The sequence below is a fragment of the Geotalea toluenoxydans JCM 15764 genome (genome assembly GCF_001311985.1).
In the GTDB taxonomy this organism is placed as follows: Bacteria; Desulfobacterota; Desulfuromonadia; order Geobacterales; family Geobacteraceae; genus Geotalea; species Geotalea toluenoxydans.
In genome coordinates this window covers 54817-112487 of the sequence record NZ_BBCJ01000007.1, presented here as the reverse complement: position 1 = coordinate 112487, position 57671 = coordinate 54817, and the positions used below count along the sequence as shown (strand labels likewise).

The 57671-nt window shown below is 50.5% G+C and carries 52 protein-coding genes and 14 pseudogenes (2 of these 66 only partly in view); 3 read left to right on the top strand and 63 right to left on the bottom strand.

Annotated features, from left to right (window positions below):
- The 39 genes and pseudogenes from JCM15764_RS06145 to JCM15764_RS05995 all read right to left on the bottom strand — a co-directional run.
- Positions 1-758, bottom strand: partial view of a class I SAM-dependent methyltransferase gene (locus tag JCM15764_RS06145; RefSeq protein ID WP_243688468.1) — the 5' portion only. It extends 361 nt beyond the left edge of the window; only the first 758 of its 1119 coding nucleotides appear in the window; its start codon is at positions 756-758; the stop codon falls past the left edge of the window.
- Positions 755-976, bottom strand: a complete 222-nt coding sequence (locus JCM15764_RS22085; RefSeq protein WP_243688467.1) for a hypothetical protein — start codon at positions 974-976, stop codon at positions 755-757. The genes JCM15764_RS06145 and JCM15764_RS22085 overlap by 4 nt, the downstream gene beginning before the upstream one ends.
- 423 nt (positions 977-1399) lie before the next feature.
- On the bottom strand, positions 1400-2194 hold the full coding sequence (istB, locus tag JCM15764_RS06140) for an IS21-like element helper ATPase IstB (protein WP_054693673.1): 795 nt from the start codon (positions 2192-2194) through the stop codon (positions 1400-1402).
- Positions 2191-3215 (bottom strand): annotated as a pseudogene (gene istA / locus JCM15764_RS06135) (IS21 family transposase). Before istA ends, istB begins: the two are co-directional and overlap by 4 nt.
- A gap of 68 nt (positions 3216-3283) precedes the next feature.
- The gene (tnpA, locus tag JCM15764_RS06130) at positions 3284-3718 is read right to left on the bottom strand and encodes an IS200/IS605 family transposase (RefSeq protein WP_054693671.1); all 435 of its coding nucleotides are present in this window, start codon (positions 3716-3718) and stop codon (positions 3284-3286) included.
- 107 nt (positions 3719-3825) lie between these two features.
- Positions 3826-4806 carry an NAD-dependent epimerase/dehydratase family protein gene (locus JCM15764_RS06125; RefSeq protein WP_054693668.1) on the bottom strand — a complete coding sequence of 327 codons (981 nt, stop codon included), beginning with the start codon at positions 4804-4806 and terminating at the stop codon, positions 3826-3828.
- On the bottom strand, positions 4785-5564 hold the full coding sequence (locus JCM15764_RS22080; protein ID WP_243688466.1) for a glycosyltransferase family 2 protein: 780 nt from the start codon (positions 5562-5564) through the stop codon (positions 4785-4787). Before JCM15764_RS22080 ends, JCM15764_RS06125 begins: the two co-directional genes overlap by 22 nt.
- Positions 5561-6391, bottom strand: coding sequence for a glycosyltransferase family 2 protein (locus tag JCM15764_RS27940; protein ID WP_369412262.1), 831 nt, complete (start codon positions 6389-6391; stop codon positions 5561-5563). The genes JCM15764_RS22080 and JCM15764_RS27940 overlap by 4 nt, the downstream gene beginning before the upstream one ends.
- A gap of 197 nt (positions 6392-6588) precedes the next feature.
- On the bottom strand, positions 6589-7545 hold the full coding sequence (locus JCM15764_RS06115) for an O-antigen polymerase (RefSeq protein WP_243688482.1): 957 nt from the start codon (positions 7543-7545) through the stop codon (positions 6589-6591).
- Between the two features lie 189 nt (positions 7546-7734).
- Positions 7735-8553: a glycosyltransferase family 2 protein gene (locus JCM15764_RS06110; RefSeq protein ID WP_054693658.1), complete on the bottom strand. Its 819-nt coding sequence runs from the start codon at positions 8551-8553 to the stop codon at positions 7735-7737.
- Positions 8554-8579: 26 nt separating this feature from the next.
- The gene (locus tag JCM15764_RS27935; RefSeq protein WP_369412261.1) at positions 8580-9257 is read right to left on the bottom strand and encodes a CatB-related O-acetyltransferase; all 678 of its coding nucleotides are present in this window, start codon (positions 9255-9257) and stop codon (positions 8580-8582) included.
- Between the two features lie 11 nt (positions 9258-9268).
- Positions 9269-10174: a 6-hydroxymethylpterin diphosphokinase MptE-like protein gene (locus JCM15764_RS06100; protein ID WP_243688465.1), complete on the bottom strand. Its 906-nt coding sequence runs from the start codon at positions 10172-10174 to the stop codon at positions 9269-9271.
- Between the two features lie 48 nt (positions 10175-10222).
- Positions 10223-11302 carry an oligosaccharide flippase family protein gene (locus tag JCM15764_RS06095; RefSeq protein WP_279384306.1) on the bottom strand — a complete coding sequence of 360 codons (1080 nt, stop codon included), beginning with the start codon at positions 11300-11302 and terminating at the stop codon, positions 10223-10225.
- A complete protein-coding gene (locus JCM15764_RS27930; RefSeq protein WP_369412260.1) occupies positions 11293-11505 on the bottom strand; it encodes an oligosaccharide flippase family protein in 213 nt (70 codons plus the stop codon). The genes JCM15764_RS06095 and JCM15764_RS27930 overlap by 10 nt, the downstream gene beginning before the upstream one ends.
- Positions 11502-11720, bottom strand: coding sequence for a glutamine amidotransferase-related protein (locus JCM15764_RS29365; RefSeq protein WP_279384303.1), 219 nt, complete (start codon positions 11718-11720; stop codon positions 11502-11504). The genes JCM15764_RS27930 and JCM15764_RS29365 overlap by 4 nt, the downstream gene beginning before the upstream one ends.
- Positions 11704-12144, bottom strand: coding sequence for an imidazole glycerol phosphate synthase subunit HisH (hisH, locus tag JCM15764_RS06090; protein WP_279384302.1), 441 nt, complete (start codon positions 12142-12144; stop codon positions 11704-11706). The genes JCM15764_RS29365 and hisH overlap by 17 nt, the downstream gene beginning before the upstream one ends.
- The gene (gene hisF / locus JCM15764_RS06085; protein WP_054693650.1) at positions 12132-12911 is read right to left on the bottom strand and encodes an imidazole glycerol phosphate synthase subunit HisF; all 780 of its coding nucleotides are present in this window, start codon (positions 12909-12911) and stop codon (positions 12132-12134) included. Before hisF ends, hisH begins: the two co-directional genes overlap by 13 nt.
- A gap of 7 nt (positions 12912-12918) precedes the next feature.
- On the bottom strand, positions 12919-14235 hold the full coding sequence (locus JCM15764_RS06080; RefSeq protein ID WP_054693647.1) for an N-acetyl sugar amidotransferase: 1317 nt from the start codon (positions 14233-14235) through the stop codon (positions 12919-12921).
- Positions 14232-14921, bottom strand: a complete 690-nt coding sequence (locus tag JCM15764_RS06075; RefSeq protein WP_054693643.1) for an acylneuraminate cytidylyltransferase family protein — start codon at positions 14919-14921, stop codon at positions 14232-14234. The genes JCM15764_RS06080 and JCM15764_RS06075 overlap by 4 nt, the downstream gene beginning before the upstream one ends.
- A complete protein-coding gene (locus tag JCM15764_RS06070; protein ID WP_054693640.1) occupies positions 14918-15964 on the bottom strand; it encodes a nucleotidyltransferase family protein in 1047 nt (348 codons plus the stop codon). Before JCM15764_RS06070 ends, JCM15764_RS06075 begins: the two co-directional genes overlap by 4 nt.
- Positions 15964-16503, bottom strand: a complete 540-nt coding sequence (locus JCM15764_RS06065) for an acetyltransferase (RefSeq protein ID WP_243688464.1) — start codon at positions 16501-16503, stop codon at positions 15964-15966. The genes JCM15764_RS06070 and JCM15764_RS06065 overlap by 1 nt, the downstream gene beginning before the upstream one ends.
- An 88-nt stretch (positions 16504-16591) precedes the next feature.
- Positions 16592-17607: pseudogene (gene neuB, locus JCM15764_RS06060) on the bottom strand (N-acetylneuraminate synthase).
- Between the two features lie 56 nt (positions 17608-17663).
- On the bottom strand, positions 17664-18818 hold the full coding sequence (gene neuC, locus JCM15764_RS06055) for a UDP-N-acetylglucosamine 2-epimerase (RefSeq protein WP_054693637.1): 1155 nt from the start codon (positions 18816-18818) through the stop codon (positions 17664-17666).
- A pseudogene (locus JCM15764_RS06050) lies at positions 18811-20006 on the bottom strand (LegC family aminotransferase). The gene neuC and the pseudogene JCM15764_RS06050 overlap by 8 nt, the downstream one beginning before the upstream one ends.
- Positions 20003-21013, bottom strand: a complete 1011-nt coding sequence (locus tag JCM15764_RS06045; RefSeq protein ID WP_054693634.1) for an NAD-dependent 4,6-dehydratase LegB — start codon at positions 21011-21013, stop codon at positions 20003-20005. The pseudogene JCM15764_RS06050 and the gene JCM15764_RS06045 overlap by 4 nt, the downstream one beginning before the upstream one ends.
- A 108-nt stretch (positions 21014-21121) precedes the next feature.
- Positions 21122-22076, bottom strand: a pseudogene (locus JCM15764_RS06040) (GDP-L-fucose synthase family protein).
- A gap of 31 nt (positions 22077-22107) precedes the next feature.
- The gene (locus JCM15764_RS06035) at positions 22108-22488 is read right to left on the bottom strand and encodes a four helix bundle protein (protein ID WP_243688463.1); all 381 of its coding nucleotides are present in this window, start codon (positions 22486-22488) and stop codon (positions 22108-22110) included.
- Positions 22489-22498: 10 nt separating this feature from the next.
- A pseudogene (gene gmd / locus JCM15764_RS06030) lies at positions 22499-23545 on the bottom strand (GDP-mannose 4,6-dehydratase).
- 100 nt (positions 23546-23645) lie between these two features.
- Positions 23646-25108: pseudogene (gene rfaE1, locus JCM15764_RS06025) on the bottom strand (D-glycero-beta-D-manno-heptose-7-phosphate kinase).
- A 95-nt stretch (positions 25109-25203) separates the two neighbouring features.
- The gene (locus JCM15764_RS06020) at positions 25204-25569 is read right to left on the bottom strand and encodes a four helix bundle protein (protein WP_054693745.1); all 366 of its coding nucleotides are present in this window, start codon (positions 25567-25569) and stop codon (positions 25204-25206) included.
- 33 nt (positions 25570-25602) lie between these two features.
- A pseudogene (locus tag JCM15764_RS06015) lies at positions 25603-26558 on the bottom strand (GSU2086 family protein).
- A gap of 81 nt (positions 26559-26639) precedes the next feature.
- Positions 26640-27782, bottom strand: a complete 1143-nt coding sequence (wecB, locus tag JCM15764_RS06010) for a non-hydrolyzing UDP-N-acetylglucosamine 2-epimerase (protein WP_054693631.1) — start codon at positions 27780-27782, stop codon at positions 26640-26642.
- A gap of 32 nt (positions 27783-27814) precedes the next feature.
- Positions 27815-28063, bottom strand: coding sequence for a glycosyltransferase family 9 protein (locus JCM15764_RS27925; RefSeq protein WP_369412259.1), 249 nt, complete (start codon positions 28061-28063; stop codon positions 27815-27817).
- A gap of 17 nt (positions 28064-28080) precedes the next feature.
- The gene (locus JCM15764_RS27920) at positions 28081-28293 is read right to left on the bottom strand and encodes a hypothetical protein (RefSeq protein ID WP_369412258.1); all 213 of its coding nucleotides are present in this window, start codon (positions 28291-28293) and stop codon (positions 28081-28083) included.
- Positions 28244-28552, bottom strand: coding sequence for a hypothetical protein (locus JCM15764_RS27915; protein ID WP_369412265.1), 309 nt, complete (start codon positions 28550-28552; stop codon positions 28244-28246). The genes JCM15764_RS27920 and JCM15764_RS27915 overlap by 50 nt, the downstream gene beginning before the upstream one ends.
- Positions 28537-28851 carry a glycosyltransferase family protein gene (locus JCM15764_RS27910; RefSeq protein WP_369412267.1) on the bottom strand — a complete coding sequence of 105 codons (315 nt, stop codon included), beginning with the start codon at positions 28849-28851 and terminating at the stop codon, positions 28537-28539. Before JCM15764_RS27910 ends, JCM15764_RS27915 begins: the two co-directional genes overlap by 16 nt.
- A 55-nt stretch (positions 28852-28906) precedes the next feature.
- A complete protein-coding gene (locus tag JCM15764_RS22070; protein WP_243688481.1) occupies positions 28907-29314 on the bottom strand; it encodes a glycosyltransferase family 9 protein in 408 nt (135 codons plus the stop codon).
- Positions 29315-29334: 20 nt separating this feature from the next.
- A complete protein-coding gene (locus JCM15764_RS22065) occupies positions 29335-29883 on the bottom strand; it encodes a glycosyltransferase family 9 protein (protein WP_243688462.1) in 549 nt (182 codons plus the stop codon).
- Positions 29884-30050: 167 nt separating this feature from the next.
- A complete protein-coding gene (locus JCM15764_RS05995; protein ID WP_243688461.1) occupies positions 30051-30944 on the bottom strand; it encodes a glycosyltransferase family 2 protein in 894 nt (297 codons plus the stop codon).
- On the opposite strand from JCM15764_RS05995, the gene JCM15764_RS05990 reads away from it, so the two are divergent.
- The gene (locus JCM15764_RS05990) at positions 30913-31242 is read left to right on the top strand and encodes a hypothetical protein (RefSeq protein ID WP_243688460.1); all 330 of its coding nucleotides are present in this window, start codon (positions 30913-30915) and stop codon (positions 31240-31242) included. The genes JCM15764_RS05995 and JCM15764_RS05990 overlap by 32 nt on opposite strands.
- 35 nt (positions 31243-31277) lie before the next feature.
- Here the strand turns inward: JCM15764_RS05990 and JCM15764_RS05985 are convergent, their stop codons facing one another.
- From JCM15764_RS05985 to lysS, 23 genes and pseudogenes are all read right to left on the bottom strand, one after another.
- Positions 31278-32387: a glycosyltransferase family 4 protein gene (locus tag JCM15764_RS05985; RefSeq protein WP_243688459.1), complete on the bottom strand. Its 1110-nt coding sequence runs from the start codon at positions 32385-32387 to the stop codon at positions 31278-31280.
- 58 nt (positions 32388-32445) lie between these two features.
- Positions 32446-32964, bottom strand: a complete 519-nt coding sequence (locus JCM15764_RS05980) for a glycosyltransferase (protein WP_054693623.1) — start codon at positions 32962-32964, stop codon at positions 32446-32448.
- A gap of 1 nt (position 32965) precedes the next feature.
- On the bottom strand, positions 32966-33481 hold the full coding sequence (locus JCM15764_RS05975) for a glycosyltransferase family 4 protein (RefSeq protein WP_054693621.1): 516 nt from the start codon (positions 33479-33481) through the stop codon (positions 32966-32968).
- The gene (gene waaF / locus JCM15764_RS05970) at positions 33478-34578 is read right to left on the bottom strand and encodes a lipopolysaccharide heptosyltransferase II (RefSeq protein ID WP_054693618.1); all 1101 of its coding nucleotides are present in this window, start codon (positions 34576-34578) and stop codon (positions 33478-33480) included. The genes JCM15764_RS05975 and waaF overlap by 4 nt, the downstream gene beginning before the upstream one ends.
- Positions 34579-34722: 144 nt before the next feature.
- Positions 34723-35947: pseudogene (locus tag JCM15764_RS05965) on the bottom strand (ABC transporter permease).
- A gap of 2 nt (positions 35948-35949) precedes the next feature.
- A pseudogene (locus JCM15764_RS05960) lies at positions 35950-36645 on the bottom strand (ABC transporter ATP-binding protein).
- Positions 36646-36688: 43 nt separating this feature from the next.
- Positions 36689-37900 (bottom strand): efflux RND transporter periplasmic adaptor subunit, encoded by a 1212-nt coding sequence (locus JCM15764_RS05955; RefSeq protein WP_054693615.1) that lies wholly within the window; start codon positions 37898-37900, stop codon positions 36689-36691.
- 33 nt (positions 37901-37933) lie between these two features.
- Positions 37934-38104 carry a Trm112 family protein gene (locus tag JCM15764_RS22060; protein ID WP_243688458.1) on the bottom strand — a complete coding sequence of 57 codons (171 nt, stop codon included), beginning with the start codon at positions 38102-38104 and terminating at the stop codon, positions 37934-37936.
- A 6-nt stretch (positions 38105-38110) separates the two neighbouring features.
- Positions 38111-39193, bottom strand: coding sequence for a tetraacyldisaccharide 4'-kinase (gene lpxK, locus JCM15764_RS05950; RefSeq protein ID WP_054693612.1), 1083 nt, complete (start codon positions 39191-39193; stop codon positions 38111-38113).
- A gap of 247 nt (positions 39194-39440) precedes the next feature.
- Positions 39441-40735: pseudogene (locus JCM15764_RS05945) on the bottom strand (3-deoxy-D-manno-octulosonic acid transferase).
- A 54-nt stretch (positions 40736-40789) separates the two neighbouring features.
- Entirely contained in the window at positions 40790-41695 is a 906-nt protein-coding gene (locus JCM15764_RS05940; protein ID WP_054693609.1) for a lysophospholipid acyltransferase family protein, read from the bottom strand.
- An 83-nt stretch (positions 41696-41778) separates the two neighbouring features.
- Positions 41779-43493: pseudogene (gene msbA, locus JCM15764_RS05935) on the bottom strand (lipid A export permease/ATP-binding protein MsbA).
- On the bottom strand, positions 43490-44623 hold the full coding sequence (lpxB, locus tag JCM15764_RS05930; protein ID WP_054693607.1) for a lipid-A-disaccharide synthase: 1134 nt from the start codon (positions 44621-44623) through the stop codon (positions 43490-43492). Before lpxB ends, msbA begins: the two are co-directional and overlap by 4 nt.
- Positions 44624-44704: 81 nt before the next feature.
- Positions 44705-45514, bottom strand: a complete 810-nt coding sequence (lpxA, locus tag JCM15764_RS05925; protein ID WP_243688455.1) for an acyl-ACP--UDP-N-acetylglucosamine O-acyltransferase — start codon at positions 45512-45514, stop codon at positions 44705-44707.
- Between the two features lie 15 nt (positions 45515-45529).
- On the bottom strand, positions 45530-45970 hold the full coding sequence (gene fabZ, locus JCM15764_RS05920; RefSeq protein WP_012647184.1) for a 3-hydroxyacyl-ACP dehydratase FabZ: 441 nt from the start codon (positions 45968-45970) through the stop codon (positions 45530-45532).
- Positions 45971-46005: 35 nt separating this feature from the next.
- Positions 46006-47047: pseudogene (gene lpxD / locus JCM15764_RS05915) on the bottom strand (UDP-3-O-(3-hydroxymyristoyl)glucosamine N-acyltransferase).
- Positions 47048-47195: 148 nt separating this feature from the next.
- On the bottom strand, positions 47196-47720 hold the full coding sequence (locus JCM15764_RS05910; RefSeq protein WP_054693604.1) for an OmpH/Skp family outer membrane protein: 525 nt from the start codon (positions 47718-47720) through the stop codon (positions 47196-47198).
- A 22-nt stretch (positions 47721-47742) separates the two neighbouring features.
- Positions 47743-48624: a BamA/TamA family outer membrane protein gene (locus JCM15764_RS26195; RefSeq protein WP_279384298.1), complete on the bottom strand. Its 882-nt coding sequence runs from the start codon at positions 48622-48624 to the stop codon at positions 47743-47745.
- On the bottom strand, positions 48615-49580 hold the full coding sequence (bamA, locus tag JCM15764_RS26190; RefSeq protein ID WP_279384304.1) for an outer membrane protein assembly factor BamA: 966 nt from the start codon (positions 49578-49580) through the stop codon (positions 48615-48617). Before bamA ends, JCM15764_RS26195 begins: the two co-directional genes overlap by 10 nt.
- Entirely contained in the window at positions 49577-50041 is a 465-nt protein-coding gene (locus tag JCM15764_RS26185; RefSeq protein ID WP_279384297.1) for a POTRA domain-containing protein, read from the bottom strand. Before JCM15764_RS26185 ends, bamA begins: the two co-directional genes overlap by 4 nt.
- Before the next feature lie 52 nt (positions 50042-50093).
- Positions 50094-50765 (bottom strand): ABC transporter ATP-binding protein, encoded by a 672-nt coding sequence (locus JCM15764_RS05900; protein WP_012647180.1) that lies wholly within the window; start codon positions 50763-50765, stop codon positions 50094-50096.
- A pseudogene (locus JCM15764_RS05895) lies at positions 50758-52031 on the bottom strand (lipoprotein-releasing ABC transporter permease subunit). The gene JCM15764_RS05900 and the pseudogene JCM15764_RS05895 overlap by 8 nt, the downstream one beginning before the upstream one ends.
- Positions 52032-52076: 45 nt before the next feature.
- Positions 52077-53503: pseudogene (lysS, locus tag JCM15764_RS05890) on the bottom strand (lysine--tRNA ligase).
- Between the two features lie 253 nt (positions 53504-53756).
- Between lysS and ettA the strand changes: the two are divergent.
- The gene (gene ettA / locus JCM15764_RS05885) at positions 53757-55436 is read left to right on the top strand and encodes an energy-dependent translational throttle protein EttA (protein WP_054693600.1); all 1680 of its coding nucleotides are present in this window, start codon (positions 53757-53759) and stop codon (positions 55434-55436) included.
- A gap of 56 nt (positions 55437-55492) precedes the next feature.
- Here the strand turns inward: ettA and JCM15764_RS05880 are convergent, their stop codons facing one another.
- Positions 55493-56353, bottom strand: a complete 861-nt coding sequence (locus JCM15764_RS05880; RefSeq protein ID WP_054693597.1) for a TraB/GumN family protein — start codon at positions 56351-56353, stop codon at positions 55493-55495.
- Between the two features lie 357 nt (positions 56354-56710).
- On the opposite strand from JCM15764_RS05880, the gene JCM15764_RS05875 reads away from it, so the two are divergent.
- On the top strand, positions 56711-57671 hold the start of the coding sequence (locus tag JCM15764_RS05875) for a pilus assembly protein (protein ID WP_054693594.1). The gene runs 2414 nt beyond the window's last position; 961 of the gene's 3375 nt are visible here — the first part of the coding sequence; the start codon lies at positions 56711-56713; its stop codon lies off the right edge, out of view.

The window sequence follows — 57671 nt, the reverse complement described above, 5'->3', positions numbered from 1 at the left end:
CCAGCTGGAAGCCACTTTAACCCAGTAATCGCCGATTCAAGGTGATGGATCAGGGCGATAAGAGAATCTTTTCTAACTTTGTGGGAGTATCGTGGTAATGCCTTCGACTCGTATCTTTTTTGCGTTTTTGCATGCAGATGGATGTGTGATAAAAATGAAAAATTGAACCAAGTTGACATCGGAAGCAGTTTACTAGTAAGGTCAAGTGGCAAACCGTCTATGTATATCCTCATAAGTTGGCTGAGCCTGACATCCCGGAATGCCATTAGCGAAAGAGGAGCCAGAAAATGTTGGCAAAACTGACGATAGGCAACCCAAGGTTGATCTTCTTTGTAGATTTCAAAGGAAAGCGTGTCGATCAAGATAGGCTTTCCTTTGTGAAATTGCATATTATAGGCGCTCGCATCTTTCAAAATCATATTGAATGCAAGCGACTGCTTCTGGATTTCTATCAGCGCGAGCGCCGCATCCTTTATTTGATTGAAGCACCATTCATAAGGGTAGGAAACAAACGAAAGCAATTCAGGTTGAATTACTTTGTAATTATGGTCAAAGTCTTTGCCGGATAGGCTTACCTCCATGTGTGGAAGCAGCAGGTTGCTTTCAACGAGCTTGTTGTACAGCCCTGACTGCATCAGATGATCGTAGTTTTGTTGATATAGGCGGGTTATAGATCGGAAGAGAGTGCCGTTCTCAAGGAAGAGAAAACCACTCGGATCCCTGAAAGAGCTCGAAAGATAGCTGATTTCGGCATTCATAAATCATGGCCGCCGTTTTTGTGAAAAAATTTGACCAAGTGATTTTTTATCTTCTGCCAGAACATTTTAATGGTAAATACCCCGCCAACAATGGCTGCAACCACTACTTGAAAAACATAGCTTCCAGCACCAGGGTCAAGATACGCATAAGCATAATTACAAAAAATTAAATATACACTAATTACAAATAACACGTAGCTGTATGTAAATAATTTCATTATTTCCTCCACACTAAAGGGTTCTTGGGTAGATGAATAAAATTCAGTCTTAGCTGTTGTTCAACCCGTTTATGTTTTGCCTAAGTCGGAACTAGGCTTTCAGGCCGCTTGAGTAAGGGAAAGCCAGCTGTCTCTGAACGGTTGAACTGAGGGAACTAGCTACTTGGCGTTTCTTCCGTCTGGCTTCTCTTGCTTCTTGAAGGGCTAGCCAGAATAAACCGACATCAATCTTAAGTAAGACATCCCCCACCTAAGGTGGGGGCTTTGAAAACCGTGGACCGCTCAAAGCGGTTATTTCAAAAGATTATCCGACCACCTGACGGTGGTCATCCTTCGTTAAACATCGTCATTTGTCAACGGCAATCGAAATGTGACCCACTTTACCAGATGATCGGAAATTGAAAAATGACCCACCTCCCTGCGTTAATCATCAATCTGAGGTGTGGGTAGTTGCTGCCCGACAATGCCTGCGCGTCGTTTTTCTTTCAGCCGATAGCTGTCACCCCTGATCTGGATGACATGGGCGTGGTGCAGCAGTCGGTCGAGCATCGCTGATGTGAGGGCTGTGTTGCCGCCGAAAGCCTGTTCCCATTCGCCGAAGCTCAAGTTCGAGGTGAGGATCACAGAACCGGCCTCATACCTTTTGGCTATCACCTGGAAGAACAGGTTTGCCTGGGTTTCGCTGAACGGGAGGTACCCGATCTCATCGATGATGAGAAGTCTCGGTCCCAGGACACTGCGCCGCATTACTTCCTTGTATCGCCCCTGCCGCTGCGCGCTTTCGAGTTGTAGCATCAGGTCAGCTGCGGAAATGAAGCGCACCTTGACGCCGCACTGGGTTGCTCGGTAGCCGAGCGCGATGGCGAGGTGAGTCTTTCCGGTGCCGCTGGGACCCAGCAGGATTACATTCTCTCGGCGCTCTAAAAACGCCATTGCCGACAGGTCGAGTATTCGCTGCTTTGGGGCGCCGGTGGCGAACTCAAAGTCATAATCCTCAAGCGTCTTCATCGCGGGAAACCCTGCGAGCTTTGCCATTGTGTGGCGCGAGCGGCCCTGCCGGACGTCGTTTTCTGCCTTGAGTACCTTTTCGAGGTAGTCGGTGTACGAGGATTCCTGTTTTGCCGCGGCATCTGCAAGGTCGGCGTATACATCGGTCACCGCCAGAAACTTCAGATCATCGCACAGCGTTACGATGCGCTGGTGCTGGATGTCACTCATAGCCGCCCCTCCTGAAGGATTTGATCATAGAATGAGGCGGGACGCTGAAGTGGAATCACCGGCCACGGTATGGGAGCAATGACCTCTGGTTTGCCCGGCGCGACAGCAACTCTTGGCGGCAGCGGCAGCATCGCTGCTCGCTCTATCTTCAGCCGATCACAGGGGCGCTCGCCGGTCTCTCCATGGATGCGGCAGTTGGCTACTTCATTGAGCCACTTTAAGACCTCGATATTCGCGGTCGCGACATCAAGAGTTAATCCCGCCTGCTTCAGGCGCGATACCAGCGGATAATAGAAGCTGTACCGAAGGTAACGGTTGAACCGCTCGACCTTTCCCTTGGTCTTGGCCCGGTACGGCTTGCACAACCGGGGCATGAACCGAAATGCTTGGCTGTGTCCCACAGGCCGGAATGGAAGCGGTGCTTGCCCTCGCCGAAGGCATTTCGCTCCAGCACTACGGTCTTCATGTTGTCATAGAGCACTTCACGCGGGACGCAGCCGAAGAAGGAGAATGCCATCTCATGGCATTCTCGAAGGACATCGAACGCCTGGCTGTTGGTGAAGACAACGAAGGAATCTCTGCTGAAGCCGAGCGTTCCCACGAATGCGTACAGCGGGTGTTTGCCCTTGCGCAGTTCACACCAGTCGGCTTGCATCTGCTGGCCAGGGGCGGTTTCGAACCGTACAACCGGTTCCGGCGTGACACGGGAATAAAGCGTTGCCAGGAACGTTCTGAGGGTGCGCTCGCCGCCCTCGTAGCCAAGGCTTTTGATCTCCCGAGCAAGTACCGGAGCAGGAAGACGATGTGGCAGCGCCGCCTTCACCCGTTCTTCGATAAATGCTTTGAATGGATCAAGCTTTCCCGGTCGCTTCGCCCGTTCTTTGTACCTCGGATCTGCAGCCGATCTGAGAAACTTTCTGACAGTGTTTCGGCACAGCCCGGTGATCCGCGAGATCTCCCGGATGCTCTTGTCCTGCCTCTTGAGAATTCTGATTTCCATACTCTCTTCCTTTCCAATCATGCCGACCCTCCAGGTCGGCTAGGTTATGGAAGAGTGGGTCAAAATTCAATTTCCAAGGTGGGGCATTTTTACATTGCCGCTAACATCATTTGATCGAGCCGTTTATCTTCGATCTCTTGTTGCTTTATATAGTTGCGGACTGTCTCCTCGTCCGCTCCTACTGTTGTCACAAAATAGCCACGTGCCCAGAAGTGCATCCCAGTGAAGTTCTTTTTCTGCCCAAGGTACATTATGGCTATGTGTATGGCACTCTTTCCTTTGATGAAACCGATTACCTGCGCTACAGAGTACTTTGGTGGTATCGATATCAGTATATGGACATGGTCGTTACACAGATGGCCTTCCACTACCTTGCATTCTTTCTGCCTTGCAAGACTGTGAAACAGCTCGCCTAAATACTGACGGATGCGCCCGTATAGCGCCTTGCGGCGCCCTTTGGGCACCCAAACTACATGATACTTGCATTCCCACTTTGAGTGGCATAAACTCTGGCTGTCGTCCAAGAGGCCTCCTTATTCGTGATCTTTGAGCGGTTCACGTCTAAGGAGGCTTCTACATTTCGCACGAACTGTCAAACTTTATGGGTCCCCCGCCATAGCCGGGGGATTACTCAGGAGAATTTACTAAACCATAGCGCCGTTTGCCTCAACCCCTCATCCAATGTAAAGGGCGGCCTCCATCCAAGCTCAGTTCTTATGGCTGAACTGTCTACCACCAATGAGCTTAATAGCCCATTGATAGAAGAGCTTTTGCCTGTAACTTTACCTGCTAGACGAATGATGCCTACTGGAGCGGGAAAGAGCCTAGCAGGGACGCCGAGTGCTGAAGCAGTTCGGTAAATAAGTTCGGGCGTGGAAATATCATCTCCATCGCTGACAAGATAGGTTTTACCATCGGCTGAAGGATGAACAGCAGAAATGGCAAGTGCATCAACAAGGTTGCCAACATATATTAGGCTGCGCCTGTTTTGGATTGAAGCAAGAGGGAGCGGGATTCCTTGTGACACTATTTTTAGAAGTGATAAAAAATTACCTGGGTTACATGGACCGTAGACAATAGGCGCCCTAATAATAACTACTTCCATTTTGGATTCTGTTGAAATTTTACGCAATGCTAATTCCGCTTCATACTTGGACAAAGAATAAATGTTGTGTGGATGTGGAGCATCATTTTCAGTAAATGGAATTGAATTAGTGCTGTTACCATTTACGCCAATAGTACTCATAAACACAAATCGCTTCACACCAGCTTGTGCAGCCTGCAGCGCTAAACGTTCAGTTCCATGAAGGTTCACTTTGCGAAATTCCTGCAATGGGTCAATGGCAGTTTCTTGCATGACATGTACGCGGGCAGCCAAATGGATGATAATGTCCACATCATGCAGGGCTGCAGTGTAGTCGCTGGATTCGGAGAGAGGTTCTACAATGGCTTGCTCTACGACTGCTGGCAAATGCTCAGTGTCATCTCCGGCCAATACAGCGGCAGTAAGCCGAAAATTCTCTCGTACAAGATGTTTGATAAGGGCAGTACCGACGAAACCTGTTGCGCCTGTCACCAAAATATTCCTAATCAAAAGAATCTCCATCCCCATTTGTTGAAATATCGTACCATATTAACAATAAGCACCCACATCATCTTGATGCTTTTATGTGAAGCACGCTCCCACAGATGTGTAACAGTTGCATGCGGGTAGTATACTGTACGATATCCGACATTTTGAAATTTTTGCCCTAAATCGCAGTCTTCAAAATACATAAAGTAGCGTTCATCAAAACCACCAACAGATTTTAAAACACTAGTCCTGCAAAACATGAAACACCCCGTCATGAATTCAACGTCATGAACAGTTTCGTAGCCGATATCGCGGGTCTCATACATAGCGAGCCGTTTTTCAAGAACAACATGAAATCTTTTGGGCAAAAAACGGCGCGCAAAAAGATCGAATACCGTGGGATAACGTTTATTAAGGTGCTGGATAGAACCATCTCGATTCAATACCTTGGGACAGACCATCCCTATATCCGGATTATTATCCATAAATTCCGTCAGAGTTTTAATGGTAAAAGGAGAAACGACGATGTCTGGGTTCAGAATCAGGTGATATTTAGAGTTTTGTACGCGCTGAATTGCCCAATTATGCCCTCTTCCATAGCCTACATTTTCATCATTAAAATGGTACTCAACAGGAAGGTCTTCAAATACAGAACGCAGGGCAGGAGTAGGTGAATTGTCAACGATAGTGAGTTGCACAGCACAATCTGTGCCCAAAAAACTGGCGGCAGCGTTCCTAACCATATTACGAGGGTTGTCATAAATTACTATTGAAGCGGTGGAGTCTAAGGATTTCATGGTGTCACTTGTCTATTATTTAATTTTTGTTTCAGTAATCGAATTATGTATCCAAATTCGGATCGAATATGCTTTAACATCGAGTATGCAAGAAACAGCGGGAGTAATATAATAAATATATTATTTCTTTGTGTAAAATTAAAATACGCAGTTAGTTCACCTAACCGCATCTTCACACGATTTGAGCTAAGCCCACCAGGTGTTTTCTGAGGTCTTGATAGTAGAGTCAAAGGTTTCCCGCACAATTGATAGACTGGATGAGATTTTGATACTTTCAGCCAAAGATCATAATCTTCGCAATAGCTCATCGTGTTATCGAATCTGTCTGTAATAGATCTTTTAAGAACAAAGCAAGATGTCTGAGATGGGTTTTTTAAAAGCAGTTTTAATAGATTAAGCTTAAAAATTTCATAATTTGAGGTATCGCGTTCGGTGAAAAAAATATCCTTATTATCTGTGTACGAATGGCATAAGCAGTAACAATTGTTTGTGCTCAAAAATCGATTGATGATTTGCAATTTTGATTCATGCCAAATATCATCTGAATCAAGAAAACAGATATATTCTCCAATTGCCAGATCCCATGCTGTATTCCTACTGAATGATACACCTGAGTTAACACTGTTTCTATGATATGTTAAGGGAATATTTTTCAGTACAAATGCTGGTAAATAATGTTTATAAATGCTTACAACATTGTCTTTGCTGTAGTCATCTATAAGAATAACTTCAAAATCATCAAATTTTTGTTGTAAACATGATGATAAAGTATTTGGTAGTGTTTTAGAGCAATTGTAGCAGGGTATTAAAATAGAGAACCTAGGCATCTAATATTGGCCTTTTGAATATTGTAATATAATAAATAAACTGAGCAACAAACACTAAGTGAAACATAAAATCTGTAAAAAAGGAAAATACTATTGCATGCAGAATAACAACAAGAGCAAACCCATATCTTGGATCGTTAAAGGATCGCTTTACTATAAAATAGGAAAAAAATGATATTATAAAATAAATAAAATTACTAAAGAAAGGGCCATAGTCTATTAAAAAATTTCTCGTGCATTGAGGAGACATTCAGTGTTTCATTTACCAGTTCCCATGCTGGGGGTGAAATACCCAGAAGTTCTATTAAATAGTTTCTTGCAAATGATGGTATAAGACCACTAATTGTTCCAATAGGTGCATAGTAAGGTGTTATGTTCACATTGTTTACTACATTATTCAGCGGAGATACAATATATATGTAAGCCCAAAGTAGTCCAGAAGGTAAATAATCTGGATACTCTATTGTGGGTCTTGCAAGTGCAATAATACCATCTCTTCCAGACCTCAAATCTCCTATGTAACCAAATATAAATATTAGCCCGAATATCATCAAAATTATTTTAACAAAACCTTTGAAGCTAGCCCCTTTTATAAGAATATAGAGAAATATAAGCTGTACCGCAATCGTTAGAAAAAGTTGTCTGGTTACAAGCAATATCGGCCAGGAAAATGCCAATAGAATCAATGTAAAATTTAGTTTACTCGGCTTATACAAATGTCTTACAAACAAAATAGTAATAATGACCAATAGGGTGGCATTTAATAAGCCATGTATTCCTGGAAAGCCAAATTCGGTATAACGTATTATTTTCCCGATACCTAACAAAGAAACTAATGGTACGTTTTGAAAATAAATTAGTTCAGTAATCAACCCGACAATCAAAACTTTTGTTAAAATTGATAATACCTTGGTCGTATGCCTTGAAAATATCCATTCCTTGTATATTTCATGATTTAATTTGATATAAATCAGACATTTCTTTGAAATGATAATAAATAGTATATAGCCAAGAAGAAACATACTAATTGATGCTGAGAAGAAAAGGAAGGCATCTGTAGAAAGTGGAAGCAACAAGTCGCTAAACCTAAGACTATAGAGAAATAAAAGTAGGGTCCACAACGAAGCATAAAGTAAAGCAGGGTTTAATATCATTTTCACTGTTCGACCTATTTTGAAACCTGAATTTGTCTAACAAATTTTTTCGGCAATATTCTTTTCATTGTCTCCCTAAATATTATATCTAAGACTAGAAATGCAGCGTAGAAAACATTGTATTTTTTATTTATTGCATATAGTTCCTTTAAGTGCTCAGTACTTTTTACTGTGGAGACTCCGTCACAGTTAAATATTGATACAGTAAGATCTGCATACACAAATATAGAAACCATTTTTTTTTAGTTTTGCGAATAAATCAAAATCTGCAAATATTTTATAAAGTCTACAGAACATTTCTGCTTTAAGAATTTCTGTTTTCGTGAAAGAAGATTGATGACAAAAAGGGAGTCCATACTTGAACGTTAATTTTTCAGCTTTCCGTATTTTTTTGTACACAGAATCATACTGATAAAGTGTATTTCCATAGATAACACTCGCTATAATCTGTTTGTTAAAAATTAATTCTACGACGTTATTTCCATAAAATGAGTCGCCAGAATTCATAAAATTGACCCATTCACCTGTGGCTTTGTTGATTCCTTTATTCATCGCATCATAAATTCCCTCGTCCTTCTCGCTAAGCCAATAATCAATTTGACCATCATACTGTTTGACAATATCAATAGTTCCATCAGTAGAGGCGCCATCAATAATGATGTACTCAACATTATCGTATGTCTGGTTTATAACACTTCTAATGGTCTCTTCAAGACACTTCTCTCCATTAAAAACTACTGTAATGACAGTTATTAACGGCCTGTCTGGAAAAGATCGTTTGAAATATCCTTGTGTTCGTAGTCCACCTTCTCCTTTGCGCTCAGGATTTGGCGACAAGTACAGCGCGCTTTTAAACGTGGCATCGGGCGAGTCTTCTACAACTGGCATCTCTCGCGTGACCAAGCGGGTGGTGGCGTAAGATGCATCCAGGCAAAAGACACCCAATGAATCGTCAGGGATGAAAGGAGGATGGTTTGAGGTAGGAAGAGTGATCTTGGTTGTTGTCATTTTACAATTTCTGCCGTTATTGAAAACTATATAGCACTATTCGCTTTAAAGACATTTATATTGTGCAGGGACTTATAATTATCGTTAAGCCAGTTTATGCTTTTGTCCCACCATTTGAAATCCATAAGAAACTCTATTTCTTCCACCTCAAATCTAAACTTTATTACTTTTGCAGGAACACCGCCGACGATTGCATATGGCGGCACATCTTTAGTTACTAGAGAGCCAGCGGCTATAATAGCTCCGTCGCCAATTGTCACTCCATCTAAGATGATAGCTCTCGCTCCAATCCACACATCATTACCTATGGCGACAGGTGCGAATTCGTCAAAATAGTCACGATCACACAGCACCTCCTGGGCCTGTCCGAGTGTTGAAAAGAAAATTGGGTGTGTTGAGACAAAAGTGTTTGCTGGATGCTTCCCCAATCCGATAAGTATGTCCGGTCCAATCGAGCAGAACTTTCCCAGGATAGCGTTATTAATTTTAGTGCCGGACGCAATGTAAGTAAAATCTCCTAAATCGACATTTTTCAATGCGACAAAGTCATTAATAGTGTTACTGTAGCCAAATTTACACTTAACAATCAAGCACATGTATCCAATTCTTAATCGACAATGTTTGTTTTTGATTTGCAATCTATAGCTGTTGAGTGCGTACTTCACATAGAGCGTCAACGGGTTTTTGAAAATTGAACCTAGCATTATGAATTTCCTTATATGGCGCATCTTTTAAATGCATCAATATAACTTTTATTGCTTGCGTTGTATATTTGAACTCCTCTGTAGTTTGCGTAATTTTCTATGTAATGGTAACCTTCAAACATCTTAGCAAATGCATCGAAAATTATGTGAAGTTTAGGTATCTCTGAAGAATCATGGTACATTGGGAAAGGTACGCCTTTAACCTCACCATTGTCATAAAAATGCCTGTCTTTCATGCAAGCTACATTGTCATTATTAACAAATAATTCCTCATGCCATGAATGGTCTGCCCCAAGAAGGAAAATGTTTTTGAACCCCAAATTAATTCCAATAAAAAGCGCTGCAACCAATACATTTTGTGCATGAGGCATTCCAAATTGATATTTATAGAGAAAATGCCTTACACATTCATATCCTGATATAGGAGTTGTGTTTATAAAGGCTACTTTAAGATTTTTATTTTGGTCAAATATAGATTCCCAATCCAGTTCCTTCTTGCCTATGGACGGTATGATTATTGTTAAACACCAATCCACATTTTGATTGAGCCTATTGAATATGGAGTTTCTAATTTCAATATACTCTGAAATACTGTCATGCCTCCAGTAGGCTGGATCGAGCAAAAGATAGTAGCTAGGTTTGATAGTGTAGAAAAAATCAGAGCTTATAAAATCATTTACACATATAGATACCCGAGACGTAATAAAATCAATATTATTAATCAAGTTATGATTTAAAGAAGGCCCATTACCTAAAACACAAAGGTCTTTCTTAGTCAGGTTATCAAGTTGTAGAAATTTATCGTTACCACAATTCTTCACTGCGCGGATAACTGAATACAAAGTTTTGGCAACATTAATTATTATTTTTTTCATTTTCATACCTATATTTGATGATTTCTGGGATGAAGCGTGCATCTACATCTCAATGACTTTACAATATTTGAAGACAGAAGTATCATATAATTATGTATTACTTAGGCTTACATCAAAAATGTTCCATGGCATTTTATAGACTCTCGCGCTAATTACCCAAGTAAGAATAAAACTCACAAAAAAAGCAAGAGCAGAGGCTTGGGCCGCTCCAATCGCCCCATTTCTTTTTATAAGTACATAGTTTAAAGCCACATTTAACAGGGCTGTAAAAAAAGTTACTAACGACAAGACATGCGTTTTATTCGCATAAAAAATATAGTTAGTAACCATGTAGTACATTGCACAAAAGGCAAAGCCAAACACTATCCAGGTCGTATATTGGTAAGCTCCGCTAAATTTTGAGCCAACAAAATAACTCAGGAACCAAGGTGATACTAATGCAATGAACGCAGCAATCAACAATGTGACTATAAAATATACATATGTAAATTTTACAATTTTGATCTTTGTAATCATTTTATTTTCAGAAAGTTTATTATAAAGCCATGGGACATAGGCATTGTTAAATGATGACGCCAACAGTTGTAGTATCATTCCAATTTGAAAACCAACAGTGTAAATACCCGTTTCTGATACGCCAATCATATTGGTAATAAAGATTCTATCTGTTTGCGCTATCAACATTCCCCCTAGAGCATGTGGTATCAAGGGCACCCCGAACTTCAGTGCGTGAGCGATGTCAGTTTTGTCGTATTTAAAAACAATTCTTTTACTACGTAAAAGAATATATGCTCCTATGAAAGCAAAAACGATGACTGTTATGATCTGGGCATAAATCCTTCCTTTCCAGTTCATTCCGAGAGTGACAACAAAGAGAAGCGAAAGACTGATATTGACAATTGTTTGCAAGTTCTGGAAGAGGCTGTATTTTAATGCATTGCTTTCAACCTGCCACAACGTCATCATCACGAGGATAATAAATTGACACATGCTGAAGACAACTATCGCCCAAAGTGAGCCGCAAGGAAACATGGTATGACGGCTTATAAATCCAGCAGATATCCAAATCCCAAGCGATACGATGATAGTGCTTATTACTAGCAGCAGAAAAGCGTTACCAATATATCTGGATAATCCTGAATTGGGTTTATCGAAATATTTTACACTAATGGCGCGTGAATGTTTAAGCCAACAAATGGGCTAACAATACCGACCAAAACAGTAAACATAGAGACGATGCCATAATCTGTCGGAGTAAGAAAGCGTGTCAGTATAGGCATCATCAGAAAAGGAATAGAAGAATTAATAACAGCTGAAATAGTATAGATACCTGAAGCACGGAATAATGACGAAGACAGTATTCTAGATATCAATTTTTTGCCTTCAGAAAAGTACGCAGTATCATCAATCCTTCTGTTCCACTTTTTTCGGGATGGAATTGGCAGCCATACAGGTTTTCTCTTTTAATGGCAGCCGAAATGAGTTGACCATTGTAATAGCAGTCGGCCAGCCTGTGCTCTTTGTGATCGGGAACGGCCGTGAAAGAGTGGACAAAATAAAATGATGATTGATTACCGGTTTCGCCCAACGCCGTGCCATCCCAAGAAATACCCGAAGATATAGATTTCATTCCACCCGATATGCGGAATTTTATGGGGAGAACCGTCAACACCCACTGCGGGGATAGCAACAACTTTACCAGGAATCAGTCCCAGACCTTCGTTCGCCCCATACTCTTCACTCTGGTCAAGCATCATCTGCATACCGAGACAGATGCCAAGGAAAGGTCGTTCTTTAGCGGCAAATTTCTTTATTGGCTCAATCAGTCCACGTTCAACCAGCCCGGACATGCCATCGGCAAAGGCACCTACACCAGGCAATACAAGATAATCGGCATCTGCAATTTTTCTGGCGTCATCGGTCAACTCTACATTGGCGCCGCAATGCTCAAAGGCACGGGCAACACTTAGGAGATTGCCTATTCCATAGTCGATAACCGTTACCCGTGACATAAAACATCTCTCCTTACATGTATACCACGTTGAAGAGCCCCTTCGCGGATATCACCCACCGTGAGTTTTTTATAGTGTAATGCACCCGCAACCGCCACCGCATCGGCCTGGCCTGCTTTAACAACTTGCTCAAAATCATCGACGGTTCCTAACCCCCCGCTGGCGATGACCGGGATCGGAACGTTTCGCGAAACTGCAGCAGTCAACTCACAATCGAATCCCCTACCGGTCCCTTCCATGTCAACAGAGGTGAGCAGTATCTCCCCCGCTCCGAGTTCGCAACCCTTCTGTGCCCACTCCAGAACATCAATCCCGCTTTTTTCCCTACCATTATCGTAGTACACTTCCCATTTACTCGGTGCAGTCCGCTTTGCTTCAATTGAAAGGACCATGCACTGTGCACCGAACTTCTGCGAGATCTCATGAATGAGTTCAGGTCTTTTAACAGCAGCCGTATTCACAGCAACCTTATCGGCCCCGGCGCGCAACATTTCGCGGGCATCGTCTACAGAACGGACGCCGCCGCCAACGGTTATCGGTATAAATACGTCTTGGGTTGTACGGCGGACAATGTTAAGCAGACTGCTTCGCTCGTAAAGGCTGGCAACGATGTCAATGTAAATGATTTCGTCGATTCCCTGTTCATAATAACCCTTGGCAAACAGATTGGGATCGCCGAGTTTGCGTAAACCTTCCAGGTTAATGCCTTTGATCAGGTTTGGCCCTTTAATGTCCAATCTTGATATTATTCTGATATTACTAGCCATGTATACATTATTCCCCAAAAACCGTATATCTTAATTTCCACGTACCGTTCTCCAACTTCCAAAGATGAGGGGAACGGAACTGATCGGCAAGAGCCATGTAGTAATCCCTGTTCATGATGGGCTGTTCAAACATCCTGGATGCCACGGGATATTCCTTCTCCGGGATGCTCAGGTATTTGAAAATCTCATCCGCAAAACGTTCAGGAAATTCGCCATCGAATTTCTTTACCAGTGCAACGCCTTCATCCCGGGTTATCTCATCATTGCGGATTTCCTGAGCGGCATCATATGTCGCACGCCCTATTCCGAATTTTATGAAGGTTGTGTGATAGTGAAAGTCGTCGATGCGATCATCAATACTGTTATATTTGCTGTAAGTACCTGGAGTTCTTTCGGGTGAGGCCTGGAATCCGCCGTTCTCCACCGCATAATAATAGCACTCCTGGGGATGCCATTTTAGGTAATAGCCAAGGTAATGGACTTCTATCCTATTTTTTTCGATCATTTCAGGATCTGCCGGATAATATGGCTGCAGATCGTTGTCATCAAGCCCGAAATCAGATTTGAGATCAGTAACCGATGTTCCCCCCAGAAACACCTTGCTCTTGTCTTCCGCGGTGAAATATGACCAGTCACGCTTGGCAGTGGATGTATCGGCGATCGGATTACCGTATTCGGCTTCATTTTCGCCATAAAAAACAAGTGGTATTTTATGAAGTATGGCCATTTTTGGAGCAAGCGACTTTTGGCCGAACATGAATGGCTGGAATGGGTGGAACAGGTTCTCAACCGCCAGCCGTGTCACCAGGCGATGAACTCTTCCGTTGGGGGTACAAAGAAAATTGTCAAATCCTGCATGAATCCAAGCCTGAAAGTTTTTCCATCCCCATTCGGTATAGACGTGTGGCGCCCAGGTGACAGTCAGGGGATGCATGCCATACTTGTACTTGAGCACGTGTGCCTGGTAAAAGCTATCTTTCCCACCTGAGCCAGGGACCAGACAATCATATGAACCATCTTTGCTGCGATAGCGGTCACATAACTCTTTGAGCTCCCGCTCTCGTTCATTCCAATCAATGGTGCCTTTTTTCTGTTCTGTTACTTTACAGGCATCGCACACGCCATTTTCGTCAAAGTTGATGGTTTGTTTTTTACTTGCTTTGGTATGCTCATATTCAACAGCCGAATTAGGACGTTGATTTGATATCACACATTTTTTACAGAATTTTACCTCATTGGGCAGGCCGTATTTGGCCTCCAAAGAGTCTTCCGCAACATGAAAACGGGCAATGTCAACAGGGGGGGGAACCGGGTGTTTTTTCACTTCAAACCTCCACTTAAAACAAAATTTGAAAGAGCTAGATCTGTTTCGGTATCAATGTCAATTGAGCGCTCTTTAGGCATGATATAACCAATAGTTTCCTGTGTTACAAAAGCCTGCGTTTTTTGCAGCCATTCACTTTCTGCAACATATACAGCACCATTCAATGCATAAACCGGCGGAATGTCCTGTCGGCAAGCATAATCTCCTTTGAGCAAAGGAATCATCTCCATTGAACTGCTCAAGGAGTACATCCAATAGGGGCTTTTATCAGGTTCCACAACTGATACACAGGCACGGGCTTGGTGCCTCACCATGAGGGCAATAGCCCCATCAATGTCTTCAACGGATCGTAGTGGTGATGTCGGCTGCAACAAAACAACAAGGTCATAATGTGGCAAAATCTCGGTCAGCATGTGTATTACAGGCAAAATTCCCGGAGTTGAGTCCTGCGCCAGTTCAATTGGCCGCAGGAAAGGGACCTCAGCCCCCCATCGGACAGCAGTGTCAGCAATTTCCTGATCATCTGTCGAGACAACTACCCTGTCTACAAGCAGCGATTGATTGGCTGCTTCTATGGTCCACGCTATAAGCGGCTTACCTGCAACGTCTCGGATATTCTTACGAGGTACACCCTTGGAACCGCCACGGGCTGGAATTATTGCAAGTACAGTCTTGCCGTCAATCACGAGAAAACACCTGCATACTCCCCGTTTGCCCGCTCCAGATCATCTTTGCGCCCTATATCCAACCAATATTCGTGAATAGGGAAAGCTGCTGTTTCCATCCCTCTTCGGAGTAATTCATCAAAGAGGCTGGGCATGTCATAATAATCATCGTTCGGCACAATTGAGACTGCTTCCGGGTTGAGAACATATATCCCGGCGTTGACAAAGAACTGGTGAACCGGTTTTTCCAGGATGTTCTTCAGACGATGACTATCGAGCTGGACGACCCCAAACGGCACTTGAAATTCATACTCACGAACACACATGGTGGCAATTGATTTATGCTCTGCATGAAATTCCATGAGGTGCTTCAAATTAACCTTTGTAAGCACATCTGCATTCATAACCAGCGCCGGCAGGGTCAAAGCTTCAGGCAGAAGGCCTAATGCACCTGCTGTACCAAGACGTTTCTTCTCTTCTATATATTTGATTTCAACCCCCCAGCGGGAGCCATCTCCAAAATATTCCTTAACCATGTCTGCCTTGTAGTTAACCGAAATGTAAAAACGCTTGAAAGCATACTCCTTACAATTCTCCAAGACCGTTTCTAGCACCGGTTTGTTACCAACTCTCAGCAGCGGTTTAGGGCAATCCTTCGTCAACTCCCCCAATCGACTTCCGAGCCCTCCCGCCATAAGAACGACTATATTATCACGTTCTTGTATGCTAATCAGCTCATCCCAAGCATCTAAGCCAACTACACATCCATTCTGGTCTACAAGAGGTATTTGCCGCAGTTGCTTGTTTTTCATCTTTGCCAAAATAGCTTCTCTGCTTTCGTGACAACTTGCAACTGTCGGGGTGGTGGACATGATACTGCTCACAGGGCCACCGAGGTCTATACCTTTCAAAATGGCACGCCGGACGTCACCATCGCTAACAGTTCCGATAAGTCTATTAGAGTCATCGACCACAAGAGCAATTTGGAGAGAGCCCGCATCAATGATTTCTATGGCTTTCATGATGGTCGTAACTGAGCTAATTAATACATCTTTCCAACCCATTAAAACTCCCTTGCCGGTACACCACGAACTTTTGCGTAATCAGGCACTTCCTTGGTAACAACAGCGCCGGCGGCAACAATAGCTCTCTTACCGATAGTAATCCCTTGAATCACTGTAGCCCCCGTGCCGATGTGGCTCGATTCGCCAACAATTACTCCGCCAGAAATCGTCACGCCAGGGGCTATATGAACATGTTTCTGGATGGTGCAATCGTGATCCACTGATGCTCTGGTGTTAATAATAGCATTGACACCAATAGAACTACCTGCTTGTAGAATCACTCCGGCCATAACCTGAGATCCTTCACCAAGAACAACATCCGCAGCAACCACCGCAGACGGATGAATAACCGGAGCAAATTCATAGCCCCGTTCTTTGTATCTATCAAAGAGCTGTTGGCGTTTGATCGGAGGGCCTACTGAGCCAAGGCCATTAATGAGCTGGATTTCCGAAGGTGGAAATTCATCAACAACTTCATCTCCTCCAAGTACAGGAACTCCAAGCAGGCAGGCACCTGCCATTTTCGGATCGGGATCCACAATACCGACTATAACGCAGATGTGGCCAGCAGGGCATCAATCAATACCTTGGCATGGCCCCCTGCCCCAAGCACAATAACTGGCATAGTCATAAGCAAACCAACTCATCAGGATCAAAATTACGGCAGGCCCTCCTGCTAAGAAGATCCCAATACTGAATAGGTGACAACCCGTTACCAGGGCGCTTAGTGGTAAGATTGTGGGCAGTAAATTGTTCGCCTTGTTTGATCGAACATGCCGCCACTAAACTTTTCCTAGCTACAGATATGTTCTTTTTTTCACATTGTGAAGGGAATTTTCGACCACAACCAACCGCCTTTTCAACGAGTCGAATTGCAGCCACCATCTGTGTTAATTCACCCGGTTCCAGGGACGCTCTATGATCGGGACCAGGCAGACGCTTGTCGAGGGTAAAATGCTTTTCAATGGTCACAGCACCACGGGCAACCGCAGCAATCGGCACTGCAATACCATCCGTATGGTCAGAATAGCCGATAGGTAAACCAAATGCACTGTTCAATGTGTCCATCACCTTCAGGTTCACGTCTTCCACTGGAGCCGGGTATTCAGTAGTACAGTGCAACAGAGTAACTTTGTCTTGCAGGATCGCCTGCCCTTCAGCACAGCAGTAGGCAGCACGAAAGGCCTCTATTGAGGGGATGTTGAAACCAAGATAGGCAAAAGCTAAAACACCCAAGGCATCCTCAATTTCACCCAAGGTGGACATTCCGGTAGACAGAATAACAGGCTTCCCTGTTTGAGCAATCTTCAGTAGCAATGGCCCATTAGTGATTTCCCCGGAAGGAATTTTAAGCCGTGGCAGCCCTAATTTCCCAGCCAACAGATCAACACTTTCCTCGTCAAAAGGAGTCGAAAGGAATTCGATACTACATGTCCTGCAATGTTCAATCAAAACATCATGGGCAGCTTCATCAAGCTCTAACTTGCGAATCATTTCAAACTGAGACTCAGTGGCATCGGTCGTTTGTATCTGATATTCCGCTTTTGGTGCACAGTTACTTACCAATTTTCAGCTTTGAACGTCTGAAACTTCACTGCATCGGCACCAGCCTCCGCGGCAACCTCGATCAATTTTTTTGCCATATCCAGCGAACCATTATGGTTAACACCCGCTTCGGCTATTATGTAGCATGCTTTACTCATAAGTCATGGAACCGCTTTCTTGTTAGTTCATCAAGAGATACTGTTTTTAAAATTTTCACTATTCTTTGTGATGTTTCTCCGGAACCATACAATGATTGAACGTTTTGCAAAGTGTTGCAGAATTCAGGTGCAAGAACCCTGCTTATACATGTTGCGATTGAATCCGCTTTCTCATCACAGTCTACTATTGAAGCCGCTTTTAAACGACCTGCTTGACGTTCACCAATATTGACGGTCGGAATTTTGAAAGCTGGCGCTTCAATGATACCACTGGATGAGTTGCCAATTACTACATCGCAATGCCTCAGGGCACTGAGATAACGAACCTGGCCCATGGACGTAAATACAACAACGCGCTCATTGTGGGATTTAGCGTACTCATCGATCATCTGCCCGATAATACGTCCGTCCGTATCAGAATTTGGTTTTGTAAAGATTATCCTGGCTCCAGGAAACTGGTCCAAACCCTTGAATAGTTCCAGAATTGAATCACGTGATGACATCGTCCCAAGTGTTGCAGGATGATAAGTAACCAGGAAGTTGACCTCACCCAATTTGAGTCCGATTGACTGTTCAAACTGGTCATGGTCAAGCAGGTTAAGTCGTTTGGCATTGTCTAAACCTGGTGCACCGACATTGAATATCCTATCCGGTTGCTCACCTAACTGTATGACCCTGGTACGATAAGGTTCGGCAGCTACAAAATGAAGATGAGACATCTTTGTTATAGCATGGCGTATAGCTTCATCAATGGCACCTTCCGTCGTCTCACCGCCATGGATATGTGCCACGGGAATACGTGCAACCAGTGCTGCCTGTGCCGCCGCCAGAACTTCGTAACGGTCCCCTAAAAGAACAATTGCATCAGGCTTCAAAAGGTCCAAAGCATCTGCGAAACCTATGATCCCAAGGCCAATTGACTTGGCAATGCCGACCGGAGTATCGCTGGAAAGCAACATTTCGACTTTTGCATCAATGTTGAATCCATCCTCTTCAATTGTTCTGTAGGTAAGACCAAACTCTGGCGAAAGATGCATTCCGGTCACTACAAGCTGTAGCTGTAGTTCATCGTCAGCCTGAATCTCTTTCATCAGCCAGTACAACAACCCATATTCCGCCCTGGTACCGGTGACAACGCATATTTTACGCATCTGTCCGTCCTGAACCTAACATGGCACTGCTGGGTATATTTACCATCCGCCGCTCCAAGCTTTCTGCAACTGACGTATCCATTTTCGGGCAGTTTGCAAACATGGGCAGCCTGTGCATCAAAGTCCAAGCGGGTCTTGTCATGATGCCTGCATCGTTTGTCAATTGGAGGAGGGTGTCCCGACTGTGGGCGTGTGCCTCGTCAAGGATCAATGTGTTAAGCCAGTAGTTACTCTGGCTGCCAGATGGCTCTGAAAAAAAGCTGATGCCGGGAATACCGGCGAATGCTTGTCTGTAGCGACCAGCAAGGTCACGCTTGGCAGAAAGAAAGCCCGGAAGTTGTTCCAGTTGGGCACAACCGAGGGCCGCGTTGATATTTGGCATTCGGTAGTTATATCCAATCATGTCATGATTGAATTCCCATCGGTGAGGAACTTTCGCTGTGGTTGTAAGATGTTTTGCCATTCGACCCAAATCTTCATCATTTGTCAGGATTGTGCCACCGCCACCGGTGGTGATAGTCTTGTTGCCATTAAAGCTAAGCGCAGCGAAACGCCCCCAGTTGCCGGTATGTCGCCCTTTGTAAAATGAACCCAGTGACTCTGCAGCATCTTCGATTAATTCAATGCCATATCTGTTGCAGGTCTCAGTAAGTGGGTCCAAATCGACTGGATGACCGAAGGTATGCATCGGCACAACGGCTTTGATACGTCTCCCGGAATGACGATTGAAACAGCCGTCAAGCCTTTGCTCTGTGATTTCCTCAAGATATTTTGCTAGTTTATGTGGGTCTACCCCGAGGGTTTTCTCTTCACTGTCAACGAAATGTGGCACAGCCCCGCAGTAAGAGACCGCATTGGCAGTGGCTATAAAAGTAAGAGACGGCATGAGACTTCGTCACCCGCCTTGACACCCGCAAGCAAAAAACAAATATGCAGGGCAGCAGTGCCATTCACCACCGCAACTGCACGCTTAACACCTGTGTAGGCGGCCAAATCAGCTTCGAAACGATCTACGAACTTCCCTACAGATGATACCCATCCGGTATCAAGACATTCCTTGACGTATAGCCATTCATTGCCGCCAAAACTGGGCTCGTGAAGGGGTAGGAATGAGGTGGATTGGGGTAAGACGGATTGCAGGACATTGAGTACAGACTGCACACTAAATTCAGAGTTTAAACTGTTCATATATTGTAACGATCTGCCTTGTAGCACGCTAGATTTGCTGGTTCGGAGAACCACCTGATTGTTTCGGCCAGGCCACGTCGCAACCCATCTTTGCCACCATAAAGAGGCTTCCACGAAGCGATCGACAGGGCCTTTCCGTTGTCTGCCCAGAGACGTTCCACCTCGCTTTTATCGGGACGCAATCTGATATCGTCAGTTTCTATCTCCACTTTTACGCCCATAATTTCAGCGATCAGTTCAACAGTCTCACCAATTGAGATTTCATAGTTGCTGCCGATGTTGATGACCTCACCAATTGATTGCTCGGACTCCGCCACGGCAATGAAGCCAGCCACTGTATCCGCCACATAATTAAAATCTCTAGTTGGATGCAACGAACCGAGCTTGATCCTGCGAGCTCCGTTGGCAATCTGTGTGATGATGGTGGGAATCACGGCACGGGCAGATTGGCGTGGGCCATAGGTGTTAAAAGGACGTATCACTGACACCGGTATACCAAAGGAAGAATAAAAGGACATGGCAATCTGGTCAGCACCAATCTTTGACGCAGAGTAGGGAGACTGCCCCTGTAGCGGGTGTTCTTCAGTAATGGGTACGAAGCGCGCTGTTCCGTATACTTCGCTGGTAGAGGTGTGTACAACTTTTGATAGGCCGAGTTCCCTGGCAGCCTGAACTATGTTAAGGGTTCCTTTAATGTTGGTATCAACATACGTGTCAGGTGAATGATAGGAATAGGGAATAGCAATCAATGCGGCAAGATGAAGAACAATGTCGCAGCCACTCATGGCAGTTCTCACACCATGCGGGTCGCGAATATCGCCTGAAAAAACATCCAGGTTATTCTTCAGCTCGACAGCTGCTTGGTCAAGCCACCCCCACGAATTGAATGAATTATAGTACACGAAGGCACGAACATCGCATCCACGCTTAACAAGCTCTTCAACGAGGTGTGACCCGATAAAGCCGTCAGCACCAGTTACTAGTATCTTCTTCCCTCTAAGGTTCATAATTATCTTTCTTTCAAGCGACTATCAGGCTTTAAAATGGATAATGACTGTTATCTTGTGCAGGAGTAACAATTTTCAGTTAATTTTCCCTGACGGCAAGAAGCAATTCTATTTCACGAGGTACCACTGGTATGTTTCCCTCAGCCCCTCTATCAGGCGTACCTCATGCTTCCACCCGAGGCCATGCAGCCGTGAGACATCGGAAAGCTTGCGCGGCGTCCCATCCGGTTTGCTGGCATCAAAGGCTAAGTCCCCAGCAAATCCCACCACACCCTTTATGGCAAGCGCCAGTTCCTTTATGCTTATCTCCTCTCCACTGCCCACATTTATCAAGGCTTGTGAGGAGTGATCGGTGAGGAGTGACGAAAAGACATCTTCAGGTAAATTCAGGAGGAATATAGAGGCGTCAGCCAGATCGTCCACATGGAGAAATTCCCTTAACGGCTCCCGGTTCCCCAGATAACTACCTTGTCCTCACCTTTCACCTTCGCATCATAGAACTTCCGCATTAGTGCTGGCAAGACGTGGGAGGATTCCAGATCGAAATTGTCATTGGGGCCATAGAGATTTGTCGGCATGGCCGCGAGAAACCTGGTACCATACTGGCGATTGTAGGCCTGGCACATCTTGATACCGGCAATCTTGGCTATGGCATAGGTTCATTTGTCGGTTCCAGGGGGCCGGTGAGGAGGTACTCTTCCTTGATCGGTTGAGGAGCCATTTTCGGATAAATGCAGGTACTGCCCAAAAAGAGAAGCCTTTTGACGCCGTTCAGCCATGACTGATGAATGACATTGGTCTGGATCATCAGGTTGTCATGGATGAATTCGGCGGGATAGGTATTGTTGGCAACAATGCCCCCGACCTTGGCAGCGGCAAGAAAGACGTATTCGGGCTTTTCCTGCCGGAAAAAATCGGCTACGGCCTGCTGATCGCGTAAATCCAGCTCAGCACTTGTCCTGACAACCAGGTTTTCGTAACCTTCCGCTTCAAGCTTTCTGACTATGGCAGAACCAACAAGTCCCCGATGTCCGGCCACATAGATGCGCGCCTCGCGCGGCATCTCGTGAGGGGTGAGGGTGAAGAGTTAAACATCATTTTTCAATCCTGCTGTTGATTGATTTCATAAGCCCTCCTAAGAGGGCGAATAGTTGATCGATCTTTGCGCCAACTTGAGAACCATCCATGTACCCAAGATCGGCAGCTATCATAACCTGGGTCTCAAGTTCACTGAGCGAGCCACGGGTAATGGACAAAAATTGCAGAAATTCCTTGTCGCCAGTCCTTGCTGCACCTTCGGCAATATTACTTGGTATTGAGACAGCTGCACGACGCATCTGGCTGGTTAGGGCATAGATCTCTTCCTTGGGAAAACCGGCTGTCACTTGATAAATCTCTTTAACCAAAGCCATGGCTTCCTGCCAGACCAGTAGGTCGTGATGCTTACGCTTCACTTCCGGGTTCTGCCCCCTCACTCCTCACTCCTCACCCATTGGCTCGCTTCTCCCGCTCGGCTTCCTGCAGGTCGGCATCCACCATCATATTGACCAGTCCTTCAAAATCGGTTTTCAGTTCCCAGTTGAGCTTGGTCTTGGCCTTGGTCGGATCGCCGAGGAGGAGATCAACCTCGGCGGGGCGGAAATATTTGGGGTCGATTTCTATGACGATCTTGCCGGTCTTGCTGTCGATCCCTTTTTCGTGGACGCCGCTCCCCTGCCAGATGAGGGGCATATCCAACCGGGAGAAAACCTTCTCTGCGAATTCCCGCACGGCGTGGGTTTCGCCGGTGGCAACCACATAATCGTCAGGCTCCGGCTGCTGGAGCATCAGCCACATGGCTTCCACATAATCGCCTGCAAACCCCCAGTCTCTCTTGGCATCCAGGTTGCCAGATAGAGGCAATTCTGCTGCCCAAGCTTGATCCGGGCGGCGGCACGGGTGATCTTTCTAGTAACGAATGTCTCACCGCGGCGGGGTGATTCGTGGTTAAAGAGGATGCCGTTACAGGCGAAGAGGTTGTAGCTCTCCCGGTAATTGACGGTGATGTAATAGGCGTAAGCCTTGGCACAGGCATAGGGAGAGCGCGGATAGAAAGGGGTCGTTTCCTTCTGGGGAGTTTCCATGACCTTGCCGTAGAGTTCGGACGATGATGCCTGGTAAAACTTGGTATTCAGTTCAGTTTCGCGGATTGCCTCCAGGATACGCACCGCCCCCAGGGCATCCACCTCTCCTGTGTATTCGGGCACGTCAAAGGAGACCCTGACATGGCTCTGCGCCCAGGTTGTAGATCTCGTCGGGACGGATGTCTCGTAGCACCTTGTTGAGAGAGCTGGCATCGTTCAAATCGCCGTAGTGGAGAAACAGCCGGGCAGCGCTTTCATGGGGATCCTGATAGATGTGGTTGATCCTGCCGGTATTAAATGAAGAAGAACGTCGAATAAGGCCATGCACCTCGTAACCTTTTTTCAACAGCAATTCAGCTAAATATGAGCCATCCTGGCCGGTAATTCCTGTAATCAGCGCCTTTTTCATCAGTCCTCTCGTTCCATAAAATTGCATCAACTATAAAGTGCTAGTTTGTTACCATAATATGGCTGCAAAGGCAACTCAATACAGGCTTCATTGTTAATTATTAATGCTCTTTTCGAATTTTTTCTATGATTCCTGTCGTCGATTTGCCGTCGACGAAAGTTACCAGTTCTACCCTGCCGCCATAGGATTCGACCACATCCTTTCCCACCACCCGTTCCGGCGTATAATCCCCACCCTTTACCAGCACCAGGGGCCGTAAGGCCTCAATAAGCCTTAAGGGAGTATCTTCACCGAAAATCACCACGTAATCGACACAATCGAGGGCCGCCAGAATGTGAGCACGTTCCGTTTCCACTATCAAAGGCCTTGTTTCCCCTTTCAGAGCACGTACGGAGGCATCGCTGTTGAGGCCGACAATGAGCAGGTCGCCAAAGGTGCGCGCCTTCTGCAGATATTTCACATGCCCCACATGGAGCAGGTCGAAACAGCCGTTGGTGAAAACCACCCGCTTCCCCTTTACCTTCTCCTCTGTCACAAGTGAAGCAAGCACGTCCAGGTTTTTGATCTTGGCATCGCTGTCCGGATGGCCGTGGCCAATTTCAGCAATGATCTCGCCAGGAGAAACGGTGGAAGTACCCAGCTTACCCACGGCAATGCCGGCAGCCACGTTGGCGATTCCTGCCGCCTCAGCCATTGAAAGGCCGCAGGCAAGCCCCAGGCTCAGAACCGACAGCACCGTGTCGCCGGCACCGGTAACGTCGTAGACCTCGCGTGCCACCGTGGGAATATGCGTCGTCGCCACATCCTGCTGGAAGAGCGACATGCCCTCTTCGCTGCGGGTAATGAGCAGCCCATCCAGATCGAGCCCCCGAAGCAGAGCCTCCCCCGCCTTGAGCAATCCTGCTTCATCCTTGATTACAATATGTGAAGCAGCTTCGGCCTCCTTGCGGTTTGGGGTCAGGATAGTGGCGCCACGGTATTTGGAGTAATCGATTCCCTTGGGATCCACGACGACCGGAATGCCCAGACGCCTGCCGCTAGCAGTCACTGCGGCAAGGACCTTACCGGTCAGGACCCCTTTCAGGTAATCGGAGATAAGGATAACATTGAAGCGAGACGCTCGGCAGTAATAAAGCCGATCAGCTTCTCCTGGAATTCCGGTGATATTTCATCCTTGGATTCCCGGTCGATGCGGACGATCTGCTGGTTGGCGGCGATGACCCTGGTTTTCTTGCTGGTCCGGCGCAAGGGGTCCTCGAAGACGCCTGCCAGATCAACTCCCTTGCCGGTAAAGGCATGGCGCAGGTGGGTGCCGTTTTCATCGCCGCCGATGACGCTGCATACCGCCACCTGACAGCCCAGAGCCACCAGGTTGTTGACCACGTTACCGGCGCCGCCGAGCCTTAGATCCTCCCGGGTTATATCCACCACCTGCACCGGCGCCTCCGGTGAAATCCGCTCCGCCTTCCCCCACAGATACTCGTCCAGCATAAGGTCACCGATCACCAGGGCTTTTATCTCCCTGGCACGGGTGAAGAGTGATTCCAGGTCTTTTCTTTCCATGTCTACCTCGGTTCTATGTTCTATGTTCTATGTTCTATGTTCTATGTTCTATGTTCTACGTTCTAGGTTCTGGGGTATGGGTTCTGGGTAGCCCTTCAGCCTTTTCTCTCGGAGGTTTTCAGGAAGCGGATGAATCCATTGATCAAATTAGTAATTGCAGTACATCGGAAAATTATTGCCTTGAAGGCATCCCCGTCAAGATAGCCTATATCCAAAGCTGCGTAGGCTTGGCTTTTTACCTCGGAAGCCGAGCCTCTTGCAACAACAAGAAACTGAATGAACTCTCGGTTACTGGCTCTGTCGAATCCCTCGGCGATGTTGGACATTACCGAGATCGCGGCTCGCTGCATCTGATCTTTAAAGCCAAAGTCATTGCAAACAGAGAGGCATCTATAAACCTCTCTCACCAGAATTCGAGCTTCCTTCCACGACTCAATATCCTCAAATCTCTCAATTTTCACCAAGGCCTCGCTTCATAACCCAGAACATAGAACCTAGAACGTAGAACGGATTCTATCGAGTATTCCTGCCGCCAACAGCGGAATCATTATCTCATGGTGGCCGGTGATGGTGTAGCCACGGCTTCTGCCTGAAGTGGGGCGTTTGACCACGTTCTGCAGGGGACGGTAGTGCTGCTGCATGTCAAAGTTTGCAGTGGTGAAATGATCCACATGATGCCCGAGATTCTGGCTATTGAGAGGGCCTTGAGGAAAACCTCGGGGAGCAGCACCGCGCTACCGAGGTTAATATAGACGCCGCCATCGCCGAGTTCCGAAACAATGGAGGTGAAAATCTTGAAATCGGTGAAGGATGCCTGGCCTATAACGGCCCCGTCGGCGGTTGGGTGCTGATGGATGATGTCGGTACCCAAGGCCACATGGACCGTCACCGGAATGTGGCGCTCGGCACAAGCTGCCAGCAGGCTGTGTTCACGATGGGGGTTTTTGTTGCCGATGATGAAGCTGGCAACTGCTTCGCCGTACCCCATACCTTTGGCCACACCATCCTTCAGCGCCCGGTTGATGTCACGCCCGGTCTCCTCAGCCATGCCGAAGGTGCCACAGTGGAGCACTGCGCCCACATCTTCGCTGGTCTCGCCGATCAGGGATATTTCGTAATCATGGATGGAGCCGGCGCCGTTCAGGGCAAAGGCGGTAACGGCATCGGCCTCGATGAGGCTCTTCAGCACCGGCTGCAGACCGCATTTGATCACATGGGCTCCCATGGCCATCACCACCGGTTTTCCCTTGGCACGGGCGGCAACAACAGCATCGATCACCCCCAGGAGTGCCTGGGAGCCCAGCTGCGGCGGCAACGCCGACAAGAACTCGGATACGGACATGCCGGCAGTGATGGGCGAGGCAAAATCGTTTTTGATGCTCACCTTGTTCTGCCGCTCAGCAATGGGGTAGGTTCTAACGCCGGAAAGATCGATGGGGCTGTATTTCATTTTGTACCTTCCTATAGTACGGTGAGGGGTAAGTTACCGTAAGGGGTGAGGTGAAAGGAGTAAGGGGCAAAACCTCACACCTTACTCCTCACTCCTCACCGTTTTCAGCACTTCAATGATCCGTTCCGCCGCCAGGCCATCTCCGTAAGGATTGTGGGCCATGCTCATGGTACGGTAAGCAGCGGCATCATTGAGGAGCAATTTAGTCTCGATGATGATTCTTTCCTTATCGGTTCCCACCAGCTTGACCGTGCCGGCAGTGACTGCCTCGGGCCGCTCGGTGGTTTCCCGCATGACCAGCACCGGCTTGCCCAGGGAAGGCGCTTCCTCCTGGACGCCGCCCGAGTCGGTGATGATCAGATGGGAGCGGTTCATCAGGTAAACGAAGGGGAGATAGTCCACCGGCTCGATGAGGTGAACGTTTGTGAGCTTGTTGCCCCCCAGGATGCGTTTGACCGGCTCCTGGACATTGGGGTTGAGGTGGACCGGATAAAGGATCTCCACATCTGGGCAGGACTGGGCAATTTCTGCCAGCGCCTCACAGATGTGTTCGAACCCGGCGCCGAAATTTTCCCGCCGGTGCCCGGTAACCAGTAGCAGGCGTTTGACGGGATCAAGGAAGGAAAACTCCCCCCTGAACCGTTCCGCCAGTGCCGGATCGCTTTCAATACGCCTGGAGACGGTGAGCAATGCATCGACAACGGTGTTTCCTGTCACATATATATCTTCCTCGGAAACACCTTCATTGAGCAGGTTCTGCCGTGAGGCCTCGGTCGGTGCAAAATGCAGATCGGCAACGGCACCGGCAAGGCGGCGATTGATCTCCTCGGGAAATGGGGCAAATTTGTTGTGGGTTCTGAGCCCCGCTTCCACGTGACCCACCTTTGTCCGGCAGTAAAAGGAAGCGATCGACGCAGCCATGGTCGTCGTGGTGTCCCCATGGACCAGGACCACGTCGGGGCGCTCTTTTTCCAGAACCGGTTTCAGCCCTTGCATCACATTGCAGGTAATGTCGAAAAGATCCTGCCCCGGCTTCATGATGTTCAGGTCATGGTCTGGCCTGATGGCAAACAGCTCCAGCACCTGGTCCAGCATCTGCCGGTGCTGGGCCGTCACACAGACGACGCTTTTAAAGGATTCCGGGTGCTTCTCCAGTTCCTTTACCACCGGGGCCATTTTTATGGCCTCCGGACGGGTACCGAACACAGTAAGGACCTTTAACATGGTCACCTCGCGTTTAATTGGAAGTCATCTGCCTACACCAAAAGTTTTTCGACGCCATGCACCACGGCATCGACGGTAATGCTCCGGCGGCACTCCTCATCCTGGTCGCACCTGGTCCGGAAACACCGGGAACAGGGCATGGGGGATTGAATGACCACATGATTGTCTCCCCGCGGCCCGCTCCGCTTGCCGTCCGAGGCGCGATAGAAGGATACCGTTGCCGTGCCCACGGCCGCCGCCAAATGCACCGGACCCGTATCCCCTCCTATCACCAGATCCACCTTTTTCAGCAGGGCCGTCAGCCTTTCAGGGGGTAGCGATCGATGACCCGGGCACCGGTACCTATGGCTGCAGCAATCCTCATCACCACCTGATGTTCGCTGTCATTGCCCCATGAAAGGAGAACGGACGATTCGGGAAAGCGGCCGAGCAGATCTCTGCCCAGGGCAACCCAGCTCTCTTCACGCCAAAACTTGGTCTGCCAGGTAGTACCATAATGGAAGAGAAACACCAGCATCGGCCAGGGTGGAAAGCAGGACCTCGGCAGCATCATCATCTTCGGAAGTCGTGTAGATATCGGAAACGAGCTGCATCTCCCGATAATCGCGCCCAAAGGGAACGCTGACCAGGCGCAGGTATTGTTCGGTAATGTGGGAGTCCTGGGGACGAAGGGGTATCCGGCGGGTGGTAAACAACATGTTCAGCCGTTCCTGGAGGACATCTGCATCAAAGCCGATGCGGTTCTCCACGCCGGTCAGCCATCCGTAAATACCGCTCTTGATGTTCCCCTGGATATCGAAAACGATATCATAGTTTCTCGCCCGCAGGCGCGCTTCAATGCCGCCGTCTCGGAAAAAGTCCTGGAGGAAAAGGGGCTCTTGCGCCAGGCTCTGCTGCGAGCCGTATGGATCATGGCAATCTGAGGATTCCCGTCCACCACATCCAGGAAAGGCTCCTCCACCAGCCAGTCGATCTCGATGCCCGGGGAAACATTGTGCAGGTAATCCAATACCGGCAGGGCGTGGATGATATCCCCCATGGCGCTCATTTTTACAATCAGGACCCGCACGGTCAGTGACCTTTTGCCAGCATGGAAGCCACCGCATCAAAGACTTCTTCCACAGTTATTTTTTCCATGCATTCCAGGTAATGGCGATTCTTGCATCTCTTCCCATTACAGGTACGCAGTCGATCTCCCCATGACGGATCACGGTGTGTCCGTTGCCCACGGGTCCGGTCCGTAACGGCTCTATGGCGCCGAAAAGGGCCACCACCGGCGTCCCCACCGCAGTTGCCATGTGCATCGGTCCGGTGTCGCCGCTGACGAGGAGGTTGCACCGGGCAAGCACGGCCCCAAGTTGCAGCAGGGAAGTCTTCTCCACCAGGTTCAGAGGCTCAGACCTCATTTGACTGCAAATATCCCTGGCCAGTTCCCGTTCGGCACCGCCGCCGACCAAAATAACCTTCGCCCCCAGTTCCATAGCCAAACGGTCGCCGAGGGCGGCAAACCGGCCGGTACTCCAACATTTTATCAGGTTGCTGGCACCGGGGTTCAGCGCAATGACTTTTTTCCCATCAAGGCCTTGGACTCCGAAGAGTTCACCGGCATGCAGGATTCCTCCTCCCCGAGAAAAAACTCCAGCCGTTGTTCCACATGAGTAAGATCGATGTCAAGGGGGGCCAAGGTTTCCAGGTGGTTTACCACCGCATGGACTGTCCTGCCCCTGGCCTTGTTGTAGACTAGCACCCGGCAGGGAAAAGCCGCGGAAGCAAGAAACCAGGCCATCAGGTTGCTGCGCTGGTAATTGAGCACCAGGTCGTATTTCTGATCACGTAGACGCCGCCACAGCTTGAACAAAGCCGGAAAGGAGCGATGTTCACCCCGCTTGTCGAAGACGATCACCTCGTGAACAAGAGGATGGTGCCGGAACAAGTCTATGGATGCAGCGTTCCCAACCATGATGGAAATTCTGGCCTGAGGCAGCTTTTTGTGCAGAGCCCTGATGACCGGGGTCATCTGCAGGAGATCGCCGATTGCGCCCGGTTTAATGATAAGAATGTTAGTTATGCTGCTTTCAGCCATTGCTCCACTGTTACCCATACATCTTCCACCATCATCCCTGCTGTTTCCGGGCTATCAGCCCAAACACTTCCAGACTTTTGGCCACAATTTCATCCATATTCATGTACCGGTACTGGGCGAGCTACCGACAAAATGTACGTTTCTTCGGCCTGCGCCATCTGCATTTTTCTGATCCATTTATATCCTCAGAGATCGTTGGATACTGATCTCAACGGCGTCTGAAAAGCTTTCTGCGAAACAGGCTGCAGCGGCTCCACCTTTACAATGCCGTTGAGGCAGCATGGTTCTTTCAAAGCAATTCTGCGCTCCATGATCTTTTTATTGTGCTGGTACTTGGGACTGGTGAAACTCCATGACGAAGAGTGCCAAAGATGCGTGACGTTAGCCATGAAACGGACCGATTTGACCTTGCCGCCGCTGTTTAGGACACGAATCCCGAGATCATTGTCTTCAATGGATCCGTCAAGGAAGTCTTCGTCACAGCCATTAATTGCATAAAACAGATCCTTCGACAGGCTGAAATTGCATCCCCATATTCCATCATCGGTGATCCGGTCGAGTTTCCCCCATCTCCTGATCAATGTGGCCTCAATAATCAATAACTCTTCTGCCTTGCGTGTATTGCCGACAACTGAATCCCAAAGCACCCGGAGCCCGAGTCCGGTTCCCCACCCCTGAATGAGCAGCAATCTCTCTGACAGCCGTGGCCCCAGGTCGACCCGTTTGCCCCCCAGAATAGCATCAGGCTCAGCGTTGCGCAGGTGGTTCCGAAGCCAGTGGCGATGTGCCATACAATCGCCGTCGATAAAGGCAAGGTAGCTACCGACGGTGTTTCTTACGGTTTCATTGAGAATCTTCGGTTTTCGGAAGCCGAGATCCTCTTGCCAGATATGCTTGAGGACGAATGGGCAATGTGACGACCTTCTAAAAAGCTCGATAGTCTCTCGTGTTGCTTCGCCGCTGCCATCATCGGCAATCAGCACCTCATCGGGGCGAACCGACTGGTGCGCCAGGCTCAACAGACAAAGCCACAACTCGCGGGGACGGTTGTATGTTGGAACGATTACGGATGTCTTCACGGATTTCCTCTTCTCTGACTGGTTATTGTCGGGCAAGGAGATTGCTGTAAAACTCCAGGTAAGTCTGGCCCATCGCTTCCAGGGAATATTTTCGCTTCACAAGCTCATAGCCGTTTGTGTCGAGCTGAAAGCGACGCGCATCATCTTTCAGAAGCCCGACAACGGCATCGGCAAATTCAGATGGTCCGCCATCGACAAGGATTTCAACATCTTCACTACGGAAAAAATTTTAATGTCAAGTTGTTGGGCCTCTGGAAGGCAACTTTTGAGAGTTTCCGCCAAAGATTGCATATATTAAATGTCGGTATAAATACTGTGAGAGGTGACATCCTATTATCTCCTGTTCCCACTGGGTGAGTCGGCAAACCTTATGCTGTTATATTCCTGCACATATCGATTAACCATCTGCTCAAGTAAAAACTCACCGCCCACTACACTTTGGTGACAGTTTATGCGAAGGGATAAAAGTCCCTGACTATCCCCAAGCAGATCTTTGATCTGCCACATCAAAGCATTTTTGTCTGTAACCAACATTCCGTTCACACCAGATTCAACAACCTCCTGATACCCACCAGCGGCATAACCGACAAAAGGTGTCCCGACGGCAAATCCCTCGATGACCGTAAGCCCGAAGCCCTCATTGCGGAAAGCACTCACATTCAGGTCGAGACCGGCGAGGGCATGTTTCATCTGATCGCGGGGGATACGGCCGGCAAAGAAGACCGCTTCAGTTACCCCCAGCCTTTCGGCCAATCCCTGCAATTGCGGTTTTCGCCCTTCATCCTCGCCGATCAAAATCAGAGTTATCGCAGGAAATTCCTTGCGCAGGTCCGGCAGGAGCTCGATGAGCTCTTCCTGCCCCTTGTAGAACCCACCGACGACCCCAAGCAATGGACCACGCCCGGTGAGGTAAGGATTGCGCCGCCAGAATTCTCGGTCAGGGTTGGTAAAAAGGGCGGGATCAATACCATTGACGATAACGCCAAGGCAATCTCTCACACCGGGAACCTTGCCCCGAATACCGGAGGCAATGTACTCGGAGACGGTGATGATGCGATCGGCAGTCCTGTAGGTAAGGGCACTCGGCTTGCCGGGAAGGCAATGCTGAGTGAGGAGGAGCGCCCCCCCACTTGCCAAAGCCAGCAACTTGCCCAGCGGCAGATCATGGTCACGGTGGCTGTGGATTATATGGAATTTTTCTCTCCTTGCCTGCAACGCGGTAAGGAACGGATCGACCACTGCCCGAAGCCCTTTGCGCGCCACCGGCAGCACCTGAAGGCCGCACTCGGTAAATCGCTTTTCCACGGGGCTACCGCGCCGACAAATAACCGTAATGCTGTACCCGCGATTCTCCAGTTCCAGGGACATGGAGAGCATCTGCTCTTCCGCGCCTCCCCAGCCGCGGCCGGTGTTGAGCATGGCAATCTTCATAACGCCGCTCATGCAGGCTTGTTCCAATTTCCTGCAGCCACTTGACGATAATAATCCACGTGCTTTTGGGTCATCGCCTCGACCGAAAAGAAATTCTCGACAACCTTTTGCCCTTCAGTTCCCAGTGCCGATCTTCGCGCATCATCCTGAGCAGCGCCGTTACTTCCCTGACAAAATCTGTGGTTACTCCATCAACAAGGACTCCGCCCCCCCGACGAAGAATCTCGACCAGGCCACCGCTGTTGTAGGCAACTACTGGCGTTCCGGCAGCAAGGGACTCGAGATGAACGATGCCGAACCCTTCGTTGCGATGGGTCGAAACCGACAGATCTAGGTCGTAAAAGAGGTCGGGTATCTGCTGGCGGGGAATCCGCCCCGTCAAAACCACGTTCCGTTGGAGACCGTAGCGGGCAATTTTTTCTTCCAGATGCTGGGTTCCCCCACCACCGACAATGGCAACGGTGATGTCCGGGAAAACGCGCCGCAGAGCATCTGCTGCATCGATAAGCTCTTCCTGATTTTTCCACAGCTCGCCGACCATGCCGATAACGGGAAACCCTCTCCCCTTCAGCACCCGTCGCTCCCGCAAGCTATCTGCTGGTCGGATCGGGTTGGGAGAGCTTGATGCCATAGTGAATGATGGTCGTCATCTTGTCGAGCCCGGGGTTCTTAGAGCCGAAGGAGGCGCCGGTATACTCAGAGGTGGCGATGACACCATCGAAGCAAGTCGTAAGAAGAGGATAACGCCGGGAAGTGGGTGTATGGAAAACGTTGACCAGTTTCGGTCGCTTCCTGAGGAACGGCAATGCCATGTAGAAGCCGGCAAGAGAAGCATAAATATTATGTTCGCGATTGACCGATATCACATCGGGCTGCTCCTGTATGAGCGCCTGTGCAATCTTCAGCGGGAATGAAAGTTTGTTTTCAGGGTCATACACAGCATGGTACCTGATCGGCAGCTTCTTCAGCCGTTCTTCAACCTGGTCATTTTTGCGTATGAAAAACACCGGCTCGATCCCATGGGAGAGCATCTCTTCTGCAAGATCGAACAAGTGCTCTTCGGCACCGCCCACTAGACGGGCATTAAAGATAAATGCAATTTTCACTGTTCCACCTTTTCGTATCCGAACGAATGCCTTTCAGCCATGAGATCAGTAGCAGCGTCGATGACCATGTCAGTTGTAATTGCCTCGACACACGGCGGCCTGCCACGCTCGGACGGAGCACATTCCGTGAAAAATTTCTGTTTGCATGGACTGCAGTCAAACCGGCTGTAAAGGACCCGGCAATCTTTTCCCCATGGGCCGAATTTCACCGGCGATTGCGGCCCGAAGACGGCCACCAGCGGTACGCCAAGGGCCGCCCCCAGGTGCATGATGCCGCTGTCGTTGCAAACCAGAAGGCGGCAGCGGGCAAGGATGGCCAAGGTCTGGCGCAGAGTGGTGCTGCCGACGACCATGACCGGCTCAGGAGAGATGCGTTCCATCAGAAATTGTGCCTGTTCCACATCCCGTCCGCCGCCGAAGAGGACGATTCGTGCATCATACAGCTGCTGCAGCCGGTTGGCTGCCTTGATGAAGTTATCCTGATGCCAGCCACGGTCTGGGTTGGCAGCGAAGGGGTGAATTGCCATCAACAGGTCGTCGGCACGGATGCCACGCTCTGTCAAGTACTGGTCGGCAAAACGCTGCTCCTCGGGCGAGATCCACGCTTCCAGATATTCGTCGCCAACCGGCACCCCATCGGCCCGCAGCACATCCAGGAAGTTCTGCACCTCATGCCGGTCATGGCGATAACGTATCTGTTTCGTGAGTAAAAAGCTTCGACCTTCGGTGTTGAAACCGATCCGCTCCTTTGCTCCGCTCAGCCATGCAATGAGTGCACTGGAAAAGGAACGTTTCAACACATAGACTTTGTCAAAATGTCTGGAGCGAAGCTCCTTGAAAAAGGCAATTTTCGACGCCAGGGTCCGGTGCGTCCCCCTGCTGTCGGCATGAATCGTCACCGGGTCCCAATAAATAAGCTCATCCACATAAGGGATGCCCTTGACCACTTCCGAGGAACCGGGGGCCACCATCCAGGCGATAAAAGCGTCGGGCTCGGCACGGCGCAGGTTGCGCAGGAAAGGGACGGTGAGAATGGTATCGCCGATGAACCTGTAGCGCATCACCAGTATTTTTTTCTGTTCGTTTTTTATAAGCATCACCTAAAATCATTTGGAGCAACTTCGGGTTCAAGTTAATCAGTGAACCCATCGGCTCAAACGCTGCATTTTTCCATATTCTACAAGCAATTGCAAGACGAAGGTGCAATGTGCGCGTGAACTTCAGCCAGACCTGCGGAAGCTTTACTCATAACGCAATGCGTCGATGGGATTGAGGGCAGCTGCTTTTTTTGCCGGGTAAAAACCGAAGAAAATACCCACTGCAGCAGAAAAGAAGACAGCCAGGGCAATCGCCTGGAAGGAAACGAGAGTGGGCCAACCCACCAGGCTGGACACAGCCGTTGCTCCGCCGATACCGAGGGCAATGCCGATAACGCCGCCAAAAAAGGTCAGCAGGACAGCCTCGGTGAGGAACTGGAGCAGGATGTCCCGCTGCTTGGCGCCGATGGCCATCCTGATGCCGATTTCCCGGGTCCGCTCCGTCACCGACACCAGCATGATGTTCATGATGCCGATGCCGCCGACGATCAGGGAAATTGAAGCTACGGCTCCCAGGAGAATGGACATGGTCTGGGATGATGATGACGCCACGGAAAGGAGCTCTGTCAGGTTACGGACGGTAAAGTCGTTTTCCTTGTTGGGGCCGATGTGATGGCGCTGCTTGAGAAGTGCAGTCACCTCCTCTTCTGCCCGTGAAAGATCTTCGCTGCTGGTGGCCCGGATCAGGATCGAGTTTACGGCATTGGGAAACGGGCTGCCGAATAATTTGCGCTGGGCGGTGCGGATGGGAATATTGACCACATCATCCTGGTCCGTTCCCTGGGGGGACTGTCCCTTCTTTTCCAGCACGCCGACCACCAGGAAGGGGACCTTCTTGATGCGAATGACCTTGCCGATGGGATCGACGGAACCGAACAGATTATCGGCGATGGTCTGGCCGATAATGCAGTTCTTGGTCATGCCGTCCACATCCGATTGGGTGAAATTGCGACCTTCGGCAATTGGCCATTCCCTGACCGTCAGAAAGTCGGCGGTTATCCCCATGATGACCGTTGACCAGTTCTGATTGGCATATACCACCTGCCGCCGCCGCGGGTGGTTGGTGCAGCTTCCTCCACCGAGGGACATTCAGCTTTTATGGCCCTGGCGTCGTCATAGGTCAGGGTTGGAGAGGCTCCTGAGCCGACGCGTACCCCGGCAGTGGTTGTGGATCCGGGTATGATCAGAATAAGGTTGCTGCCCATGCTGGCGATCTGTTCGGAGATTTTCTTCTGGGCTCCGGTACCGATGGCCACCATGCTATCACCGAGGCAATGCCGATGATGATGCCGAGCATGGTGAGAAAGGAGCGCATCTTGTTGACCCGTAGCGCCCTCAGGGCTATTTTGAACGACTGCCAGAATTCCATATTTATACCTTGAGCTGTCGATTCGGCCGGTCATCGATGATCAGCGTCGCGGAACGTTAGCTGCCTCTTGGCATGGGCGGCGATATCGGGCTCGTGGGTTACCATGATGATAGTTATCCCCTGCCGGTTCAGTTCCTGAAAAAGCCCCATGATCTCTTCACTGGTCCTGCTGTCCAGGTTGCCGGTCGGCTCATCGGCCAGGATGATTGCCGGGTCGGTTACCAGTGCCCGGGCGATGGCAACCCGCTGCTGCTGTCCGCCGGACATCTGGTTGCTGAAATGGTTCGACCGTTCCGCCAAACCTACCTGGTCAAGCGCCGCCAGGGCTCTTTCCCTTCTGGCTGCTGCGGGACACTTGGCATAAACCAGCGGCAGCTCAACATTTTCCAGGGCAGTGGTACGCGACAGCAGGTTGAATCCCTGGAAAACGAAACCCAGCTTCCTGTTCCTGATCTCCGCCAGATCGTTTCCGGAGAGCTTGCCGACGCTTATTCCATCCAGAAGGTATTCGCCGGAGGTAGGGACATCAAGCAGCCGAGGATATTCATGCAGGTTGATTTCCCGCTGCCGGAAGCCCCCATGATGGCGACGAATTCACCCTGGGCGACCGTCAGGGAAACCCCTTTGAGCGCCTCTACCCGCTGTTCGCCGACACTGTATACCTTGGTCACATTGCTGACCTTGACCACATCGTTCATATCTTGGAAAGAACCTTTGGGAACCTGTGGATAACGGTTGCCATCACATGGGCCCCCTTGGCCCTCTGGGCATCGAGCCGGCGCCACCGTTCGTTTTCTTCTTTGCCGAAGCCTGCTCGATTATCACCTCATCGTTCTCCTTGAGATTGCCTTGCACCAGCTCCACATGGCCGGAATTACCGATACCGGTCACGATAGGAACCGGCACCGGCTCTTTTCCAGGGCCAAGGACATACACCACCGGGCCGCCTTCTCTTTTCTTTTTGCCTGCACCCTTTCCGGTCGGCTTCTCCTTGGCCTCTTTTGCAGGTTTAGGCTTGAAACGAAGGGCGGCAGAAGGAATTTTCAATACATCATCCTTGCGTGCCGTCTCAATGGTAACATTGGCAGTCATCCCCGGTTTCAGCTTGAGTTCCTTGTTGTCCACACCGATCACCACCGTGTAGGTGACGACGTTCTGGTTGATGATCGGCGCATTCCGTATCTGGGTCACCTTGCCGGAAAAATTGTTCTCGGGGTAGGAATCAACGGTGAAGGTTACCGGCTGACCGACCGTGACCCTGCTGATATCGGCCTCGTCGACACTGGTGTCAATCTTCATGTTTGTAAGATCCTGGGCGATGGTGAACAGGGTGGGTGTCTGGAACGAGGCGGCGACAGTCTGGCCCACATCCACGTTGCGGGAAACGACGATTCCATCCACAGGCGAGGTAATGGTGGCATATTTCAGGTTCGTTTGGGCTTGGCTGTAAGATCCGCGGGTCTGGGAAATGCTTCCCTCGGCAGCCTTTACTGCTGCCAGGGCCTGCTTGTATCTGGTATCGGCCGTGTCGAATTCACTCTGGGCCAGGATGCCGTCCTTGACCAACTGGCGGCTACGCTCCAGAGTCCTCCTGGCATCCACCAGGTCGGCCTTTGCCCTGTCAAGATTAGCCTGGGCGCTGATGTAGTTGCCCCTCGATTCTTCGACTCTGGCGTTAAAGAGGGCAGGATCGATCTGGGCGATGGCCTGACCCTTCTTCACCGGCGAATTGAAATCGACAAAAAGTCTGCTGATGGTACCTGAAACCTGGGTACCCACCTGTACCGTAACAACTGCGGCAAGGGTGCCGGTTGCCGATACATTGGAGACGATCGATCCTTTCTCAACCTTTGCCAGACGATAGTCGGATGCGGGAGGTTTTCTGGGTATGAAGACAGCTGCCAGAACCGCAAGGGCTAAGACAATCACCACCGCAACAATCTTTGTTTTCATGTACTTCCTCAATAAATTCATGTGGTTCAGCCGTTAATCCAGCTTCTCCGCCTCGTCCACCAGCATCACCGGTATACCGTCACGAACGGGATACCTGAGGCGGCAAGCTTCGCAGACCAGGCCGGAACCGTCGGGCAAAAGAACAAGTTCTCCCTTGCAGTTCGGACAGGCGAGAATACTGAGCAGCTCTTGGGAAATTGTCATCAAAATTTACCTCCTGAAGAGGGTATCCAGCTGAGCTTCCATAATTTGGGGGTCGGAAAAGCGCAGCTCCAGCGGAGCCATATAAACGTTTCCCAGCCTGGAGATATGGGAATGGAGTTTGACGGCATCTTTTTCGGTCGTTATGAGATATTCGGAGCGGGAAGCAGCCACAAGCCGGCAAAGAGCAGCGATTTCCGGATCATCGTAACAGATGTGGTCCGAAAAAGCGAGGGTGGCTACCGGATGAACACCGACAGTTTCCAGGGAGCTGAAAAAGGCATCCGGATCGGCGATACCGGCAAAGGCAAGCCCACGCTTCCCCTCAAGATCGCTGAATGGGCGCATTTCACCTCCATTCAGCGGGACATAGCCTGAAAGTTCATGACTGGAACAACAAACAGGGCTGTCTGTGGTGAAGGGTAACGACGCACTCTGATCATCTTTGCAACGGGTAAGGAGAATCAAGTCGGCACGTCTGTGGGCCGCCTTCGGTTCACGCAGCAGTCCGGCGGGAAAGGTTCTGCCGTTGGCCAGCGGTCGCTGGCAATCAAGAAGAAGAACATTTAAATCCCGGTACAGCCCCATGTGCTGGAAGCCGTCATCGAGGATGAAGATGTCCGGATTGCAACATTCCTGAGCGACAAGTCCGGCCTGATGCCGGTCTGCACCAACGACAACGATCAGCCCCGGTATGGAGTGCGCCAGAAGCAGCGGCTCATCGCCGGCCTCTTCGGGAGTGGCACAGATTGAGCTGCCGTCCGAGACAACATGAACGGCTCCGGCAAAGGTGCCGCCGTAGCCGCGGGAAAGCACCGCTACCCGTTTGCCCCGCGTCATGAGCCGGCGGGCCAGCCAGGCCACCGTTGGGGTTTTGCCGGTTCCTCCGGCAACGATGTTCCCCACGGCAATGACCGGCCTGTCAAGTCGCCGCACCTTGAAAAGCCCAACGCCGTAGGCAACTGCCCTGATGCGCATGACAAAGGCATAGACGACGGAGCAGCAGATAAGAAAGGACAAGAGCAGCCGGCCTGTCAAGCTGCGTTTTTTCCCCTCCACCAGTTCCTTATAATATTTTTCCAGATCAGCCATAAAAAATGTTCTATGTTCTATGTTCTATGTTCTATGTTCGAAGTTAGAGGTTCGAGGTTTTTACCCTTTACCCTTTACCCCTCACTATTTTTGCCTTTATTCGTGTCCATTCGTGTTATTCGTGGTTGTAAAAAGGGTCCACAAGTAACAGGTGACAAGTAACAGGTGACGGTAAAAAGACGGTGGAATCGTCACTCGTCACTCGTCACTCGTCACTCGTCACTCGTCACTCGTCACCAATCACCAATCACCAATCACCGAATAAACCGTTCAATGACCGTACAATGCAGGTCTGCAGACCCGCTGTTTTCCGCAATGAGCATGGCTCCACATGCCCCCATCTGCGCCGTCTGCCACTGTCCTTCAGCAGGGCCTGCAGCTGCGCGGCCAGTTCATCTCCGTCAGCCACCCGTATGCCGGCGCCGCCGGCCAGCACCAGTGCCGATATTTCCCTGAAGTTGTCCATATGGGGACCGAAGATGACCGGTACGCTCAAGGCTGCGGGTTCAAGGACGTTATGCCCCCCCGTCGGCACCAGGCTTCCCCCGACAAAGACCAGATCCGATACGGCATAGAGGTTCAGCAGCTCGCCGACCGTGTCCACCAGCAGGACCTCGCCCGCAGCAAGGGCACCTTCATTCTCATGGAGAGCTGAACGGAAGCGGTAAGAAATCCCTGCTGCAGCCAGGAGTCCGGCCACTTGCCTGGCGCGCTCCGGATGGCGGGGCACCAGCACCATAACTAACCCCTTATCCCCTGTCTGTGCAGCCTGGTAAGCGGCGATCACAGGCATTTCCTCCCCTTCATGGGTGCTGCCGGCGGTAAAAATAAGGACATCACCGGGCAGACAGTAGCTTGCTTTTATTTGCTCACGCTCGGTCACTGAACGGGTCGGTACGGCAATATCGTACTTCAGGTTCCGGGTCACCTGCACCTGGGCGGGCAGCGCACCGACGGCTTGGATGCGGCGGGCATCCTCGCCGCTTTGCATGCAGATGGCGCTCAGCAGCCTCAAAACCGGGCCGAAGAACCAGGAAAGCTTCAAATAGCGTCTGAAGGAGCGATCGGAAATGCGCCCGTTGACCAGCACTACCGGGATATGGAGAGCCCGGGCCTTGCGGATGAAATTGGGCCAGATCTCCGTCTCCATGATGAGCACCAGTGAGGGCCTGACCCTGTTCAGCGCCCCGGCCACGGCAAAGGATAATCGAAGGGAAAATAGATGCAAAGATCGACGCCGGCTATTTTCTCCGCCACTTCCCGCCCCGTTTCGGTAACGTTGGAAACGACAATCTTCTTCCGGGGATAGCGCTGACGCAGCGCCTTCACCAGCGGCACCGCGGCGATTGTTTCCCCGACCGAAACCGCATGCAGCCAGATCACCTCGCTACCGGCAAGTGTCTTAAGTTCGGAGGCCGGGATAAAACCGAAACGTTCTATGAAAGCCGTTTTTCTGCCACGGGAAATGGAGCGGTAGAGGTGGTAGGATACGACAAAGGGGATGGAAATGACGGCCAGCAGGTTATAAAGGAAAATGATCATGGATATCTCAGGCAGCCCTCTCTCTATCTCTCCCCCAGAGGGCAAGGGTGAGGGTTAGGGAACTCTCTTCCAGCGGTTATGTATCCAGTACCATTGATCGGGATACCTGACGATGTAATCCTCGAGCACTGACAAAAGAGCCGCCGTATCTGTTCGGACCCCGTCATCACCTTCCTTCTCCAGGTCAGGCTCAATCTCCGGATAGAACTGTACCACGTGGCTGTCCCCTTCCCGGTGGACAAATGCCGGAATCAAAGGTACCCCGGTCTTGCGGGAAATAACAGTAGGTAGCTTCGTTGTCCAGCAGTTGCGACCCAGGAATTCCACAAGCACCCCTTCATCGGGCATAACAGCCTGGTCGACGAGGACACCGACAATATTGTTCTTCCTGAACTCGGCGATCATCGGTTTCAGTGCCCCGTGCTTGTAGATGATCCTGTTCCCGTAACCGCTGCGGATTTTTTCCAGCACATTGTTCAGGTAAGCATTGTCCTGACGTCTGGCCACCACCGACAGCTCTTTGATTCGAACACCGAATGATAACGCCATGACCTCCCAGTTGCCGCAATGGGCGGTTATAAAGGCAACTCCCTTATTCTTCGCCAGAGCATTCTCGTAATGCTCAAGCCCTCTGAACTGGACGTTATCTATGATGTGGCTGCCCCGGCCGTGGTAAATTTTGCAATCCTCCACCAGGGACCTGCCAAGATTTTCGAAGGTTCTCCTGGCAATTGCCTGAGCTGTACCGTGGGCAGGGTTCCACCCTTCACATCCCTGAAGAAAAGGAAGCGTAGCGGTGATATTGTCAATGGCAATTTTCCGGCGACGCTTCAGCAGATTGAAAAGCAGGCGCCCCAGCATGTTCCCCAGGAAAAGGGCAATCCTATTCGGGATGAGGGAAATGACAAAAGAAAACAGGATAAAGATCGCTGTTTCCAAACGCCACCGCAGCTTTCTCATTGACCCCGCCTCACTCCTCACTCCTCACTCCTCACTCCTCACTCCTCACCCTTCACCAATCACCAATCACCAATCACCGTTTCTCAGTCCTGAAACTGCATCTCATAAAGCTTCGAGTAGAGGCCGCCATGGGCCAGGAGGGCTTCATGGTTGCCGGATTCGACGATTTCACCCTTGTCCAGAACGACGATTTTGCCGGCATGGAGAATGGTGGAAAGACGATGGGCGATGACGAAGGTGGTGCGGTTGGCCATCAGGTTATTGAGGGCATTCTGCACCATCTGCTCGCTCTCGGTATCGAGGGCACTGGTCGCCTCGTCCAGGATGAGGATCGGCGCATCCTTGAGAATAGCCCTGGCAATACAAATCCGTTGGCGCTGCCCTCCGGACAGCCTGACCCCCCGGTCGCCGATGCCGGTTTCATATCCCATGGGCATATCCATGATGAAATCATGGGCGAAGGCAGCTCTGGCAGCGGCCTCCACCTGGCGTCGGTGGCGTCGGTCATCCCGTAACGGATGTTGTTGGCCAGGGTGTCATTGAACAGGATCGTCTCCTGGTCGACCAGGGCGATCTGCCTGAGCACACTCTTCAGCTTGAATTGCCGGATGTCTTTGCCGTCCATGAGGACAGCCCCCTCGGTCGGATCGTAAAAACGGGAGATCAGGGAGACCAGGGTCGTCTTCCCCCCGCCGGACGGGCCGACAAAGGCTACCACTTCCCCCTTGCGCGCCTCAAGGTTGACATTTTTCAACACGTAATCGTCGTTATACCGAAAGGAAACTTCTTGTAACGCCACATTTCCGCTAACCCGCTCCAATTCAACCGCATCCGGACGATCCACTATTTCAGGCTTCTCATCGATGATTTCGAAGACCCGTTCAGCAGCCCCAAGTGAGCGCTGCATTGCATTGTACGCATTGATCAATCTCTTGATCGGCGTATATACCAGAACCATCGCCGTGATGAACGAGAAGAACTCGGGGGCGCTCATCCTCCCCTGCATGACGTCGTTGCCGCCGATCCAGATGACGGCGGCAATGCCCAAAGAGGTGATAATCTCCATGATCGGCGCGAGAGCGCCTCGTATTTAATATTCTTGCGTGTAAAAAAGTAGTATTGGCGGTTTATGGCGAAAAATTTCCGGATTTCACGTTCTTCCAGGCCAAACGCTTGATCACTTTGATGCCGGAGAAGGTCTCCTGCAGAACGCTGGCTATCTCACCCATCTTTTCCTGACCATGCTTGGCAGATTCTTGATGCGCCGGCCAATCTTTTGCGCCGGCAACACCGTAAGAGGAATGACGATGAAGGTAATGAGGGCCAGCTTCCAGTTGCGGTAAAAAATGACCGTCAGGAGCGAGATTGCGGAAAACCCGTCGCGGAAGAGGCCGGTGATGATATTGCCGACTGCTTCCTGCATCATGCTCACGTCATTGAGGACCCGCGACATCAAAACTCCGGTCGGGTTGCGGTTGAAGAATCCAAGGCCAAGTCCCATGTTACGCTGGTAAATCTGATTGCGCACATCCTGGACTGCCAGTTGGCCTGCAGTGCGCATGAAGTAGTCATTGGTAAAACGGCAGGCGCCGCGCAAGGCAAAGAGGAAAATAATAGCAACGGGCAACAGGGTGAAAATGAACATGTCCTTGCCGGCAAATATCTTTTTCAAGGTCGGTTCGACCAGGTAGGCAAAGGCGCCGTCCATGGCCCCGACACCTATGGAAGCCACTGCGGCTATCAGAATCCGCCACCAGTGACGGCGGCTATAGGAAACAATGCGGCTGAATAAACTCATGTCTTTTCATTCTCTCTCATCAGGCTCAGCGCCAGCTGCGCCACCCGGTGCAGAGCCCCGCCGTTGCCGAGTTTTGCCGGAACCGCTGCCAGGCTCTTGCGGATTTTATTTGCGTATTCTGTATCTTCCAGTATGGCAGTAATTTCGGCTGCAATTTTCTCCGGCTCGGCGTCGTGCTGAATCAGCTCCTTGACCGCACGCTCCCCAGCAACTATGTTGCAGATGCCGATATGATCAACCTTGATCAGGCGCTTGCCCACCGCATAGGTGAAGGGCGACACCTTGTATATGATCACCATGGGCACGCCGAGAATGGCTATCTCCATGGTAACCGTTCCCGAAACGGTGATGATGGCATCACAGATCTGTATCACGTCATGGGTGGCATTTTCCACCACCTTTATCTCAAGCCCACAGGCATCCAGTGACGGCTGGAGCTCTTCCCTCTTCAGGCTTGATGCCAGAGGCAGGACGAATTCAATGTCGGGGTGACGATCCTTGAGCAGGCGCGCTGACTGAAGGATCACCGGAAGCAGGCTCTTTATTTCACCGCGCCGGCTGCCCGGAAAGAGGCCGATCACCCTCCGCCCATCGGCCAGACCGAATTTGGTCGTTGCCTCAGCCTTCGTCATGGCGGGACGGACCATATCCAGCAGTGGGTGCCCGACAAAGGTAACCGGCACCTGCTCCCTTTCGTAGTATGGCACCTCAAAGGGAAACAGCACCGCCATTTGATCTATCACGCGGCCTATTTTCTTCACCCGCCCGGCCCGCCATGCCCAGACCTGTGGACTGATGAAGTAAAGAACCTTCACACCGGCCTTTTTGGCAACCTTGGCCAGGCGCAGGTTAAAATCGGGGTAATCGATAAGGATGAGGAGGTCCGGCGGGTCCGAATGCAGGATGTTTTTGAGCGTGTTGAAGGCCTTGACGATAACCGGAAAATGGGCAACCACCTCTACCAATCCGACCACAGCCATTTCGTTGGCGTCGACCACTGTCTTGACACCGGCAGCGCGCATTCCCGGTCCACCCATGCCGATAAACGCGGTTTTCAAATCAAGAGCGGAGATTTCTCTTGCGAGCACGGCTCCGTACATGTCGCCGGATGCCTCGCCGGCAGATATCATTATTTTTCTTGCGCCTTGAACCAAAGATAATTCCTGGGAAAAAATCACGTCAAAAATTGGCGAAGGCGACGATAACAACCGTCACCTTCGGATAAACGTGGATACAATGGTTAAAATCAGCGGCAGATACCCCTCTGCCGATTCGATGAAGGTGATGAAATGCTCCATTTCGGGGGAGGAAGGAATCTCTGTCTTGATCTTTTCAATGGCGTCTTTCAGTTTCATGTCTGACAAAGCAAGGATCTTGTATGCCTTTTTCAGGGACGAGACAACCTCTTCGCTGACGTTGTGTCGCTTCAGTCCCACCAGGTTAAGCCCCCGCAATCTTGCATCCCGGCGATCACCGGTGGCAATCGTGTACGGAGGGATGTCCATACCGACCAAGGTGCCGCCACCGATCATGGCATGGGCGCCGATCCGGGTAAACTGATGTATGGCGCACAACCCTCCCAGAATGGCGTAATCTTCCACCGTCACGTGACCAGCCAGGGTTGCCGCATTGGCCATGACTACACCGTTTCTCACATGGCAGTCATGGGCCACATGGGAATAGGCCATGAAGAGGTTGCCGTTGCCTACCGTTGTCTCACCGTCTCCGGTTACCGTCCCCAGATGCAAGGTGGCGAATTCGCGTATTATATTGCGGTCGCCGATCTTCAGATGGGTCTCCTCACCCTTGTACTTGAGATCCTGGGGCACAGCACCGACGGACGCCAGGTGAAAAATCTGGTTGTATTCGCCGATAGTGGTCCAGCCGTCGATAACTGCATGGGCGCCTACCTTTGTTCCCCGGCCTATCTTCACGTGCTCGCCGATAATGGCATAGGGTCCTATTTCAACATCAGCGGCAAGCTCTGCCCCGGAGTGTATCACTGCAGTCGAATGTATCATTTTTTTCTCCGGCCTTCAGTTTGATTTTTCGGCAAAGGTTGCTTTCAGTTCAGCTTCCGTGGCGAGAACGTCGCCAACAAAAGCCTTTCCGGCAACACTCCAGATGCCACGGCGATGGAAGATGGTTTCAATCTCGATCCGCAACTGGTCCCCGGGGAACACCGGCTTTCTGAACTTGGCGCTGTCGATGGACATGAAATAGCTGACCTTTTTCCGCGTTTCCTCATCGGAAGCCAGGTAAGCCATGATTCCGGCAACCTGGGCCATGGCTTCAACTATGAGCACACCCGGCATAACCGGGTGACCGGGGAAGTGGCCCTGGAAAAAGGGCTCATTGATTGTCACGTTTTTCAGTCCGACGATGCGCTTGGCCGGTTCCATCTCCACTATCCTGTCCACCAGGAGAAAGGGGTAGCGATGGGGCAATATCTTCATAATTTCATTGATATCCATCATAACAGGCTCCTTAAGAGGCAATTAAAACAGTACTATCATTTAACTTTTCCATCCGCCTTGAGCTTTTCTTCCAGCTCCTGAACCCGTTTTTCCAGAGAGGTCAAAGTTTTCCGGTGTTCCGGCAGCCGGGGAAAGACGCTCGATGCCTTGAGCCAGTCCCTGTGGGCAAAAGCCGGTATGCCGCTGACTATCTGGTTGGCCGGAATGTTGCCCGGCACCCCGGATTTGGCTCCGACCATGACATTGTCGCCGATCTGGATATGCCCTGCGACCCCCACCTGTCCTCCCATGGTCACGTGATTGCCGACCTTGGTGCTGCCGGAAATCCCCACCTGGGACACGATCATGCAGTTCTCGCCGATGACGCAGTTGTGGGCGATCTGCACCAGGTTGTCGATCTTGGTCCCGCGCCTGACTATGGTCGCTTCAAGTGCTGCCCGGTCGATCACCGTATTTGAACCGATCTCCACATCATCCTCAAGGATGACAATGCCGATCTGCGGAATCTTGTACCATTCCTGTCCGTCGGGGGCATAGCCGAAACCGTCGGTGCCGATCACTGTGCCGCTGTGAACGGTGACCCGGTTGCCGATCCGGCAGCGCTCACGAATGACCACATTGGCATGGAGAGTGACATCGCTTCCCAGTTCGACCCCGGGATAAAGCACAACGCCGATGAAGGGTAACCCGGTCTCCCATTTTGACCCCGTCGGCCACATGGGCTCCGGGATAGATGGAAATATCCTTGCCCATGACGACCCCCTGGCCGATGACAGCGCCATCCATTACACCCAGGGCCTTTGGCGGAGCATGTAGAACAGGGTCAGCAGTTTGGCGAAGGCCAAATAGGGATTGCAACTTCGATCACATTCCTGCCGTGCCCCGGCGCGCCGGGGGGCAGTATGACAGCAGTAGCCTGGTAGTGGCAACCTTCTGCGCATATTTGGGATTGGCAAGGAAGGTTATCTGCCCCTCCCCGGCATCGTCAAGGGTGCCCAGACCTCCTACCACGGCATTTTCGTCGCCGATTACCCGTCCACCCAGGTATTCAGCCACTTCCTTCAGTGTTTTTCCCACGTCATCACCTTTCGGTAAACAGAGAGGGGTAAGGAGTTAGGGGTGAGGAGAAAAAAAGCAGTTGCCCCTCTTCACTCTTCACTCTTCACTCTTCACTCTTCACTCTTCACTCTTCACTCTTCACTCTTCACTCTTCACCCTCACGGCATTATTTTTTCTTGCTGTCATTGAAGAGTTTCAGGATCTGGTCGGTAAGGTCAGCCTTGTCATCCAGGTAAATCATGGTCTCGTTCCTGACGAAGATGACCGTGTAGCCGTTCTTGCGGGCAAAGTCCTGGGTAACCCTGACGACCTCGTCGACTATGCGATTGGTCAGTTCGTCATTCTTGGCCTGCAGGTCATCCTGGGCATCCTTGAGAAAACGCTGATATTCCTTGAGCCGCTGCTGATAGTCACGTTCTTTGCTGCTCCGGGCCGACTCTGAAAGCAGAACGCTCTGTTTTTCCAGGTCGGTCTTCAGTTTTTTCAGCTCCTCATCCTTGGCGTTCTTCTCTGCTTCGTACTTGTTGGCCTTCTGGGCAAGTTGTTCCTTTGCTTCTTTGCCCGAATTGGACAGGAGGAGCACCTTCTGCACATCGACCGAACCGATTTTGGCCCCGTCAGCAGCAAAAACAGCCGAGGTGATGCCCAGCGAAAAGATAGATACTGCCGCAAGAATAATAATTCTTTTCATCCGTTTCTCCTTATGAACATGGTTAGAAAAAGCTTCCTATTGAAAATTCCAGTTTACCGCCGGCACTGTCTACACCAGTACGGGGATTAACGGGTATTCCGTATTCGAGACGCAAGGGTCCGATGGGTGAAAACCAGCGGATGCCGGCGCCATAACTGGTCTGGAAGCGGGTAAATATATCTCCGATACTGCCGTATGAATTCCCGGCATCGAAGAATACTACCCCCTTAAGCCCCACATCCTTCAAAAGAGGAAACTGATACTCGGCATTGAAAATGAGTTCAGTATCCCCCCCCAGGTACAAATTGTCGAAACTGATCGTTCCATCGCTGTTGGTGGTGGACACCAATTTGTAAGGGCTGACGGTTCTGCTGCTATAGCCGCGCAGGGTGTTGATCCCCCCAAGATAGAATTTTTCGTCGATGGGGACCTCTTTCCCCACACTCTGGATGTAGCCGAAGGTGCCACGCAGGGAAAATACACCACCCCAACCGGCAGGGAGATAGAGGGCATTCTCGGTAATATAGCGGGCAAACCGGTTGGTGCCGCCAAGTCCGGCGAATTCAGCGGAAATGGTATTCATCATCCCACGGGAAGGATCGAGACGGTAATCGGTGGTGTTGCTGGTCAGACTGGCGGTTATGGAACTGGTGGTGCCGGTTGTTTCGGAGGTGACGGTACCGTTTTTGATACTTTCCAGCAGGGATACGGATTCGTCGAAGATCTCCTTCTGCTCATACTTGTAGATCCAGAAAGTGCTCAGGGTGTCGCTCAGGGGATAGCCCCCCTTGATGTCGCCACCGGTAACCCGCCGGGAAAAATCCGTATAGTCCCGTTCGGTGCGATAAATATCAGCACCGACAGTCCATCTGGTGTCAAGGAAATATGGATCGGTCAGTCCCACATTGTAGGTCTGGGTTTTGGCGCCAAGGGAAGCCGAAAGCGTAGCCTTAAGCCCAAGCCGAGAAAGTTCGCCTCCTGAACGGAGCCCTGACCGATAATCCCGTCAAGGGAACTGTAGCCTGCACCGATACTGAAGGTGCCGGTAGCTTTTTCCTTCACATCCACATTCAGATCAAGCTTGTTATCGGCACTTCCCTTAGCCGTGACCAGGTTGGCTTCTTCGAAAAAACCAAGGTTCATCAGGTTCTGCTTGCTCCGCTTCAAGGGGGTAGATCCGTAGAGATCACCTTCGGCAAATTTCAATTCCCGGCGGATGACCTTGTCGCGGGTCTTGGTGTTGCCGCTGATATTGATGCGGTCGATATATACCTTTTCACCTTTTTCCATATCAAAGGTGATGTCGATGATCTTTGCTTCAGGATTGACCTTGGTCAGAGGAGTTATATTGGCAAAGGCATAGCCCTTGTCGGCATAGAAATCGGTCAGGGTGAAAACATCCGTTCTCAAGGTACTGCGGTTGAAGACCTCTCCGCTTTTGATTTTCAGCATCTTGGAGAAACTCTCCTGGGAGTCCAGCATGTCCCCCTTGAATCCCAGCGTTCCCACCTTGTACTGGTCCCCTTCGGTGATGCCGATCAGCACCTCCAGGCCGCTTTTGTCATCCAGAACGCGGACCGCAGGTTCCCCGACCTTGACGTTTATATAGCCATCATTGAAATAAAGGTCCGAAATGAGATTGGCATCGTTCTTCAGCACCTCTTCCTTATAGGTGCCTGCGCCGGTGAGCCAGGAGAAAATCCAACGTTCCGAGGTCTCCATGGCCTTTTTCAGTCTTCTGTCGGAGAAAGCCTTGTTGCCCTCAAAGCGGATGGTCTTTATCAGGACCTTTTTACCCTCATTTATTTTCAGCACAATCCTGATTTCAGTAGCCGAACGCTTCTCAACGCTGCTGCCTATTTCAGCAAGATAATACCCTTCGTCTGCATAGAGCTTTTTACCTTACTGATGCTCTTCGTCAGATCCTTCGGGGTAAAAATCGTGTTCTGCTTGATCTCAAGGGCTTCCTTGATCTTGTCGACGGAAAGTTCCTTGTTGCCTTCGATCCTTACCTCTCGCACCACCGGTTTTTCCGTCACCTGGTAGGTTAGAGTGGCCCCTGCATCGGTCTTGTCCAGGGATGCCTTCACGTCTTCGAAATAGCCCAGCTTATAGATGGCACGGACATCACTGTCCACCTTGTCGGCAAAGAGGGTATCACCCTCCTTCACCTTGATTACCTTCTGTATGGCAGCGGATTCGATCCTGCGGTTTCCCTTGATCTGCAGCTGGGAGATTTTTTCCCCATCGGCAAAAGCTGAACCACAGAAGATGGCAATCATTGTCATCAGAAAAAGAAGTCTATTGGCTATCCGTAACAAGCATCCCCCGAAAAAGTCGGTCAGTCGTTAAATTGAACAACAGATGTTCTGATCAGCTGATCCTGCCATCAACCATGCGGATGGTCCTGGCCATCTTGGCCGCCAGCTTTTCATTGTGGGTAACAATGATCAGGGTAAGTCCCCTTTTGACATGAATGTCCATCAAGAGATCATGGACCTCGTCACTGGTTTTCATATCAAGATTACCCGTCGGTTCGTCGGCCAGAAGCAGCTTTGGTGAACGGACCAGGGCACGGGCGATTGCCACCCGCTGCTGCTCGCCGCCGGAAAGCTCCCCCGGCTTATGGGTCAGGCGGTGGGACAGCCCCACATCGCGTAAAAGGCCGGCAGCGATGGGTTCCGCTTCGCTCCGCTTAGTGCCGCCGATCAGAAGCGGCATCATCGCATTCTCCAGGGCGGTGAATTCCGGCAAGAGATGGTGAAACTGGAAGACGAATCCTATGGAGAGATTTCTGAATGACGCGAGGGCAGCGCCCCCCAGCTTGAATATCTCCTCGCCATCGAATTTTACCACACCGGAGGTGGGGGTATCGATGGTGCCGAGCACATGCATCAGCGTGCTCTTGCCTGCCCCCGAAGCCCCTACCAGGGCGATGGTTTCACCGGCAGTTACATTCAGGCTGATTCCCTTCAGCACCTCCACCTTGCCCGCACCACTGCCGTAAGATTTATACAGGTCACTGACCTCCAGCAGATTACTCATAGCGGAGCGCCTCCGCCGGAGAAAGTCTCGATGCCTGCCATGACGGGTAAAGGGTTGCAACGAAAGATATGACGATGGCTGTGACTGAAATGAGTATCACATCCGATGGGATGACCAGCGAAGGGAAATGGTCCAGATAATAAATATCCTTGCTGAAAAACTGGAAGCCGGTCAGCTTTTGCACCGTATTGACGATCGGCTCCAGGTTAAGGGCCACAAGCAGCCCCCCGAGAACGCCGATGGCCGTACCGAAAAAACCGATGATAAGTCCCTCGAAGACGAAAATGCGCATGACGCTTCTGCTGGTAGCCCCCATGGATTTGAGAATGGCGATGTCCCGTGTCTTCTCCATGACCACCATGAACAGGGTTGAAGCAATGCCGAAGGCGGCCACCAGGACGATCAGGGTAAGAATGATGAACATGACCACTTTTTCCGTCCGGAGGGCGAAGAGAATGTTTTTGTTCATCTGCATCCAGTCCCTGGCAAAATAAGGAAAGCCCAGTTCCTGATTGATCCTGCGTGTAATTTCACCGGTCTTGTACACATCGGCAACCTTAAGTTGGATGCCGGTAACGGCCGAGCCCAGGCCGAGGAAATCCTGCGCTTCACCAAGCCCCACATAGGCCAGGGTAGAATCATATTCGAACATACCGGTGTTGAAGATACCCACCAGGCGAAAACGCTTCATCTTCGGCATCATGCCCAGCGGTGTGATATTACCCATGGGAGAGACTACATTGACGCTGTCGCCGAGAAAAAGGTTGAGGTTCTTGGCCAACTCCTTGCCGATTACAATTCCCGGCAATGGTGATTCGTCACCCTTCAACGGCAACGGTGCCCGGCGATCCAAGTCAACCAGGTTGCCCTCAACCACCGCCTTGTGCAGATTGGTTACCTGGGCATCGGTCTTGGTATCCACCCCACGCAGCACCACCCCCGATACATTTTTGCCGGTGGTCAGCATCACCTGGCTGTAAATGAACGGTGTGGTTGCAACTACGCCCCTGAATTTTTTCAACCGGTCCATCAGCTGCTGATGGTCTTCTATTCCCTCGCCGCTTTTCAGCACTACTATATGGCGTTGGTGCCGAGAATCTTCTCTTTGAGGTCTTCTTCAAAACCGGTCATGACGGCAAGGACTATGATCAGCGCCATTACCCCCAGTGCCACGCCGGCAACGGAAATAAGCGTGATCAGCGAGATGAAGGTCGCCTTGCGTTTCGCCTTCAGATAACGGAGACCGATGAAGAGTTCAAAAGGCATGTTTATTTTATATCCTCAAAAAATGAATTGCCGGGCAATTCATCATTATTTTACTTCTTTTCGCAGTTGGGGAAAGAGAATTACATCGCGGATGGAGGGAGCATCGCAAAGAAGCATCACCAGCCGGTCAATACCGATACCCTCCCCTGCAGTGGGAGGCATGCCGTATTCCAGCGCCCTGATGTAATCCTCATCCATGTAATGGGCCTCTTCATCCCCCTTGGCCTTGGCAGCAACCTGGGCAAGAAAGCGCTCCTTCTGGTCCACTGGATCGTTAAGCTCGGAAAAGGCATTGGCCATTTCGCGACCGGCACAGAAAAACTCGAAGCGGTCGACGATCTCCGGGTCGTGGTCGCTTTTCCGCGACAGGGGGGAAACCTCGGTGGGGTACGCGGTGATGAAGGTAGGCTGGATCAGTTTCGTTTCCGCCACTTCCTCGAATATTTCGGTAATGAGCTTGCCGTAACCAATATCTTCGGGCAGATCTAGGCCGATCTTTTTGGCGTAGGCATAGGCCATGTCCCGATCCTCCAGGGATTTGGCATCGATGTCGCCGTACTCCAGGATTGCCTCCTTGACGGTGAAGCGTTTCCACGGCCGCTGAAAGCTGATCGGCGTCCCCTGGTAGCTGAAATCAAGGGTGCCGAGGACATTCTGCGCCACATGGCAGAGCAACTCCTCGGTGTAGTTCATCAGGTCTTCAAAGGTGGCATAGGCCTGGTAGAACTCCATCATGGTGAATTCCGGATTGTGGCGAACGGAGATTCCCTCGTTGCGGAAGTTGCGGTTGATCTCGAAAACCCGGTCAAGGCCACCTACACCAGCCTTTTCAGGTAGAGCTCAGGGGCGATGCGGAGAAAGAGCTCCATATCCAGGGCATTGTGATGGGTGACAAAGGGACGCGCCGTGGCTCCACCGGGGATCTGCTGCATCATCGGCGTTTCCACTTCCAGAAAGTCATTCTTCACCATGAACTCGCGGATCAGGTTAATGACCCTGGAGCGTTTGACGAACAGTTCCCGGACCTCGGGATTGACGATCAGGTCCACATACCGCTGGCGATAGCGGGTCTCCACATCGGTAAGGCCGTGGAACTTCTCGGGTAACGGCAAGAGTGACTTGGTAAGGAGCCTGATCTGCTCAACATGGAGGGAAAGCTCCCCGGTCTTGGTGCGAAAGGGATAACCGGTCGCGCCGACGATATCGCCTATATCGAAAGATTCGAACTGCTCGAAGACTTCCGCTCCAACCGCATCTTTCTTCACATAAAGCTGGAAACGCCCCTTGCGGTCCTGCAGCTGCACGAAGGCAGCCTTGCCGAAGGAACGACGGGCTATGATCCTCCCGGCAACGATAAAATGCTGCGGATCGGCCTCAATCTCCTGCACATTGCCATAAGCGGCAACAAGATCGGCCGAAGTGTGTTCGGGTCTGAAATCGTTGGGATAGGGATTGATCCCTGCTTCCCACATGCTGTCAACCTTGCGTCTTCTCTGCAACAACAATTCACTCAGTTCTTCAGTTGCCACGGTTCTCGCCTTTCATGAAAAAAGCCTTCTTGACGGTTTTCCAAACCGACAAATTAACGTATTTGCTCTACTTTAGTCAAGGAAAAAGCCGGTGGGAGAGCTGTGCGATGCATGGGCAAAGAGATGTTGACAGGCACATTGAAGCACGTGTAAAAATGAGGCCATTCAATTGTGAGGAGGAATAAAGAAAACCTATATGGCTATCGAACCCAACAAGGTCATTTACTCGATGATCGGCGTCAGCAAATTCTACGATAAAAAACCGGTACTGAAGGACATCTACCTTTCCTATTTCTACGGCGCCAAGATCGGCGTTCTCGGTCTGAACGGCTCGGGAAAAAGTTCGTTGCTCCGCATCCTGGCCGGTGTCGATAAGGATTTCAACGGCAAAGCCGTACTCTCCGCCGGGTACACCGTCGGCTTTCTGGAGCAGGAGCCCCGGCTGGACGAAGGAAAGACGGTCAGGGAGATCGTCGAGCAGGGGGTGCAGGAGACTGTTGACCTCCTCAACGAGTTTAACGAAATCACCGCCAAGTTCGGCGAGCCCGATGCCGATTTCGACAAACTTGTAGAACGACAGGCCGAGGTGCAGGAAAAGCTGGACCATCTGGATGCCTGGGACCTGGATGCACGGCTGGAAATGGCCATGGATGCCCTGCGCTGCCCGGCCGGCGACACCCCGGTTAAAGTACTGTCCGGTGGGGAGAAGCGCCGCGTGGCTCTGTGCCGGCTTCTGTTGCAGAAACCGGACATCCTCCTCCTTGACGAGCCGACCAACCACCTGGATGCGGAATCGGTCGCCTGGCTTGAGCATCACCTGCAGCGCTATGCCGGCACCATTATCGCCGTCACCCATGACCGCTACTTCCTGGACAATGTTGCCGGCTGGATCCTTGAGCTGGACCGGGGCCAGGGAATACCATGGCAGGGGAACTATTCTTCCTGGCTGGAGCAGAAGCAGCAGCGCCTGGCCCAGGAGGAAAAGGCCGAGACCGAACGCCAGAAAACCCTGCAGCGGGAGCTGGAATGGATCAAGATGTCCCCCAAGGGCCGCCATGCCAAGGGCAAGGCACGTATTTCATCCTACGAGCAGCTCCTCACCCAGGAGAGCGAAAAGCGGGCCAAGGATCTGGAAATTTACATTCCGCCCGGGCCGAGACTTGGCGACATCGTAGTGGAAGCAGACAATGTCAACAAGGCTTACGGGGACCGGCTCCTGGTGGAGGGAATGACCTTCCGCCTCCCCCCCGGCGGCATCGTCGGCATCATCGGTCCCAACGGCGCCGGTAAGACCACCCTCTTCCGCATGATCACCAATCAGGAGCAACCGGACAGCGGCACCATCCGCATCGGCGAGACGGTCAAGCTTGCCTACGTGGACCAGAGCCGCGACAACCTCAACCCTGAACAGACCATCTGGGAAGCCATTTCCGACGGCCAGGACCAGATCCAGCTGGGCAAGCAGACGGTCAATTCCCGCGCCTACGTCTCCCGCTTCAACTTCTCCGGAGCCGACCAGCAGAAAAAAGTCGGCCTGCTTTCCGGCGGCGAGCGGAACCGGGTCCACCTGGCAAAGATGCTCAAGGATGGGGGCAACGTCATCCTTCTTGACGAACCGACCAACGACCTGGACGTGAACACCATGCGGGCGCTGGAAGAAGCACTGGAGAATTTCGCCGGCTGTGCCGTGGTCATCAGCCATGACCGCTGGTTCCTGGACCGCATTGCCACCCATATCCTCGCTTTCGAGGGAGAAAGCAAGGTGGTCTGGTTCGAGGGAAACTACTCCGAGTATGAGGAAGACCGCCACGCCCGCCTGGGCACCGCCGCCGATCAGCCCCACCGCATCAAGTACCGCCAGCTGACCAGGGCATAAATAAAAAAGGCCGCCGGAAACGGTGGCCTTTTTATTGGCATGTCGGAATATTTATTTTAGAGCTTTTCCACCTTATACCCCTTTTTCTTCAACGCCTCTATGATCCCCTCCGGCCCCACCAGGTGGCCTACACCGACCAGGATGAATTCAGTCCGGGGCGTTTTTAGATAGGCGTCGATCATGGGAAGCCAGTTTCTGTTGCGATCGGTGATTAATCTCTTGTAGAGCTGCGGCTGCCGTGATTTGAGATCATTGACCATCAACTCGTCCAGTTTCCGGCCATCCCCCTTGCGCCATGCAGCTGCAAGATTACCGAACTGCTCTTCCATGGTCTTCATATCCTTCAGGGAGTGGAGTACGAAATCATCTTCGCTGCCATCGGCCATGGTGGTGATGTACTCAATTTGCTCCTCAACCGTCTCAAGTCCCTCCACGGGTTTCTTGTCCCTATTGGCCAGGCTGTGGAAAAACTGGTCCACCCCCTCTTCGGTAGCTCCCAATTTCTTAAGCTCAATGACCGTCAGCGTCAACATTATCATCGCCGGCTTGAACTGGCTGAAGGCCTTGATGGGAATGCCGTTAGTTTCACAAAAGGAGCTGAGCTGGCCATATACCTTGGGTGACAGGTGTTTATCAACGGTGCTGCCGTCGGTATACATGGCCTTTACCAGCAACTGCTGTTGCATTGATGGATCCTGGAGTTTAGCGATGTCTGTCTCGAAGACCACAGTTTCCGATGCCTTGTAAGCCTTTTCAAATTCCGGCGGCAGCGGATAATCGGACTCGCGCAGGACATGGCAGGTTCCACCCAGATAGATGGTGGAATTATCCCTTTGCGCCTTCCAGACCGATGACTCGGCAGAAGCTCCGGTGCTGACAGAGAAAGAGAGCAGTATCCCCAGTACAAGTCTCTTCATAGTTTATCCTCCTGAAATTTTTAGAATATTAGTGTCACATCAATTGGTTGCGGATCTATTCCAGCACGCGCTTCAGCATCCTTCCACCTGCAACGCGCCATCCGACAGGGTCTTTCTTGCCTGCCTCTTTATAGCACAATTCATTGACGACGCAAAAATGTCACCTTTTTGACCTTTCACTGTAAAAAAAATGCATACCATGACATAGGGAAAGAGGATCTTTCCGTGTAATCCCCTCAATACTAATGCCAAACGCAAATTGTCCCGGTGGCATAGCTGATGCAGAAGTAGATCGTCGGCAAATCAAGCATTTATTAAATTCATTAACGTAAGCTGCTGAAAATACGAGGTGTACAGATGAAATCGATCAGCTACCTGCTGAAAAACAAGTCCTGGAAAATAGCTTTTTTCCTCACCCTGCTTCCTGCCTTTTCACAGGCCGACCCCGGAAACCAGTACTGCATCACCCCGCCTTTCATCACTGCAGGGATAAAACCGAACCTTTTGTTGATGATCGATAACTCCGCCAGTATGTATGACCTGGCTTACCAGGACACCTCCAATAAATATTGCGCCAATAACCCCACCACTCAATGTACTGCCGACTCCCAATGCGCTTCAGCAGGCCAAGCCTTTTGTGTGGGAAGTTATGCCTCGTCGGGAGGGACCGCTTCCAAAGCGGCGTGCACTACCGATGCGGATTGTCAGAGGATCGTACCCGGAGATACCTGCGTTCTTACAGGTCCCAAGTCCAGCAGGAACCTCTGCACAACAGCCACTGTGACCACGGCAATAACACTAAGTCCAATAGCGTGTTCCGCGAATAGTGGATGCACTTCCAGTGGGGGAACCTGTCCGGCAGGTAGCACTTGTACATGGGCTGCAGACGATATCTGTAACAACACATGCAGCGCCAGCCGCCAGTGCTACGATACCACCTACACGCCTTATACCACTACCAGCAACTATTACGGCTATTTCGATGCCGCTGCCACCTACAGCTATGATTTCACTAACAACAAATTCACCAGCGGTGCAAGTATGCCGGGAAGCTGCACCTATTCTGCCGGCACCCCTGCCTACTTCTGCGTCAACACGACGGGAACAGGAGCTGCCGAGGCAGTGGTCGGCGACTCCACGGGATTCGTCGTCAGCGGCAACTTCCTTAACTGGCTCACCGCTTCCAAATTCGACCAGGAGAAAAAGATCCTCACCGGTGGCAAATTCGATACGTCAGCAAATGTTCTGGTTTCGGAGACGCGTGGGTGCGGCGGGCGGGAGTTCCTCAAATCCGTATCGGGAGTCAACCTGACCTTCG

Excerpts from the sequence above, each read along its gene's own strand:
- wecB (WP_054693631.1), bottom strand. The coding sequence starts at position 27,782 with ATGTTAAAGGTCCTTACTGTGTTCGGTACCCGTCCGGAGGCCATAAAA.
- JCM15764_RS22065 (WP_243688462.1), bottom strand. The coding sequence starts at position 29,883 with ATGGGTAACAGTGGAGCAATGGCTGAAAGCAGCATAACTAACATTCTT.
- JCM15764_RS06070 (WP_054693640.1), bottom strand. The coding sequence starts at position 15,964 with ATGGGTTGGAAAGATGTATTAATTAGCTCAGTTACGACCATCATGAAA.
- JCM15764_RS06125 (WP_054693668.1), bottom strand. The coding sequence starts at position 4,806 with ATGGGGATGGAGATTCTTTTGATTAGGAATATTTTGGTGACAGGCGCA.
- JCM15764_RS06045 (WP_054693634.1), bottom strand. The coding sequence starts at position 21,013 with ATGAACCTTAGAGGGAAGAAGATACTAGTAACTGGTGCTGACGGCTTT.
- JCM15764_RS06115 (WP_243688482.1), bottom strand. The coding sequence starts at position 7,545 with ATGATATTAAACCCTGCTTTACTTTATGCTTCGTTGTGGACCCTACTT.
- JCM15764_RS05985 (WP_243688459.1), bottom strand. The coding sequence starts at position 32,387 with ATGAGCGGCGTTATGAAGATTGCCATGCTCAACACCGGCCGCGGCTGG.
- lpxK (WP_054693612.1), bottom strand. The coding sequence starts at position 39,193 with ATGGCTGATCTGGAAAAATATTATAAGGAACTGGTGGAGGGGAAAAAA.
- istB (WP_054693673.1), bottom strand. The coding sequence starts at position 2,194 with ATGAGTGACATCCAGCACCAGCGCATCGTAACGCTGTGCGATGATCTG.
- fabZ (WP_012647184.1), bottom strand. The coding sequence starts at position 45,970 with ATGATGGATATCAATGAAATTATGAAGATATTGCCCCATCGCTACCCC.
- ettA (WP_054693600.1), top strand. The coding sequence starts at position 53,757 with ATGGCTATCGAACCCAACAAGGTCATTTACTCGATGATCGGCGTCAGC.
- JCM15764_RS05910 (WP_054693604.1), bottom strand. The coding sequence starts at position 47,720 with ATGAAAAGAATTATTATTCTTGCGGCAGTATCTATCTTTTCGCTGGGC.
- JCM15764_RS05940 (WP_054693609.1), bottom strand. The coding sequence starts at position 41,695 with ATGAGAAAGCTGCGGTGGCGTTTGGAAACAGCGATCTTTATCCTGTTT.
- JCM15764_RS05880 (WP_054693597.1), bottom strand. The coding sequence starts at position 56,353 with ATGAAGAGACTTGTACTGGGGATACTGCTCTCTTTCTCTGTCAGCACC.
- JCM15764_RS22060 (WP_243688458.1), bottom strand. The coding sequence starts at position 38,104 with ATGACAATTTCCCAAGAGCTGCTCAGTATTCTCGCCTGTCCGAACTGC.
- JCM15764_RS27940 (WP_369412262.1), bottom strand. The coding sequence starts at position 6,391 with ATGCCTAGGTTCTCTATTTTAATACCCTGCTACAATTGCTCTAAAACA.
- JCM15764_RS22080 (WP_243688466.1), bottom strand. The coding sequence starts at position 5,564 with ATGAAATCCTTAGACTCCACCGCTTCAATAGTAATTTATGACAACCCT.
- hisF (WP_054693650.1), bottom strand. The coding sequence starts at position 12,911 with ATGGCTAGTAATATCAGAATAATATCAAGATTGGACATTAAAGGGCCA.
- JCM15764_RS06110 (WP_054693658.1), bottom strand. The coding sequence starts at position 8,553 with ATGACAACAACCAAGATCACTCTTCCTACCTCAAACCATCCTCCTTTC.
- JCM15764_RS22085 (WP_243688467.1), bottom strand. The coding sequence starts at position 976 with ATGAAATTATTTACATACAGCTACGTGTTATTTGTAATTAGTGTATAT.
- hisH (WP_279384302.1), bottom strand. The coding sequence starts at position 12,144 with ATGTCACGGGTAACGGTTATCGACTATGGAATAGGCAATCTCCTAAGT.
- JCM15764_RS27935 (WP_369412261.1), bottom strand. The coding sequence starts at position 9,257 with ATGCTAGGTTCAATTTTCAAAAACCCGTTGACGCTCTATGTGAAGTAC.
- lpxB (WP_054693607.1), bottom strand. The coding sequence starts at position 44,623 with ATGATATCTGCCGGCGAGGCATCCGGCGACATGTACGGAGCCGTGCTC.
- lpxA (WP_243688455.1), bottom strand. The coding sequence starts at position 45,514 with ATGATACATTCGACTGCAGTGATACACTCCGGGGCAGAGCTTGCCGCT.
- waaF (WP_054693618.1), bottom strand. The coding sequence starts at position 34,578 with ATGCTTATAAAAAACGAACAGAAAAAAATACTGGTGATGCGCTACAGG.
- JCM15764_RS05900 (WP_012647180.1), bottom strand. The coding sequence starts at position 50,765 with ATGAGTAATCTGCTGGAGGTCAGTGACCTGTATAAATCTTACGGCAGT.
- JCM15764_RS05955 (WP_054693615.1), bottom strand. The coding sequence starts at position 37,900 with ATGAAAACAAAGATTGTTGCGGTGGTGATTGTCTTAGCCCTTGCGGTT.
- neuC (WP_054693637.1), bottom strand. The coding sequence starts at position 18,818 with ATGCGTAAAATATGCGTTGTCACCGGTACCAGGGCGGAATATGGGTTG.
- JCM15764_RS06100 (WP_243688465.1), bottom strand. The coding sequence starts at position 10,174 with ATGCACGCTTCATCCCAGAAATCATCAAATATAGGTATGAAAATGAAA.